Source organism: Streptomyces swartbergensis (genome assembly GCF_002148965.1).
Classification (GTDB): Bacteria; Actinomycetota; Actinomycetes; order Streptomycetales; family Streptomycetaceae; genus Streptomyces; species Streptomyces swartbergensis.
This window is the reverse complement of sequence record NZ_NGFN01000005.1, coordinates 1-56,415: the sequence shown is the minus strand read 5'-3', so window position 1 is coordinate 56,415 and position 56,415 is coordinate 1. Positions and strand designations below refer to the sequence as shown.

53 protein-coding genes, 1 tRNA gene and 4 pseudogenes (1 of these 58 only partly in view) are annotated in these 56,415 nt (G+C 71.5%); 35 read left to right on the top strand and 23 right to left on the bottom strand.

Going from position 1 to position 56,415, the window contains the following annotated elements; all coding sequences use genetic code 11:
- From CA983_RS01890 to CA983_RS01850, 9 genes are all read right to left on the bottom strand, one after another.
- On the bottom strand, positions 1-1,314 hold the 5' portion of the coding sequence (locus tag CA983_RS01890; protein ID WP_086599100.1) for a nitrosuccinate lyase. 108 nt of this gene lie to the left of the window's left edge; only the first 1,314 of its 1,422 coding nucleotides appear in the window; it begins with the start codon at positions 1,312-1,314; the stop codon falls past the left edge of the window.
- Positions 1,307-3,325, bottom strand: coding sequence for an FAD/NAD(P)-binding protein (locus tag CA983_RS01885; RefSeq protein WP_086599099.1), 2,019 nt, complete (start codon positions 3,323-3,325; stop codon positions 1,307-1,309). The genes CA983_RS01890 and CA983_RS01885 overlap by 8 nt, the downstream gene beginning before the upstream one ends.
- Entirely contained in the window at positions 3,322-5,703 is a 2,382-nt protein-coding gene (locus tag CA983_RS01880; protein ID WP_086599098.1) for a class I tRNA ligase family protein, read from the bottom strand. The genes CA983_RS01885 and CA983_RS01880 overlap by 4 nt, the downstream gene beginning before the upstream one ends.
- The gene (locus tag CA983_RS01875) at positions 5,700-8,222 is read right to left on the bottom strand and encodes a hypothetical protein (RefSeq protein ID WP_143645433.1); all 2,523 of its coding nucleotides are present in this window, start codon (positions 8,220-8,222) and stop codon (positions 5,700-5,702) included. The genes CA983_RS01880 and CA983_RS01875 overlap by 4 nt, the downstream gene beginning before the upstream one ends.
- Positions 8,206-8,469, bottom strand: coding sequence for a 4Fe-4S dicluster domain-containing protein (locus CA983_RS01870; protein WP_086599096.1), 264 nt, complete (start codon positions 8,467-8,469; stop codon positions 8,206-8,208). Before CA983_RS01870 ends, CA983_RS01875 begins: the two co-directional genes overlap by 17 nt.
- On the bottom strand, positions 8,466-8,843 hold the full coding sequence (locus CA983_RS01865) for a Rieske (2Fe-2S) protein (protein ID WP_086599095.1): 378 nt from the start codon (positions 8,841-8,843) through the stop codon (positions 8,466-8,468). Before CA983_RS01865 ends, CA983_RS01870 begins: the two co-directional genes overlap by 4 nt.
- Positions 8,840-10,168 carry a hypothetical protein gene (locus tag CA983_RS01860; protein ID WP_086599094.1) on the bottom strand — a complete coding sequence of 443 codons (1,329 nt, stop codon included), beginning with the start codon at positions 10,166-10,168 and terminating at the stop codon, positions 8,840-8,842. The genes CA983_RS01865 and CA983_RS01860 overlap by 4 nt, the downstream gene beginning before the upstream one ends.
- Before the next feature lie 25 nt (positions 10,169-10,193).
- Positions 10,194-10,871 (bottom strand): iron-containing redox enzyme family protein, encoded by a 678-nt coding sequence (locus CA983_RS01855; RefSeq protein ID WP_158101818.1) that lies wholly within the window; start codon positions 10,869-10,871, stop codon positions 10,194-10,196.
- Positions 10,872-10,940: 69 nt separating this feature from the next.
- Positions 10,941-11,022 (bottom strand) — tRNA-OTHER (locus CA983_RS01850).
- A 299-nt stretch (positions 11,023-11,321) separates the two neighbouring features.
- Here CA983_RS01850 and CA983_RS46085 point away from each other — a divergent pair.
- Both CA983_RS46085 and CA983_RS49350 read left to right on the top strand, forming a co-directional pair.
- Positions 11,322-11,492: a hypothetical protein gene (locus CA983_RS46085; protein ID WP_158101817.1), complete on the top strand. Its 171-nt coding sequence runs from the start codon at positions 11,322-11,324 to the stop codon at positions 11,490-11,492.
- Between the two features lie 207 nt (positions 11,493-11,699).
- Positions 11,700-11,867 (top strand): annotated as a pseudogene (locus tag CA983_RS49350) (SDR family oxidoreductase); the annotation flags it as partial.
- Positions 11,868-11,985: 118 nt separating this feature from the next.
- Here CA983_RS49350 and CA983_RS01840 read toward each other — a convergent pair.
- The 5 genes and pseudogenes from CA983_RS01840 to CA983_RS01820 form a co-directional block, all read right to left on the bottom strand.
- Positions 11,986-13,221 carry an ABC transporter substrate-binding protein gene (locus tag CA983_RS01840; RefSeq protein ID WP_086599091.1) on the bottom strand — a complete coding sequence of 412 codons (1,236 nt, stop codon included), beginning with the start codon at positions 13,219-13,221 and terminating at the stop codon, positions 11,986-11,988.
- Positions 13,222-13,253: 32 nt separating this feature from the next.
- Positions 13,254-13,388, bottom strand: a pseudogene (locus tag CA983_RS47520) (ATP-binding protein); the annotation flags it as partial.
- 29 nt (positions 13,389-13,417) lie between these two features.
- Positions 13,418-14,209, bottom strand: coding sequence for a COG4705 family protein (locus tag CA983_RS01830; RefSeq protein WP_086599089.1), 792 nt, complete (start codon positions 14,207-14,209; stop codon positions 13,418-13,420).
- Between the two features lie 293 nt (positions 14,210-14,502).
- A complete protein-coding gene (locus CA983_RS01825) occupies positions 14,503-15,306 on the bottom strand; it encodes a calcium-binding protein (protein ID WP_086599088.1) in 804 nt (267 codons plus the stop codon).
- A 65-nt stretch (positions 15,307-15,371) separates the two neighbouring features.
- Entirely contained in the window at positions 15,372-16,667 is a 1,296-nt protein-coding gene (locus CA983_RS01820) for a hypothetical protein (protein WP_244206574.1), read from the bottom strand.
- Between the two features lie 344 nt (positions 16,668-17,011).
- On the opposite strand from CA983_RS01820, the gene CA983_RS01815 reads away from it, so the two are divergent.
- The 5 genes from CA983_RS01815 (at position 17,012) to CA983_RS01795 (ending at position 22,571) form a co-directional block, all read left to right on the top strand.
- A complete protein-coding gene (locus CA983_RS01815; protein ID WP_086599114.1) occupies positions 17,012-18,220 on the top strand; it encodes an IS110 family RNA-guided transposase in 1,209 nt (402 codons plus the stop codon).
- Positions 18,221-18,838: 618 nt separating this feature from the next.
- Positions 18,839-19,681, top strand: a complete 843-nt coding sequence (locus tag CA983_RS01810) for an SDR family oxidoreductase (protein WP_086599087.1) — start codon at positions 18,839-18,841, stop codon at positions 19,679-19,681.
- Between the two features lie 40 nt (positions 19,682-19,721).
- Positions 19,722-20,798 (top strand): class I mannose-6-phosphate isomerase, encoded by a 1,077-nt coding sequence (locus CA983_RS01805; RefSeq protein ID WP_086599086.1) that lies wholly within the window; start codon positions 19,722-19,724, stop codon positions 20,796-20,798.
- 64 nt (positions 20,799-20,862) lie between these two features.
- Positions 20,863-21,699, top strand: coding sequence for an alpha/beta fold hydrolase (locus tag CA983_RS01800; protein ID WP_086599085.1), 837 nt, complete (start codon positions 20,863-20,865; stop codon positions 21,697-21,699).
- Positions 21,696-22,571, top strand: a complete 876-nt coding sequence (locus CA983_RS01795; RefSeq protein WP_086599084.1) for a sugar phosphate isomerase/epimerase family protein — start codon at positions 21,696-21,698, stop codon at positions 22,569-22,571. Before CA983_RS01800 ends, CA983_RS01795 begins: the two co-directional genes overlap by 4 nt.
- A 35-nt stretch (positions 22,572-22,606) precedes the next feature.
- Here the strand turns inward: CA983_RS01795 and CA983_RS01790 are convergent, their stop codons facing one another.
- Both CA983_RS01790 and CA983_RS01785 read right to left on the bottom strand, forming a co-directional pair.
- The gene (locus CA983_RS01790; protein WP_086599083.1) at positions 22,607-23,902 is read right to left on the bottom strand and encodes a phosphatase PAP2 family protein; all 1,296 of its coding nucleotides are present in this window, start codon (positions 23,900-23,902) and stop codon (positions 22,607-22,609) included.
- A gap of 172 nt (positions 23,903-24,074) precedes the next feature.
- Positions 24,075-24,734, bottom strand: coding sequence for a 4'-phosphopantetheinyl transferase family protein (locus CA983_RS01785; RefSeq protein WP_086599082.1), 660 nt, complete (start codon positions 24,732-24,734; stop codon positions 24,075-24,077).
- Positions 24,735-24,844: 110 nt separating this feature from the next.
- On the opposite strand from CA983_RS01785, the gene CA983_RS01780 reads away from it, so the two are divergent.
- The 14 genes from CA983_RS01780 (at position 24,845) to CA983_RS01715 (ending at position 41,036) form a co-directional block, all read left to right on the top strand.
- Positions 24,845-25,906 (top strand): saccharopine dehydrogenase family protein, encoded by a 1,062-nt coding sequence (locus CA983_RS01780; RefSeq protein ID WP_167407313.1) that lies wholly within the window; start codon positions 24,845-24,847, stop codon positions 25,904-25,906.
- Positions 25,903-26,559 carry a TetR/AcrR family transcriptional regulator gene (locus CA983_RS01775; protein ID WP_086599080.1) on the top strand — a complete coding sequence of 219 codons (657 nt, stop codon included), beginning with the start codon at positions 25,903-25,905 and terminating at the stop codon, positions 26,557-26,559. The genes CA983_RS01780 and CA983_RS01775 overlap by 4 nt, the downstream gene beginning before the upstream one ends.
- A gap of 241 nt (positions 26,560-26,800) precedes the next feature.
- Positions 26,801-27,979 carry a cytochrome P450 family protein gene (locus CA983_RS01770; protein WP_086599079.1) on the top strand — a complete coding sequence of 393 codons (1,179 nt, stop codon included), beginning with the start codon at positions 26,801-26,803 and terminating at the stop codon, positions 27,977-27,979.
- A gap of 88 nt (positions 27,980-28,067) precedes the next feature.
- Complete coding sequence (locus CA983_RS01765) at positions 28,068-28,259, top strand: ferredoxin (protein WP_086599078.1); 192 nt, start codon at positions 28,068-28,070, stop codon at positions 28,257-28,259.
- Between the two features lie 4 nt (positions 28,260-28,263).
- Entirely contained in the window at positions 28,264-29,472 is a 1,209-nt protein-coding gene (locus CA983_RS01760) for an NAD(P)/FAD-dependent oxidoreductase (protein WP_086599077.1), read from the top strand.
- A 508-nt stretch (positions 29,473-29,980) separates the two neighbouring features.
- Positions 29,981-30,559, top strand: a complete 579-nt coding sequence (locus tag CA983_RS01755) for an acyl carrier protein (RefSeq protein WP_086599076.1) — start codon at positions 29,981-29,983, stop codon at positions 30,557-30,559.
- Between the two features lie 36 nt (positions 30,560-30,595).
- Positions 30,596-31,903 (top strand): beta-ketoacyl-[acyl-carrier-protein] synthase family protein, encoded by a 1,308-nt coding sequence (locus CA983_RS01750; protein ID WP_086599075.1) that lies wholly within the window; start codon positions 30,596-30,598, stop codon positions 31,901-31,903.
- Between the two features lie 8 nt (positions 31,904-31,911).
- Positions 31,912-33,102, top strand: a complete 1,191-nt coding sequence (locus CA983_RS01745) for a beta-ketoacyl synthase N-terminal-like domain-containing protein (protein WP_086599074.1) — start codon at positions 31,912-31,914, stop codon at positions 33,100-33,102.
- Positions 33,099-34,376, top strand: coding sequence for a beta-ketoacyl-[acyl-carrier-protein] synthase family protein (locus CA983_RS01740; protein ID WP_086599073.1), 1,278 nt, complete (start codon positions 33,099-33,101; stop codon positions 34,374-34,376). The genes CA983_RS01745 and CA983_RS01740 overlap by 4 nt, the downstream gene beginning before the upstream one ends.
- Positions 34,366-35,670 (top strand): beta-ketoacyl synthase N-terminal-like domain-containing protein, encoded by a 1,305-nt coding sequence (locus CA983_RS01735; RefSeq protein ID WP_086599072.1) that lies wholly within the window; start codon positions 34,366-34,368, stop codon positions 35,668-35,670. The genes CA983_RS01740 and CA983_RS01735 overlap by 11 nt, the downstream gene beginning before the upstream one ends.
- Before the next feature lie 15 nt (positions 35,671-35,685).
- Positions 35,686-38,580: an aminotransferase class III-fold pyridoxal phosphate-dependent enzyme gene (locus tag CA983_RS01730; protein ID WP_086599071.1), complete on the top strand. Its 2,895-nt coding sequence runs from the start codon at positions 35,686-35,688 to the stop codon at positions 38,578-38,580.
- 26 nt (positions 38,581-38,606) lie between these two features.
- Complete coding sequence (locus tag CA983_RS01725) at positions 38,607-39,353, top strand: 3-oxoacyl-ACP reductase family protein (RefSeq protein ID WP_086599070.1); 747 nt, start codon at positions 38,607-38,609, stop codon at positions 39,351-39,353.
- A gap of 14 nt (positions 39,354-39,367) precedes the next feature.
- Positions 39,368-40,183 (top strand): SDR family NAD(P)-dependent oxidoreductase, encoded by an 816-nt coding sequence (locus CA983_RS01720; protein ID WP_086599069.1) that lies wholly within the window; start codon positions 39,368-39,370, stop codon positions 40,181-40,183.
- Positions 40,173-41,036, top strand: coding sequence for a thioesterase II family protein (locus CA983_RS01715; protein ID WP_244206572.1), 864 nt, complete (start codon positions 40,173-40,175; stop codon positions 41,034-41,036). Before CA983_RS01720 ends, CA983_RS01715 begins: the two co-directional genes overlap by 11 nt.
- A 48-nt stretch (positions 41,037-41,084) precedes the next feature.
- Here the strand turns inward: CA983_RS01715 and CA983_RS01710 are convergent, their stop codons facing one another.
- Positions 41,085-41,456: a hypothetical protein gene (locus CA983_RS01710; protein ID WP_086599068.1), complete on the bottom strand. Its 372-nt coding sequence runs from the start codon at positions 41,454-41,456 to the stop codon at positions 41,085-41,087.
- A 78-nt stretch (positions 41,457-41,534) separates the two neighbouring features.
- A pseudogene (locus tag CA983_RS01705) lies at positions 41,535-41,738 on the bottom strand (XdhC family protein); the annotation flags it as partial.
- A gap of 111 nt (positions 41,739-41,849) precedes the next feature.
- Between CA983_RS01705 and CA983_RS01700 the strand changes: the two are divergent.
- From CA983_RS01700 to CA983_RS01665, 7 genes are all read left to right on the top strand, one after another.
- The gene (locus CA983_RS01700) at positions 41,850-43,385 is read left to right on the top strand and encodes a fused MFS/spermidine synthase (protein WP_107500187.1); all 1,536 of its coding nucleotides are present in this window, start codon (positions 41,850-41,852) and stop codon (positions 43,383-43,385) included.
- 542 nt (positions 43,386-43,927) lie between these two features.
- Positions 43,928-44,368 carry a DUF5990 family protein gene (locus CA983_RS01690; protein ID WP_244206570.1) on the top strand — a complete coding sequence of 147 codons (441 nt, stop codon included), beginning with the start codon at positions 43,928-43,930 and terminating at the stop codon, positions 44,366-44,368.
- 396 nt (positions 44,369-44,764) lie between these two features.
- A complete protein-coding gene (locus tag CA983_RS01685; protein ID WP_030730357.1) occupies positions 44,765-44,968 on the top strand; it encodes a cold-shock protein in 204 nt (67 codons plus the stop codon).
- 199 nt (positions 44,969-45,167) lie between these two features.
- Complete coding sequence (locus tag CA983_RS01680) at positions 45,168-46,658, top strand: DEAD/DEAH box helicase (protein WP_086599065.1); 1,491 nt, start codon at positions 45,168-45,170, stop codon at positions 46,656-46,658.
- Positions 46,659-46,704: 46 nt separating this feature from the next.
- The gene (locus tag CA983_RS01675) at positions 46,705-47,052 is read left to right on the top strand and encodes a CBS domain-containing protein (RefSeq protein ID WP_167407312.1); all 348 of its coding nucleotides are present in this window, start codon (positions 46,705-46,707) and stop codon (positions 47,050-47,052) included.
- A gap of 46 nt (positions 47,053-47,098) precedes the next feature.
- Positions 47,099-47,410, top strand: coding sequence for an SCO5918 family protein (locus tag CA983_RS01670; RefSeq protein WP_086599064.1), 312 nt, complete (start codon positions 47,099-47,101; stop codon positions 47,408-47,410).
- 455 nt (positions 47,411-47,865) lie between these two features.
- Complete coding sequence (locus CA983_RS01665) at positions 47,866-48,219, top strand: helix-turn-helix domain-containing protein (protein ID WP_086599063.1); 354 nt, start codon at positions 47,866-47,868, stop codon at positions 48,217-48,219.
- A 135-nt stretch (positions 48,220-48,354) separates the two neighbouring features.
- Here CA983_RS01665 and CA983_RS01660 read toward each other — a convergent pair whose 3' ends face one another.
- Both CA983_RS01660 and CA983_RS01655 read right to left on the bottom strand, forming a co-directional pair.
- Positions 48,355-48,624 carry a hypothetical protein gene (locus tag CA983_RS01660; RefSeq protein WP_086599062.1) on the bottom strand — a complete coding sequence of 90 codons (270 nt, stop codon included), beginning with the start codon at positions 48,622-48,624 and terminating at the stop codon, positions 48,355-48,357.
- 134 nt (positions 48,625-48,758) lie between these two features.
- On the bottom strand, positions 48,759-49,289 hold the full coding sequence (locus CA983_RS01655; protein WP_086599061.1) for a DUF5994 family protein: 531 nt from the start codon (positions 49,287-49,289) through the stop codon (positions 48,759-48,761).
- A 188-nt stretch (positions 49,290-49,477) separates the two neighbouring features.
- Here CA983_RS01655 and CA983_RS01650 point away from each other — a divergent pair, with 188 nt between their 5' ends.
- Complete coding sequence (locus CA983_RS01650) at positions 49,478-49,729, top strand: hypothetical protein (protein ID WP_086599060.1); 252 nt, start codon at positions 49,478-49,480, stop codon at positions 49,727-49,729.
- Between the two features lie 21 nt (positions 49,730-49,750).
- Here the strand turns inward: CA983_RS01650 and CA983_RS01645 are convergent, their stop codons facing one another.
- Positions 49,751-50,149 carry a DUF5994 family protein gene (locus CA983_RS01645; RefSeq protein WP_086599059.1) on the bottom strand — a complete coding sequence of 133 codons (399 nt, stop codon included), beginning with the start codon at positions 50,147-50,149 and terminating at the stop codon, positions 49,751-49,753.
- Between the two features lie 272 nt (positions 50,150-50,421).
- Here CA983_RS01645 and CA983_RS01640 point away from each other — a divergent pair, with 272 nt between their 5' ends.
- The 4 genes from CA983_RS01640 to CA983_RS01630 all read left to right on the top strand — a co-directional run bounded on the left by CA983_RS01640 (position 50,422) and on the right by CA983_RS01630 (position 52,798).
- The gene (locus tag CA983_RS01640; RefSeq protein WP_086599058.1) at positions 50,422-50,778 is read left to right on the top strand and encodes a PRC-barrel domain-containing protein; all 357 of its coding nucleotides are present in this window, start codon (positions 50,422-50,424) and stop codon (positions 50,776-50,778) included.
- A 10-nt stretch (positions 50,779-50,788) separates the two neighbouring features.
- A complete protein-coding gene (locus CA983_RS45705) occupies positions 50,789-50,986 on the top strand; it encodes a hypothetical protein (protein WP_143645432.1) in 198 nt (65 codons plus the stop codon).
- Between the two features lie 105 nt (positions 50,987-51,091).
- Positions 51,092-51,718, top strand: coding sequence for a VOC family protein (locus tag CA983_RS01635; RefSeq protein WP_086599111.1), 627 nt, complete (start codon positions 51,092-51,094; stop codon positions 51,716-51,718).
- 78 nt (positions 51,719-51,796) lie between these two features.
- Positions 51,797-52,798, top strand: coding sequence for an NAD-dependent epimerase/dehydratase family protein (locus tag CA983_RS01630; protein WP_086599057.1), 1,002 nt, complete (start codon positions 51,797-51,799; stop codon positions 52,796-52,798).
- A 56-nt stretch (positions 52,799-52,854) separates the two neighbouring features.
- On the opposite strand, the gene CA983_RS01625 is transcribed toward CA983_RS01630, so the two are convergent.
- Complete coding sequence (locus tag CA983_RS01625; RefSeq protein WP_086599056.1) at positions 52,855-53,967, bottom strand: sensor histidine kinase; 1,113 nt, start codon at positions 53,965-53,967, stop codon at positions 52,855-52,857.
- Positions 53,964-54,740, bottom strand: a complete 777-nt coding sequence (locus tag CA983_RS01620) for a response regulator transcription factor (protein WP_244206568.1) — start codon at positions 54,738-54,740, stop codon at positions 53,964-53,966. The genes CA983_RS01625 and CA983_RS01620 overlap by 4 nt, the downstream gene beginning before the upstream one ends.
- A 123-nt stretch (positions 54,741-54,863) precedes the next feature.
- On the opposite strand from CA983_RS01620, the pseudogene CA983_RS01615 reads away from it, so the two are divergent.
- A pseudogene (locus tag CA983_RS01615) lies at positions 54,864-55,535 on the top strand (glycosyltransferase family 2 protein); the annotation flags it as partial.
- 218 nt (positions 55,536-55,753) lie between these two features.
- On the top strand, positions 55,754-56,415 hold a 662-nt coding region (locus tag CA983_RS01610), incomplete at its 3' end, for a TIGR04282 family arsenosugar biosynthesis glycosyltransferase (protein WP_244206565.1).

Here is a 56,415-nt window from a genome sequence, read left to right as displayed (position 1 = left end):
GTCCAGGTGGTCCTCGAGTCCGGTTGTCTCGGCCAGCAGGTCACCGAGTGGACGCCCGGTGTCGGCCGAGGCCGCTGACGCCCGGGTGAGCAGTTCGCGTGCGACGGCCTTGCCCAGGCGTGGAGCCAGCACCGCCGTCAGCCGCTCCGAGACGAGCTGGTTCCCGGTCAGTTCGAGGTTCGCCAGCATCCGCTCCGGGCGGGCCTGGAGGCCTTCGGCGAGCTCTACGGCAGTGTGTGCGGCGCCGCCGCACAGGCGCAGGCACTCGCGCAGCATCTGCCACTCGGCGTGCCACATCCCGGCGGACCGCTCGTCCTCTGTCGCCAGGCCCTGGGTGAGCCCCGCCGCGAGCACCGGCACCTGGAGGGCGGCCGAGCGGATCATGGTCGCGAGCACGGGGTTGCGTTTGTGCGGCATGGCCGAGGACGCTCCGCGGCCGGCGGCGGTCGGCTCCGCGACCTCGGCGATCTCGGTCCGCGCCAGCACCAGCACGTCGACGGCCAGCTTGCCGAGGGCACCCGTGACGAACGCCGTCACGGCGGCGATGTCCGCGACCGGTGTGCGCAGCGCGTGCCAGGGCAGGGTCGGGCGGTGACCGAGCTCCACCTCCTCGGCGAAGGCGCGGGCCAACTGCTCCACGTAGGCGCCGTCGTCCAGCGGACGCGCGTACTCCAGGTACCCGGCCAGGGTGCCCGCCGCGCCGCCGAGGGAGACGGGAAGTCCTTCGGTCAGCAGACCGTCGAGCCGTTCGACGGCGTCCAGCACGAGGTCGAGCCAGCCCCCCGCCTTGAGGCCGAAGGTGGTCGGCACGGCATGCAGGGCGAGGGTGCGTCCGGCCATCGGGGTGTCGCGGTGCCGTTCGACGAGGGCGGCCAGGGCCGTCGCGGTGCGCCCCAGGTCGGCGCGTACCGTCCGCAGGGACCGGTCGGCGACGATCATGGCGCCGGTGTCGAAGATGTCCTGGCTGGTGGACCCGCGATGGACGTAGTCGGCCGCCGTCGGTTCGATCGCCGCGACGACCGAGGTCAGGCTCTTGACCAGAGCGACCACGGGGTTGGCGGTCTCCCGTGCCGCGCGGGCCACGGCGACCAGGTCCGCGTCGCTGAAGTGCGAGCCCCGGACCGCTTCGGTGATCGCGCGGGCGGCCGTCGCGGGAACGGTGCCCAGCCTCGCCTGGGCTCGGGCGAGACCGGCCTCGGCCTCCAGCATGGCCTGCAGCCAGGCCCGGTCACAGACGGCCTCCTCCACCGGGCAGCCCGCGCGGACCGGGGACAGCAGGCCCACGTCCAAGGAGGCGCTCACCTCTTCAACCATGGCAATCCGCCTTTCGTAAACCGTCGGCCCGACTGCCTGAGCAGTGCGAACCGCCTGCGCCGACCGCGTCGAGGGGAGCCGGTGCGGCCGCCTCGGCCAGGCCGAGCACCGCACGGGCGATCGCGTCCGAATCGCCCAGGGTGACGGAGTCGACCCCGGGTCTGATCCCGGCGGCCGTGACCCAGTGCACCGCTTCCGTGGGCACGCCGTAGGCGAACCGGCGCGGGTGCGCCCGCCCCTGAGCGTCGATCAGGCGGTAGGGGCGGTCGGTGACGTCGAGCCCGTCGGTCTCGTACGCCTCCGCGCCGCGGCCGGGGATCCGGTATGGGCGGCACTGTGAGGTGCGCAGCAGGTGCGACAGCAGCGGATCGGCGGTCCGCCGCAGGGAGGGCGGGGGCAGCCGGGCCTCGATCAGCGCGGAGACCCGCACCCGGTGTCCGGGGATCCGCGCCGACCACGCCACGAAGGCCGGCCGGACGGGGTCGGTCGACACGCGCAGCCCGGGGCCCAGCACGTCGAGCACCCCGGCCTCGATCAGCGCGCTCATCTCCTCGATCCGCTGGGCCGGCGGTCCGATGGACAGGAACGCGTTCAGCGGCGTGTACCAGCCGTCCAGGTCGTCGCGGTAGGACTCGCCGCTGATGCCCGCGTGGTCCACGACCAGCCGTACCTCGTTGCGCAGGTCCCGCAGGACGTCCAGCGCTGCCTTGAGCGGTCCGCTGACGTTGCCCTCCCGCGCCGCCCGGACGTCCTGCCGCAGATACTCCAGCAGCCAGTCCCGGTAGCTGTCCTGGGTGGCGAAGTCCCGGGCGCAGTAGGGGCGTTGGATCCACTCCCAGTCAAAGCGCTCGCCGCGGCCGATGCCGTGCCGGGTCAGCAGCGCGTCCTCCTCGGCGCCGCGGGCCGCGGCCAGGAACCGTGCGGTGAACGCCCCGGTCGCCGCACGGCCTCCGCGCCGGGCGAGGAGGGCGCCGTAGTAGACGCTCTCCACCTCCTTGGCGATCAGCGGCCACACGTCCGTACGGAAGTCCGCCGGGGTGCCGTGCTCCGCCGCGGCGCGCAGCCGGGCGATCACCGGCGGGGACAGCAGCCGTGGTTCGTGGCGGCCGTAGGCGCCCTTCTCGTTCTCGCCCCGGGCGTGGTACGGAACGCCGCGCCGCGAACCGGCGTACAGCCGCGGCTCGCGGCCGGAGGGCAGGTAGACCAGCCCGTCGCCCTTGCGTTCGAAGGAGCCTCCGCGGCCCTCCGTCAGCAGCGCGATGTGGTCGAAGGCGTTCAGGCCGAGGCCGCTCAGGAGTGTCGGCTCACCGGGCCGGATCGCGGACAGGTCCGCGTCGGCGGGGTTGCACGGCGGCACATGGGCCAGACCGTGCTCTTCCGCGAAGCACGCCAGCGTCAGGGTGTGCGGGTCCGGCCGGGCGGACACGTGCCCCTGGGCCAGGACGACCGCGTCCAGGCCGGTGAGTCGCGCACCGCCCTCCAACGTCACCGCCTGCCCGTCGGGGGCGTCGTCCAGCGCGACCGCCCGACACCGGTGGAAGCGCACGGACACCGACTCGGGGGCGCCGTCCACGACGGTACGCAGCACCCACCGCAGGTATCCGCCGTAGAAGGCACGCGTGGGGTAGGAGTCCGGGCCCAGGCTCTGGGCCTCGGCCAGGGTTTCCTCCCCGTACTCCTCCTCCGGCCCGCCGCGGGCGTCCGGCGATGCCTCGGCAGCCAGTCGGCGGGCCCACTCGTACAGGCTCGGGCCCGGTTCCACCGGCCCGCGCATCGTCACGCTGGAGTCGGTGAACATGGTGACCTGCGAGGCCACCGTGTTCATCAGCAGCTGCCGCGACTGGTCGGTGCGCCACACCCGTCCCGCGCCGGGCGCGGCGGGGTCGACCAGGTGGACCGTGCATGCGAGGGGCTCGGCCGACCGCCGGACGTTCGCACAGATCCGCTCCACCAGCGAGAGGCCACGCGGGCCTGCGCCTACTACGCAGACCTTCATCCGCCCGTCCGTCATCCCCGGCCGCCGGGTTGCGGCCGGTCGGCCACCGCCGCCATGACGCCGCGCAGCTCGTGGGTGGCCTCCTCGGCCCGGGCCAGCCGGCCGGCCAGTCGCTCGCGCGACACGCCGGACGTGCGGCCGTGACGCACCTGGTCGAGCCGGTGGGCCAGTCGCCGCCGTTCCCGGGCGAGCTTGCGCAGCCGGCGCCGTACGTCGTCGTGGACCGGGGCGCTCAGCGCGGCGGGCAGCCACAGGCGCAGCCCCGGGGCTCCGGGAACCCTCACCGCGAAGGCGCCGTCCGGCGGCGGACCCGGGACCAGGGCCACCTCGCTGAGGTGCCCGAACCAGCGCGTCGCGAGCAGCCGGGCCACCGCCGTGTCGGTGCTCTCGACGGTCACCGGGACGCCGACCGGGATGCCTGCCACGCCGCGCAGCCGCTCCGCCTCCTCCACCGTCGCCACGACGGCCCGGACCGCTGCGGCCAGCTGCTCGTCGGGCAGCCAGTCCGCGGCCGAGCGGGTGGCCGCCGCCTTGCGCAGCCCGGCCGCCGTGTCGGGCATGAACGGCTCGTACACGGCGGCGAGGTCGAGCAGCAGCTGCGGGGTGACGCCGGCGCCGTCGGCCTTGGCGCGCACGGTTGCGTAGCGTCCCAGGACACGCGTGCCGAACGCGGTGACGGCCTCGACGGCACGGTCGAAGTGCCGCTCCTGCAGATGCCGGCGGACGGCCGCCCGGGTGGACCGAGCGGCCTGCCGGGCGTAGTGCTCCAGCTCGTCCGCGGCGGTGGGCCGAGAAGCGGACTCGGGTGTGCGCGCGACGAGTTCGGCCAGGTCGGCGGCGCGGCGGCGGACAACCGCCTGCTGCGTGAAGATGTCCTGGCGGATCCTGATGTCCTCGGCGTCACGGCAGGCGGAGAGCAGTGCCGCACGCAGCACGTCGCGGCCGTGCTCGGCGAGAGCGTCGTCCAGGGTGACGCCGTTGCCGCGGCTCTTGCTCATCTTCTGACCGTGCTCGTCCACGACGAGGCCGTGCAGCCAGCACTCGCGGGTGGGCGGAGAGCCGGTCACGAAGGTTCCGATGGCCAGCAGCCGGATGAACCAGAAGAACAGGATGTCGCGGCCGGACGTCATCACGGCGGCCGGATACCGGCTCCGCGCGGTGGCGGCCGGCCAGCCGGAGACGGCGATCGGCCAGTGGGCCGAGTTGAACCAGGTGTCGAACACATCGGTCTCGGCCCGCAGGGCGCCACCGCAGTCGGGGCAGCTCCCGGATCCGGCGGGAGGCAGCGTCCAGTAGGCGCAGTCACCGCAGACGACCGCCGGAATCGGCTGACCCCAGCGGATCTGGCGGCTGATGCACCAGTCGCGCGCGGAGTCCAGCCAGTGCCGCGCCTCGCGCTCCACACTGCTCGGCCGGATCACCAGGTCACCGTTGTCCAGTGCGGTGCGCACCGGGGCCATGAGCGGGGCCAGCCGCAGATACCACTGGTGGTGGAGCCGGGCCATCAGCTCGCTGCCGCACACCCCGCAGCGCTCGACGGCGCACTGGCGTGTGACGGTGCGCAGACCGAACCGCTCGACCGTCGCGCGGCGCAGCTCCTGCCTGGACAGTCCGGGCAGGTCCGGAACCAGCGAGCGGCCGTCGGCGTCGAGTATCCCGGTCCACGGCAGTCCATGGGCCTCGGCGAGTTCCAGGTCCTGCTGCCGGTGCGCGGGTACGACCGGACGCGGTGCGCCGGTCGCAGCCGCCAGTACGGGCAGTTCCCGGCCGGTGGCCGGCAGCACGGCCGTACCGCCGGCCGCCGGGTGCCCCTCGGGGACGGCGAGCGCCACCGCGCCCCACAGTTCCTCGGCCGCCGCGAGCTCCACCACCAGCGGTCTGCCGTGCGGTCGCACGGCCAGCAGCGCCAGCGGGACCCGCTCGGTGCCCACCGAGTGCTCCACGTCCGGGACGGTGCTGCGACAGGAGGGGCACCACGGCATGACCCGCGCCGAGCGGTGCAGCAGCCCTGCCTCGGCCAGTCGGACGAAGGTTCCGTCGACGAGCTCCCGGTACGCCGGGGACAGCGTGTGCAGTTCCGTGTCCCAGTCGCAGTCGAGGCCCAGGGCGTGGAACTGACCGACGATGACCTTGCGGTAGTGGTCGGCCCAGGCCCGTGTCCGCTCGGCCACCGGCAGGTCCGGCCGGAACGTCTCGTCCCGGCGCACCGCCGCGTAGGTGCCGAGCCCCGCGTGGTCGGTGCCCGGCACGTACAGCACGTCCGTGCCGTCGAGCCGGGCGGAGCGGACCAGGGCGTCCTGCACCGACAGCGTCAGGGCGTGGCCGAGGTGCAGCGTGCCGGTGACGTTCGGCGGGGGCATGGGGACCACCCAGCGCCGCTCGTCGGACGTCACGGATGCCGCCTGGTCATGACCTCGCTGAGGACGGTGCCGGTCGGCGGCCAGACGGTGACCGAAGGCAGTGTCTGTCGCGGCCGGTCGGCGTCGTCGTGCGTGGGCTTGATCCACAAGTTCCGCTGGAAGACGGAGACATCGAGGTTGGACACGAAGAACCCGCGCAGGAACTCCATGTGCGCCGGCAGCCCGTCGGGCAGTTTCAGCGTGAACCAGTACTCGCGGCTCGACCGGGGCGGCACCTCCACCACCTGCGCGCCGGGGGTGACGCTCACCCCGTGCTGGTCCGACTGGTACAGGCGCAACCCGACCGCGCCGCGCAGCGGACGGTCCTGGTTGTTGGTGATCAGCACGCCCTGCGCGTGCTCGCTGCCGCGCCGGGCGGTGTCCTCTCCGAGCGCGATCGGGGGGTGGACCCCGCCCGCGACGTCCCACACGTTGCCGCACGTGCTGCACAGGGCGAACTCCCGGGCGACCTGCGGGTGGTAGTCGTGCCGGTACTCCCGCAGGACGACGCGCGCCCGGCAGTACGGACAGACGGTGGGCGGCAGGTGCCGCGTTACCTGGAAGGTGCCGTCCACGGACTCGAACTGCTCGAGCCAGACGAACGCGCCGGAGCCGATGCGGCCGAGGAGATGGTCGCACAGCGCCTCGTCCAGCCGGGCGACCGTCGAACGCAGATCGTCGGCGGCCGCGTCCGCCTCCCGCAGTGCTCGGGGCGCGGTACGGCTCTCCACGCGGCGCCGGGTCAGGGCGGTCGCCCGTGCCCGCAGCTCCTGCTCGGTGTTGTCGAACCCCGGCAGATAGGTGCGCAGCAGCCGACGGTAGGCGGTCGCGTTCGTCAGCACCCGGCCGAGGTCCTGGACCAGGTCCTGGTGCGGACGGACGGGTTCGACGCGCAGGGAGAGCGAGTTCAGCCGGAGTGTCTGCCAGGAGAAGACGAACAGCCGGGCGCTGCCGTCCTCCTCCAGCGCGATCGCGGTGCGCAGGTCGATGTCGCAAGGCTGCCCGTCCGGGCCGACGGCGTCGAGGACGCGCACCGAGGGGTCGGGGCCGGGGCTCGGCAGGCGCAACTCCAGCAGTTCGGACTCCACCTCGGTGAACAGCACCTCTACGGCCTGCCCGTCCGTCGCGCGGGTGACCACCTGGGCGCGGTCGGCTCCCGCGGCGAACGGCGCGAACTGCTGGTCGCCGAGGACCAGGTAGTCGGGGGCCTCGCGTCCCCACAGGGGAATGGCGTTGTTGAGCAGCCGGACCACCTCCCCCACGCTCCGGCCGGTACGCACCAGCCGTTCGGCCAGGACGAGTTCGACGTTGTCGTCGCCGAAGCGGGTGCGCCGGCTGCCGACCGCGGCGACCCCGGAGCCCTCCTGGTAGGTGAACGGCAGGGTGAAGTGGGGGTCGAACGCGCCGTCGCCGCCCAGCCGCATCACGTTGCAGCTGTTGAAGAAGGCGACCGGTGCGGTCAGGGCGTGGGCCGGAAGGACCTCGCCGTCCTTGACGCAGCGGCCGTCGTGCACACAGGCGGGAAGCCGACTTCCCGGGGCGAACGGCGCGTTCTGCGCCGACCGGCCGCACAGCGCGTCGGGCCCCAGGTGGAACAGGTCCTCGCGGCTGTGCCCGGACAGGAACAGCGCGTTGACGCCGCCCATGGCTTCGAGGTAGCCGACCGCGGACCGCTCGCGGTTGAGCAGGAAGGAGTCCGGGCCGACCTCGGGATCGGTGTCCAGCCCGGTGAACACGGAGGTGGTGGTCGCGGTCAGCGGCAGCTCCAGCGTCAGCTGACGGCCCACCACCGAACTGAGGACCTCGACGGAGGTGGCGGTGAGGAAGCCGACGGGGCGGGTGGCGAGGGCCAGACCGTCCGCGAGGCGCCCGCGTGCCGTCCAGGACCGGCTGGTGGCGAGCTGGGCGATCTGCTCGACCGTCACCTCGTCGTGCGGGAAGGACAGGGTGAGCGGACCGGACCACTGCTGGGCGGCCCGGACGGCCTCGACGGCGGTCGGCTCCCACAGATACGGGCGTCCTGTGCGCGCGGCGAGCAGCATGCCCGGCAGCGACCACTCGGGGGTGCCCCAGCCGAGGACGGCTCCCTCGCCCACGTCCGGGATGTCCCCGCCGAGCAGCCGTGCCATCGCGGCCAGCCGCTCCTCACGGACTCTGCCGAGTTGCTGCAACTGCGCGTCGACGCTGCGGTGCACCGCCCGGTGCGGGCCGCCGGTGACGGCGGTCAGATACCAGCGGACAGGGTGGAAGGAGTCCAGCGGGGCCGCCCAGCGGTGCCACAGCACCTGGAAGTGCCGCCACAGCTCGACCGTCTCCGGGGCGGCGTCGCGCAGGAACTCGTGCATGGTGACGGTCGGACCGGGATCCGGCAGCGAGGACGCCGGCTCCCGCAGGATCGGTGTCAGGGCGAGGTCCGGACGCCGGATCGCCAGGGCCACCATCGGCCCGTAATCGTCCAGCGATTCGGTGAGCACCAACACCGCGGTGCCGCTGTTGTCAGTCGTCATCGTCATCGGCGCTCCGACCGAAGTAGTCGGCATTGGTCTTGATGTACGACGTCCACTCCTCCGGCACCTCGTCCTCGGGGTAGATCGCGTCCACGGGACAGACGGAGGTGCAGGCGGCGCAGTCCACGCACACCTCCGGGTCGATGTAGAGCATCGGAGTGTCGGGAGTGCCCTCGATGCAGTCCACCGGGCACGCGTCGATGCACGCGCCGTCCTTGACTCCTTCGCAGGGCTGGGTGATGACGTAGGTCATGACGTTGCCCCCTTGGGCGCGCTGATGGCCTGGTCGTAGACGGTGACCTGGTCGTCCTCGACCTCGGTCCGGAACGTCCGCAGGTCGCGGCAGTTGGGCTGGTTCACGCGGGCGCCGGTGCGGATGTCGAACTTCACGCCGTGCCAGGGGCAGCGCAACAGGGAGCCCGACAGCTCGCCGTCGGCCAGCTCGACACCCTGGTGGGTGCAGCGGGCGGCCGTCGCGTACACCCAGTCCCCGTACCGGAACAGCAGCAGCGCCCGGCGCCCGATGGTGACCGGGTGCGGTGTGCGCTCGGGGATGTCGTCGAGCTTGAGCGTGACGGACGGGACCTGCGCGGAGGGAGCGACAGCGGAGTCCACGGGATGCGTCATCGGCCCTCTCCCAGCATGGCTCGGCGACGTGCGAGTTTGCCGCCGTCCTTGTCCTCGTAGGTGTCCAGCTTCACGCAGTACTTCTCGTCGAACATCAGGCCGTGGCGCCACGTGGTCTCCGTGACGACCTTCATCCACCAGCTGATCCGGATGACCACGGCCAGCTCCGCGGGGGTGAACTGGCGGGCCTCGTCGTGGGTGGCCCGGTTGATGCGGAAGTCCGCGAGGCCCTTGAGCCTGCGGGTGCCGCCCGGCAGATCGACGTCGAAGACCAGCGGGGCCCGGGTCACGAAGCGCACGCCGTTGGCGCGGTGCCCGTTGTGATGGGCGTCCTCCATCACCGCGATGTCGGGGTGCTGGAACGCCTGTGCCTGCATGCGCTGCGCGCGGTCGGAGCTGTAGTTGCGCACCCGGCAGACGACGTTGTAGCGCATGCGCTGGCTGATCGCGTTCATGATCTGGTCGTTCTTCAGCCGTACGCCCCGCGCGGCGGGGTCGAAGTCCGAACGCACCGCCGTGTACGACATGACGTCGCTCATGGCGATGTCCTCGGGCGTCTCCAGTTTGTTCCCCCGCGCGCAGGTGATGATCGAGTAGTCGGCGTCCAACTGCGGCAGGGTCAGCGCGTACGTCGCGAGTGCGACGAGGATCTCCGCGGGGTTGGTGCCGCTCTCGATGACCTGCTCGGTCAGGCCGGTGAACCGCGCGACGTGTCCGTCACCGGGGGGCAGCCGGTGCCCGGTGCGTGCCTCGAGGTGCTCCTGGAGGTCCTCCGGGAGCTCGTCCGGGTCGATGTCCGCCTTGGGCAGGAACCACTCCCGGCGTTCCCAGGTGGCCCCGTTGATCCGCATGCAGCGGATGTGGTCCCGCTCTATGTCCTTGCGCAGCCCGACCAGCGACTCCGCGATGTCGAACAGGGACTCGGTCTCGGCCGGCGGTGTCTCCGGACGGCCGAGGATACGGTGGTAGCCGCGGCGCTTGGCGGTGAAGTACTCCTCCAGCAGGCTGAAGCTCAGGTCGGCCTGGTTCAGTTCGCTGACGGCCACCTTGCCGACCTGCCACAGCCAGAGGGTGGTGACGAGAATCAGAGCCTCGTCGGTCCAGTCCGCGACCGGTTTTCCCCGGCATTCGCCGATGATCTCCACGGCTTTGTCGTTGTCGACGGACAGCTCACCGACAAAGAACTGCAGCGGTCGCGGAATGACGACCTGCTCCTGGAGTTTCTCCAGGAGCTCTTCCCTTTTCTCCGTGCCGAGCTCGGACCAGCGCCGGACGGCATCGTCTGCGGACAGCGAGGCGGAGGAGTCGATAACGGGTACGGACATGGCAGCCTTCCCTTCCTGGGCCCCCTCAGGCGGCCGCGTGCACGTCGTCCCAGAACCGCACGTGGCGGACTATCTGATCCTTGGCCGCCTCGACCAGCCTGCGGTCCTTCTCGGACTGCGTGGCAACCGCTCCCCACAGGCCGCGGAAGTGCTCCACCTCCAGTTCCTCGTGGAGGTGGAAGAACTCCAGGGATTCACTGATGCCGTACTTCTCCTGAAACGCGTCGATGGTGAGCCGGTTGCGCTTGGGCGCCACCAGCTCCCGGCCGGCCAGCGCCGCGAGGGCCTCGTCACCGCTGCGCTCGGGGGTCATGTAGAGCTCCGCGAAGTGGTTCTCGTACGCCGTGGTGTGCGGCAGTGGGAGAACGTCGCGAGGGTTGTCCACACCCAGGACCTTCAGGAACTGGACGGCCAGGCCGTGATGGTCGCCGGAAACCTCCTCCTCGATGTGCTCGCTCAGCTCCTGGAGGATGTACTCGGTCTGCCGCCCGCTGCCGAAGGCCGGGCTCTTGGCGATGCACACGCCGAACCAGCGGTGGAAGGTGTTGCGCCACAGGTAGTACTGGAGAAAGACGTCGCGCACATGCTCCAGGGGGAGCTCGCCTCGGGTGAAAGCCCGCCAGAAAGTACTGTTGTCCAGTTCTCGGTCGACCGTGTCCGAAAGCTCACCGACGATGGTGTCGCTGGTGAATTCCGTCGTCACTTGCCCTCCTAGCATGGAAACCAGTATCGAAAAGGGCACGGCACAGACCGGCGTCCGGTAACTGGCCAGTGCCGAGTGAGGGACTCGAACCCCCAAAGACCTGCAGGTCCACCCGCAAATGCAGGCGCGTATTCCTTTCCGCCACCTCGGCCCGAATTGCGGAAACAACTTAACGCGGATCCGGCGCACTGCCAGTGGCCGAGGGGAGTAGCCGTTCGGCTACTTCGCGGACACCGTCGATGCCCCTATTGCCTGTCATGCGGATGGGGCAGCGGAACATCTCTCGGGCGATGGGCGGCAGTGGTGGCGGTGGCGGGTCGCGGTGGCGGTGGCGGGTCGCGGTGGCGGTGGCGGGTCGCGGTGGCGGTGGCGGGTCGCGGTGGCGGGTCGGCCACGGACACGGCCACCTACGCCAGTACCAGCACGACGACCTGTCACTACGCGAGAAGCATGAACCAGTGCACCACGACCGGTGGCGCACTGGTTATGACCGACAACAGCACCAACACCGGCAACAGCCGCAACGGCACGAGCTCCGCCCACCCGGCCTGCCCGGGCCTGATCGGCGACCAGGGCAATCCCCAGCCGGTCAAGGAGCTGCTGCTCATCGGCTGCGGCTGATTGCGGTCATCGGAGCCGGCTGCGACGGCTATGACGTCAAGCGCTCGGCTGAGGAAGGCGACAAGCTCGGGGCGGGCCTGGGCATCATCGGCTTCATCCCACCCGCCCAAGCGCGGTAGCTTCCCAAGCTGAGAGCGCGAGTTCGATTCTCGTCACCCGCTCCACGAAGAAGGCCCAGGTCAGAGACCTGGGCACTACACGCGGCTTGCCTCGCTGGATCTGGCACCCCGGATCCGGGTCAACGCGGTCTCACCCGGCGCGATCGCATCACATGGCATGGCAGCCGTGACCGGCAATCCCGAGGTCAAAGCGGCGATGGAAAACGCGATCCCACTGCGGTGCCTCGGCGACCCCGAGCACATCGCGGCCAGGTAAGACTTCCAGGGGTACAAAGGCGATGGGTTGGTTCCTAGTCCCTCCTCACTTCACCCGAGCACGCTGAACTTGACAGAGAAGTGATCACTCGCCCCTCAGCGGCCCACTCACGCACCGGTCAATCCTGCCCGGCCTGTCTCTGCACCTGCTCCAGGACTTGTTTCGCGGAGTTCGCCCCGTTGAAGAGGTCGGCTCCGTGCTGGTTGAGCAGTTTGTTGACCTGATCCCAGTGTTTCGTCGTACGCAGCGGAATCGCCGTGGCGTTGGCGGCTTCGAGAACCTCTCGGGCACCGGCAAGGCGGGCGTTCTCGTACCACGCGTGCTGTGCCGACTCACGTGACGGATAGGCACGTCCCACCCCGCCGAGCCACTCCAGTTGCTTCTTGGCGGTCATCAGCGTGATCGCCTTGAAGGCCCGCTCCGGGTCCGGGCAGGACTTGGAGATGCCGAACCCGGAACCGGACGAGTACGTCCTGCTGCCGTCCGGGCCGGCGGGAATCGTGGTCAGGCCCACCTGGAAGCCGGCCTGGTTCTTCAGGTTCAGCAACGCCCACGGCCCGTTGGCGCCCATGGCCACGTTGCCGCTGAGGAACTGCCTGTCGGAGAACGCGGGATCGGCCGCGGGCACGCGGGGGGCGACCTTCTTCCTGGCCGCCAGGTCGGCGTACCACTGCACTCCCTTGATCATGGCGGGGGTGGTGAGTCGCAGTTTGCCCGCCCCGTCGGTGGGCTGCGCCCCGGTCTTGGTCAGCACCATGGGAAACATCCACACATCCTGGGGCGCCGCCACGAACCCGTACGTCCCGTCCCCGGTCAGCTTGCGGGCGACCGATTCGAACTCGGCCAGAGTCCACCCCGGCTTGGGCTCCGGCACCCCCGCGTTCCGGAAGATGTCCTTGTTGTACGTGAGCATCACCGGGCCGACGTCGTACGGCAGCGCGTACTGCTTCCCGTCGGCACTCAGCCCCTCCATGACGGACTTGTCGAAGTCCGTCACATCGAAGTCGTTCTTGGCGATCAGATCGTCGAGCGGCAGCATGCCCTGGAAGAAGCCGGCGGTGCGGAGCGCCTGCATCGAGACGATGCAGGGTGCGTCGCCCCTGCCGAGACGGGTGCCGAGCTTGGTGAAGTAGTCATCGAAGGACGAGGTCTCAAGCTTGATCGCGATCTGCGGATCTTCGCGGGACACCCGGTCCGCGAGTTCATGCCAGACCTGCTGTTCCTCACCGCCGCTGGCCCACATCGACCAGGTCAACGTCTTCGAGCCACCACCGCCGGCGCCGCAGGCCATGACCAGCGACCCGGCCAGCGTCAGGGCGACGGCTGCCCTCACTGCGATGCGCGGTCGTGTCATGACATATCAATATATTCCCTTTGCGCATCCCTCTACGGCAGGAGCTGCTCGGTCCAGATGCATTTGCCGTGGGACGTGTAGCGGGTCCCCCAGCGTTGTGAGAGTGCGGCGATCAGCTGGAGGCCGCGGCCGCCTTCGTCGGTGTCGCCCGCTCGGCGATTTTTTGGGGGTCCGGCGGCAGCCGGGGCGCACCCCGTCAGGTCGCAACGCCACCGCGCCTGTCGCGCTGCGATGCGGCCAGGTAGGCGACGAAGCCCAGGATGGCAGCCGTCCACGCGAGGGTGACCGGCCCCAGGCCCCATGCCAGGCCGCGGCGGGTGTGGCCGACCGCCATCCAGTCCGCGAGGGAGGCACCGAGGGGGCGGGTGACGATGTACGCGGACCAGAAAGCGGCCACCGCGTTCAGGCCGGCCCAGCGGTGGGCCAGGGCCGGCACGCAGATCGCGGCCGCGAAGAGGACGACGGAACCCAGGTAGCCGAGGCCCGCGGTGGCGGTGAGGTCGCCCGCGGCGGTGCCGAGGGCGAACGTGGCCAAGACGGCCGCCCAGTAGAACCCCTCGCGGCGACGGGTGTGGATGCCGTGGATGGACAGCGTCCGCTCGCTCGCGTACCAGAGGACGAAGACGGCGGCCAGCGTGGCGAGGAAGACGGGAGTCGACACCGCATAGGGGACGCCGAGGCCGACGTGCAGGACGTCGGCCGCCATCGTGCCGAAGACGCTGACCATGACGACGGCGGTCCAGTACACCCAGGCGATGTGGCGGCGGACGGTGAACTGGACGGCCAGGGAGGCCACCAGGGCGAGTCCGCCGAGGGCGACCGCCGGTACGGGGCCGAGCATGCGGGCCAGGAGGTCGGAGGCCGTCTCGCCCATACCGGTGGTCAGGACCTTGATGATCCAGAAGCAGGCGGTCACTTCGGGCACCTTGTTCGCCATCGAGTGCAGGGGAACGCGACGCCGGTCATCAAGGAGGTGCTGTGTCGTCATGGCCCGCACGATGGCACGGTCAACTCGCCGTGGCCCAGGTGCCTTTGCCATAGTTTTTGGACTTCTGGTGCATAAGTTGCCATGGCCTGCCTGACGTTCTGAATGCGACGGCCGGTCAGCGTCGCGCCTCGCCCTGAGCGATCTCCACCTCGTGATGGAACGCGATCACGCCGGTCGCCGCGGCGCAGGCCGAGACAGCCGTGCAGGCGGCTGCGAAACCCCCAGGTGACAGACCTGGGGGTTCGTTGTTGCCGGGGCCGGTGGGCGGGGTGCTTTCGAGAGGGGCGTTCGGGTTATTGCACGTCCACGAAGTCGCCGGTCGCCTTGACGGCCGGGGTCGTGGAGGTTCCTGCGAAGTTCCAGCGCCAGTAGCCGTCCTCGGAGGCGGTGGCCGTGGTCGTCAGGTTGCCGGTGCTGGAGGTGTACACGGTCTTGATGGTCGCGTAGGTCGTAGTGCCGGCCTTGCGGAACTGGAGCTTGACCGGCTGGTTGGTGTACCCGCGGTAGTCGAGATTGTCCCAGTCGGCCCGGGTGAGCTTGCCGGTGACGGTGAGGGTCTTGCCGCCGGCAGTCGGTTCCGGGCCTGCGTTCACGGTGAGTTTGGACTCCCGCTGCAGACGGGTCGTGGTGTAGCTCGCCGCCTGGGTCCAGCTGTCGTCGTTGGCCACCCCCTGCACACTGACCTTCCAGGTGCCGGCGTGGGCGTTGGTGAGCGCGGTGCCGCCGTACTTCCAGTCCGGTTCGAGGGAGATCGTCTGCGAGCAGGTGGAGGTGGTGGCACTCGAGGCGACGCAGTCCGCATGGGAGTAGTACTGGTTCGACACGATGCGGTCGTCGTACGTCTCGTAGGGGTTCGCACCGTCCGGTCCGCGCCACAGGACGAAGTCCGCGTCCTGGATGCCCGACGGGTGGGTGAAGGTCCCTGAGACCGTGACCGTCTTGGCGTAGAGACCGACCACGATGTTCTTGCCACCGTCGAAGGAAACGTTGCTGATCTGGACGTCGGTCTGGGTCTCGCCCGCGTAGGCACCGGGGGCGGCGTAGCCGGCCAGCGCGGCGACGGCGCTGAGCAGAGCAAAGGCAGCGCGCTTGCGCATGTGTCTCCTTCACAGAGGGAAGAGTGGGAACCCGCCGAGCGGGAGCAGCGGGCCGTCGAAGCCGGTCAGGGACCGGTGACCGACTTGATCGTGTACGGGAAGCTCTCCTGCTGCCAGATCACCGTGAACCGGGAGGCGGGGCGGGAGTCGACCTGGGGTACCCGGCCGTCCGACGTGAGTGTCCTCACGGTGCCGAAGGTGCCGGAACGGCTGATCAGGCGGGCGCCGACCTGGGTGTAGCTGTACGGGGGCGTCGACTTGGGGACGACCGTGTGGAAGACCAGCATGCCGTCGCCGTCGTCGTCGAGGGCCAGGTCGGGGCGGTCGCCGGGACCCAGGCCGGTGACGGCGCCCCGGGCACCGGCCGCGGAGAGGCGGCGGCCGAGCAGCTCGAGTTTGCCGCTGCTGCCGTAGCGGGTCCACACGATCATCGAGTCGCCGTCGAGGTCGGTCGCGAGGGCGTGGTGGAAGCCCACGTTGTCCGTGGACGCCGAGATGCGCAGGGGAGCCGCCAGGGTGCCGGTGCGGCTCCAGCGGGACGCCCAGACCTGCGAGCGGGCACCGCCGCCGGAGTGGTAGCTGATGACCGCGTCGCCGTCCCGGTCCACGCCGGCCCGCACCATGCCGAAACCGCCGTACGCCGCGATCGGCGACGTGAGCACCTTCGTCGAGGAGACGGACGTCGATGTGATCCGCCTGGCCATGACGTCCGAGGCGCGCGCCCAGGCGACGACGAACTGGCCGCTGCGGTCCACTCCGATGGCCGGCTTCTCCGCCGAGCCCGAGCCGAGGGTGATGGGCGTGCCGAGCGTGCCGTCGAGCTTGAGGCGGCGGGCGACCGCGTACCAGCTTCCGTCGCGGATCTCCGTCCAGGCCGCCATCGCGGTGCCGCCTGGGGTCACGGCGACCACCGGTGTGACGGCGGGCGCCGACGTGGACAACTTCTGTAGCGGCCCGACGAGGCTGCCGGAGGCCGAGACCCGGCGGCCCACGACCTGACCGTCCTGCTGCCAGACCACCGCCGAGTCACCGGTGTCGTCGGAGGCGGCCTCCGGCCAGGACGGCGCGGCACCGTCGGGCGACAGGGTGCGGATCGCTGTCACCGTACCGCTCGCGGTCTTCACTCTGGCCTGGATCCGGTAGTAGCAGCCCGGCGTCGACAGGTCGCAGGCATTCCAGGCCAGCAGGGCGTCGCCCTGCCGGTCGACCGACACCGTGGGGGAATCGTCAGGGGTCCAGCCCGAGGCCGACACGTTCCACGTCGACGTCCACGCCGCCTCGGCGTTCATGGCCATCGTCGCGGTGACCGTGATTCCGGCCGCCGCGGCGACGGAAAACCCGGCAAGAACACGACGCTTCACCGAACGCCGATGCCGTGCTGCACGCGGAGCCACCCTCATCCCCCAGTTCCGTGACGTGGGCACAGCCGCCACAGGCCGCCCCCCGTTATGTTTTTCGCGGTCCTGCAAGAGGGCCGCTGGCCTCCGGGCCCGGCATGACTTTTGCCCCCTGTCGAACGCATGACCTGGGGGGTGGTGTCACCGGGCCTGAGGGGTGCCGTCGAAGACGCTGATGAGAGGTCCGACCGCCGCCTGGCCGGGCGCAATGCCTGGTCGTTCGCGGGCGGCAGGTCTGCATAACGTGGATGCGCGAGAACGGCCCCGACGCCCAGGTCAGCACCGGTATCGAGCAAGTTGGGGGCACGGTGATCGACACCAGCGGCGTGGGGGTCTTCCTCGGCCTGGACGTCGGCAAGAGCACGCACCACGGCCACGGACTGACCCCGGCCGGGAAGAAGGTCTTCGACAAGCCCCTGCCCAACAGCGAGCCGAAGCTGCGAGCCGTCTTCGAGAAACTGGCCGCGAAGTTCGGCACCGTCCTGGTGATCGTGGACCAGCCCGCCTCCATCGGCGCCCTGCCGCTGACCGTCGCCCGCGACGCGGGCTGCCTGGTCGCCTACCTGCCCGGACTCGCGATGCGCCGGATCGCCGACCTCTACCCGGGCGAGGCGAAAACCGACGCCAGGGACGCCGCAGTGATCGCAGACGCCGCCCGCACCATGCCACACACGCTGCGCTCCCTGGAACTGACCGACGAGATAACCGCCGAGCTCACCGTCCTCATGGGCTTCGACCAGGACCTCGCCGCCGAGGCCACCCGCACCTCCAACCGGATACGCGGCCTGCTCACCCAGTTCCACCCCAGCCTGGAACGCGTCCTCGGTCCCCGCCTCGATCACCAGGCTGTCACCTGGCTGCTGGAGCGTTACGGATCCCCGGCCGCCCTGCGCAAAGCCGGCCGTCGCAGACTCGTCGAACTGATCCGCCCCAAGGCCCCACGCATGGCCACCCGGCTGATCGACGACGTCTTCGACGCGCTCGACGAACAGACCGTCGTCGTTCCGGGCACTGGCACCCTCGACATCGTGATCCCGTCCCTGGCCCGCTCGCTCGCGGCCGTCCACGAACAACGCCGAGCACTGGAAGCCCAGATCAACGAGCTGCTGGGGGCCCACCCTCTTTCCCAGGTCCTGACGTCGCTGCCCGGCGTCGGCGTCAGGACCGCCGCAGTTCTCCTGGTCACCGTCGGCGACGGCACCGGCTTCCCCACCGCCGCCCACCTCGCCTCCTATGCCGGTCTCGCCCCGACCACGAAGCAGTCGGGCACTTCCATCCACGGCGAACACGCGCCCAGAGGCGGCAACCGGCAGCTCAAACGCGCGATGTTCCTCTCCGCGTTCGCCGCCCTGCATGACCCCGCTTCCCGCACCTACTACGACCGCTGCCGGGCCCGCGGCAAGACCCACACACAGGCCCTCCTCCGCCTGGCCCGGCAACGCATCAGCGTCCTGTTCGCCATGCTCCGCGACGGAACCTTCTACGAACCACGCCTCCCCGAAGCGGTCGCCACATGACCAGCTCGGGCTTGACGAAGGACATAGAGGCACCCCCCCCACCATCCAGCGCACCTGCATGCCCAAACGTCACATGCGTACGGACGGACATGAGCGGTTCGGTGGCTCCGCTCCTCGTCGGGGTGCTGATGGATCAGCCCGGCCTTTGCCCACGCCCGTCCAGCTCCTCCCAGGCGCGGGCGGCCTCGCCGAGGACCCGCCGGGCGCGCCGCCGCTGGAGCTGCTCTTCGCCAAGTCGTCCGGCTGCGCCCGCGGTTGCCCCGGCGCGGCACGCCTGGAGCTCCTAGCGACAGCACCGCGGGCGGCAGCAGCCCGACCAGGCTGTGGCGTTGCCTCTCCTCCTGGGTGAAGTCGGACTCGTTTGTCCCCGCGCACCCGGGTAACCCGCTCGCACGACAGGGGCACCGTCGCCCTCCCTTATCGCCGCTCCTTCGACGTGGCCGTCCACTCAGGTCCGACGGCACCACCACCTCCCTTCCGGACCTTCCGGTGAGCCAGTCCAGGGCGAGCCAGTCCAGGCAGACACGCACCCTGCCGCACGACCGGAAACACCCGAAAGCACCCGGAAGCGCCCGGAAGCGCAAGGAAAAAGAACGAAAGAGAACGAGGTACGTCCCCATGAGCAAGCCCGCACAGCAGCAACAGCCTCCGGGTACCGAGGCGGACCTGCGGCCCAAGGCCGACCACGGTGAGCACAGCTACCGCGGATCGGGCCGACTGGCCGGGAAGGCGGCCGTGATCACCGGTGGTGACAGCGGCATCGGCAAGGCCGTCGCGATCGCCTACGCCCGCGAGGGCGCCGATGTCCTCCTCTCGCACCTGAACGAGGAGGAGGACGACGCCCGCGACACGGCGCGCTGGGTGGAGGAGGCCGGCCGCGAGGCGGTGCTGGTGTCCGGCGATCTGAGCGATTCCGCCCACTGCCGGGAGGTGGTGGCGCGGGCCGTCGAGGCGTTCGGCCGTATCGACGTCCTGGTCAGCAACGCGGCGTTCCAGATGTTCCGCGACTCGATCGAGGAGATCCCCGACGAGGAGTGGGACCACACGCTGGCGACGAACCTCAGCGCCATGTTCCACCTCTGCAAGGCGGCGGTGCCGCACATGAAGCCGGGTGCGTCGATCATCGCGTCCACCTCGGTGAACTCCGACTCGCCGCCGCCGGGCCTGCTGGCGTACAACGCGACGAAGGCGGGCATCGCCAACATGGTCGGCTCGCTGTCCCAGGCGCTCGCCGAGCGGGGCATCCGGGCCAACAGCGTCGCCCCGGGGCCCATCTGGACGCCGCTGATCCCTGCCACCATGCCGCCCGAGCAGGTCGAGGACTTCGGCGGCCAGACACCGCTGGGGCGCGCCGGGCAGCCGGCCGAACTCGCCCCCGTGTACGTCATGCTCGCCTCGGACGAGTCCGCGTACGTCTCGGGCGCGCGCATCGCCGTGACCGGCGGCCAGCCCATTCTCTGATATTCCGTCAGGCAATTTGCCACCAGAAACAGGAGAGACCGTGGACTGGTATCCCTTGCGGCTGACCACCCCGGTCAAGCAGCACGTCTTCGGCGGCCGGGCCCTCGCCGAACGGCTGGGCCGCACCGGCCTGCCCGACGGCCGGGTCGCCGAGACCTGGGAGGTCAGCGATGTGGACGGCGAGGGAGCACGGGTCGCGGACGGCTCGCTGGCCGGCCGCACGCTGCGCCGGCTCGTCGAGGACCACCCCGACGAACTCGTGGGGCGCGGCCGGCGCGGACCGCGCTTCCCGGTGCTGACCAAGTTCATCGACGGCACCGGTGCCCTCCCGGTCCATCTGCACGCCGACGACGACACCGCACGCCGGCTGGAGGACGAGCCCCACGGCAAGACCGAGGCGTGGCACGTCCTCGACGCGGCACCGGGAGCCACCGCCCTGGTGGGGGTGAAGGCCGGGGTGGACCGGGACACCCTGCACCGGGCCCTGCTCGCGCAGGACTTCGACGCGGTCATGCGCCGGCTTCCGGTGCGGGCCGGGCAGACCGTCTACGTACCCGGCGGCACCCTGCACAGCTTCGGCCCGGACACCCTGGTCTACGAGATCGAGCAGACCTCCGACATCCAGCAGCACGCCATGCGCCGGCGCATGGAGGACGACTCGGAACTGGACGACGCTGAGTGGCACACCAACCTCGGGCGGCTGCTCGACGAGTGGCGTCCCGGACCACGTCCCGAGTTCCACTCCGGCTTGAGCATCCAGGTCGACGACGGAGTGGAGCGCACGGTGCTGTGCGCCGGCCCGTACTTCGCGCTGGAGCGGTGGCGGGCGGGCACCATGGCCCCACTGGTGCATGACTTCTCCACCGCGCTGATCGTCAGTAACGCCGGTGCCCCGGTCACCGTGGAGTCCGGCGGCCGGTCCGAGCGGCTCGGGCGGGCCCGGAGCCTGTTGCTGCCGGCCGCGCTGGGCCGCGTACGGATCCAGGGGCCCGCCGACGTCCTCCTCGGCTACCTGCCCGACCTGGAACACGACATCCGCACGCCGCTGCTCGCGGCCGGGCACGGGGCCGCCGCCGTGGCCGCGCTCGGCGAGGGCCTCACCGACCCACTCACGTAGAAGGCGCGGAAGAAGGCACGGAAGAGGGCACGAAGAAGGCACGGAGAAGGCACGGAGGAGATCCATGGGCACCATCACCACCAGCGACGGCGTCGAGCTCCACTACGAGGAACAGGGCACCGGCCCTCCCCTCGTCCTGATCCACGGCTGGGGCTTCAGCGGCCGCTTCTTCACTCGCAACGTGGACGCCCTCGCGGAACACGCCCGCGTCATCACCGTCGATCTGCGCGGTCACGGCGACTCCGGCAAACCCCGCCACGGCTACCGGGTGCCGAGGCTGGCCAAGGACCTGTTCGACCTCCTCGAAGAACTCGACCTGCGCGAGGTCACCGTCCTGGGCTGGTCGCTGGGCTGCCCGGTCATCTGGAGCTATCTGGAACTGTTCGGCGGCCACCGCCTGGCCCGCGCGGTGTACGTCGAGCAGGCGCCCCGCCAGTACTACGCACCGGACTGGCCGCACGCACACGCCACCTGCTACGACGAACCCTCCCTGGCCGCCCTGCAGACCCAGCTCACCTGCGATCCCCCGGCCTTCGACGAGGACCAGGTCGACACCATCCTCGCAAGCGAACCCGACCCGCAGGAACGGGAGTTGCTCCTGGCCGAGATGGCCAAGTCACCCGCGCACGCACGCAACGCCCTGATGGCCGACCACACCCGCCACGACTGGCGCGACCTGCTGCCCACGATCCGGCTGCCCAGCCTGGTCCTGGTGGCACGTCAGGACGAGGTGTTCCCCTGGCAGGGCCCCGCCTGGGTCGGCGAGGCGATCCCGGATGCCCGGACCGTCTTCTTCGAGCACAGCGGCCACGCGCTGTTCTTCGACGAGCCGGAGAAGTTCCACCGCACGGTCACCGGCTTCCTGAGCGGCAGCAGGAACGACACGGAGGTACTCGTATGACTCTTGCGGACAGCACCACACCTCCGTTCGCCTTCCCCTACGGCGTCAACCAGTTCACCACCATGCCCTGGTCCTTCGAGGAGGACCTGGCGCACTACACCGACCTCGGTGTCGAGGCGATCGAGCTGTGCGAGACCAAACTCCACGACGACCATGACCGCGCCAAGACGCAACTCGCCTGCGTCGCCGAGGCGGGACTGCCGGTCAGCTCGGTCCAGCCCCTCGTACGGACCGTGTTCCCCAGCGAGACCCAGCCGGAGCCCACCGCCCGGCGCGACCGGCTGGCCCGCTTCCGCCGCAGCGTGGAGCTGATCGCACCGTTCGCCCCGGGCGCGGTCTTCGTCACCAACACCGGGCCGGCGCCCGACGGGAACCTGCACGAGGCGATCCGCCAGGTCGTCACCCACCACCGCGAACTGGCGGACATCGCCGCCGAGAACGGCGTACGGATCGCGCTGGAACCCCTCAATCCCGTCCTGCTCAACGCGGAGACCGCCATCTGGACCTACCGGCAGGCGCTCGACATCGTCCAGGAGGTCGACCGCGAGAACGTGGGCGTCTGCCTCGACCTGTGGAACGTGTGGCAGGACCCGGATCTCGTCCCCCGCCTCGCCGACGCTCCCGACCGCCTGTTCCTGCTCCAGGTCAGCGACTGGCGCACACCCCGCTCGCGGATGGACCGGCGCGGCGTCGGCACCGGCGACATCCCGGTCGGCCGACTTCTGCACGCCGCCCACAATGCCGGCTACCGCGGCCCCTGCGTCCTGGAGATCTTCTCCGACAACGTGCCGGACTCGCTCTACGAGACGGACCTGGACGATCTCCTGCGCGCCAACCGGACGGCCCTGGAGTCGGCCTGGCGGACCGGCTGAGCGCGGGCGGCCGTCGTACGGCGCCCCTGCGCCGCTCACACCGGTTCGGGTTGCGGTTCCGGCTGCCGCACGGCTACAGCCTTCGGTTCCCACAGTCTGGTGGTCCGTACATAGCCGTAGATCACTGAGGTCATCGCCAGAATGAGAAGCGATCCGGACACCTCCTGGTGTCCGGCCATCTCCATCGGCAGATAGCGGTACGACACCAAAAGCGCAGCGAAGACCGCGGTGCCGTAGACGACCAGCTGGATCCCCCGCCGGTCCCAGCCACGGTCGAGCGAACGCAGCGCCGCCTCGACAGTGAGCGCGAACACCACGCCGGCGATGAGATCCACGCCGTAGTGGTAGCCGAAACCCAGCGTCGCGGCGAGCGTGGCAATCAGCCAGAACGCACCGGCGAATCGCAGGATGGGTGGGCCCTTGCGGGTATGAATGAAGATCGCGACGGCCCATGCCGTGTGCAGGCTGGGCATGCAGTTCCGGGGGGTGATCCCGTCGTACGACATCAGCTGCGGCATGGTGATCGGCAGCGGCGTGTGCGGCCACAGATCGGCCGCCGCCCACTCCGGGCCGCCGGTCCCGGAAGCGCCCGGGCCGTAGGCGAAGACCGGTCCGACCACCGGAAAAATCATGTAGATGCCCGGCCCGAGGAGGCCGATCACCAGGAATGTCCGCACCAGATGATGACGCGGGAAGCGGCGCTCGACCGCTACGTGGCGCAGCTGGTACAGCGCGACGACGATCGCGGCCACCGCGAGCTTCGCGTAGACCACGTCGAGAATGTTGATGCCGATCGGGCCGGTGGCCTGGAGCATGCGGCCTGCCAGCCACGAGGGGTTGCCCAGCGCGTGATCGGCGGTCGCCACGTACTGGTCGAGCACCTCCGGGCGGGTCTTCGACGTGATCAGCAGCCAGGCGTCGCCGGACTTGCGGCCGGCCACCAGCAGCAGGCCCAGCCCGACGCCCTTCAGCAGGAGGACTCGTTCCCGGCCGGTGCGGCGCGTCACAGCGATGACCGCGTAGCCCAGCATCACCAACAACGCGCCATTGCCGAAGAAATGGCCGTCGGCCACTTTGACGCCGGCCGCCCACCGCACCAGCAGGAGGACGCCGTCCATGCCGATCGCGGCACCGACCGCGATGATGCGTTGCGGCCAGGTGAGCACCACCGACATCAATGCCAGACCGCCGTACAGCGGCCCCGGCTTCGGGGCGAATATCGCTCCTTTCAGCTGGTCGGCAACCGGCCCCGGTTGACCGTAGCGGCGTGCGGCGATCTCCAGTGCGACAAGGAGTCCGAGAGCCGCCACACCCGTTGCGCCCCACAGCATCACCCGCCACTGATGCCGAACGGTCAACGCACTTCTGCTGTTTATTCGCGAAAACACCTGCTACGTCCTAGATATTAATTTTTCGACTGATTTGCTTGATATAAGTTCCTTGGGCGAACAGCGACGGGATCAATCATCGCGAATCAGAAGATGGTATGAGCTCGTAACAGGATCACGAATCGGAGCTCGCCGGAAGTGCCGTCGCGGTGAGCAGGATGCCGTCGCAGACGTGCCAGCGCCCCGTGAGGACAAGGGTCTCGGCCGCCAGGTGCGCGGTGAACGTGCCGGTCTCCGGGGAGAACGTGACCTCGGCGTCCTCGAAATGGAGGGCGCGGGGCACGCTGGACCAACAGGCCTTGTAGACGGACTCCTTGGCGCTGAAGAGCAGGCGGTCCCAGTGGATGCCGGGACGGACGGCGTGCAGCCGGTCGAGGTGGGCGCGTTCGGACGGGGAGGTGATCCCGCGCCGGACGGCGGGGGACACGGGGGCGTGGGGCTCGGCGTCGATCCCGAGGCCGGCGAGGTCGGCGGTGCGGGCCACGGCCGCGGCGCGGTAGCCGTCGCAGTGGGTGATGCTGCCGGTGACGCCCGCCGGCCAGACGGGGGCTCCGGTGGGGCCGGTGGGTATCGGGACCGGGGCGAGGCCCAGCCGGGTCAGGGCGCCCCGGGCGCATCGGCGAGCGGTGGCGAACTCCCGGCGGCGCTTGTCGCCCGCGCCGGCGATCTCCCGTTCCTCGGCGGGGAAGAGGGCCTGCCGTCCGGCGGCGGGTGACGGGTCGCCGTGCGCGTCCTCGCCGACGGCGGCCGGTGGCAGGACGCGTTCTATGAGCATGGTGTGGCTCAACTTCCCTTCAGCACCGGCTGGTTGGCGGCTCGGGGGCCCAAGTTCCCCACGTCGGCGGCTGTTTGAATTTCTAGGTCGCGTGACCTAGTATCCCCGGCGTGGACGATGACATCCAGCTTGATGTGACCGGACCCGTACTCGTGGCCGGCGGTTACGGCACAGTCGGCGGCGATCTGGCACGGCTCGCCGCACCCTCCTGGCCGCTGCTCCTCACCGGGCGCAGCCCGGAGCGCGGCCGGGCGCTGGCCGAAGAGGTCGGGGCGTCGGTGCGGCGCTGGGACCTGAGCGACCCGGAGCCGTTCTCGGCGCGGGTCCGGGCCGTGATCAGCACGGTGAACGACCCCGACGACCGGGTGCTGCGCGCCGCACTGCGCGGCGGTGTGCCGTACGTGGACATCACGCGGTGGACGGCGCGGTTGCAGCGGGCCGCCGCGATCACCGCGCTGACGCCTCCGAAGGCCCCGGTGCTGCTGTCGTCCAGTTGGATGGGCGGGGTCAGCGCGCTGGTCGCCGCGGCCCTGGCGGCCGACCTCGGCGGGGCGGCGGCGGTGGAGGTCGCCATCCGGTACGACCTGAAGGACCGGGCGGGCACCGACTCGGTGGAGTTCATGGACCGCCTGGGCCTGGACTTCGAGGTGATGGAGGACGGACAGCGGCGGATGATCATGCCGCTGAGCGGCGCCGGGTACGTCACCATCGGCGAACACCGGACGAAGGTCGCCCGGATCGACACCCCGGAACAGTTCACGCTGCCCCTGACGCTGGGCGTCGACACCGCGGTCACGCGGATCGGCTTCAGCGCGAACTCCTCGACGTCCGCCCTGCTGGCCCTGAAGAAGACCGGCTTCTTCCGCTGGGGCCGCGGCGACCGGCTGGAGTCGGTGCGGCGGTCGCTGCTGTACTCGCCGGGCGAGGGCGGCGAGGCGCTGCTGCGGATCGACGTGCGCGGCCGGGACGGCGGCCGTCGTACCGCGACGGTCCGGGACACCGCGGGGCAGGCCCACCTCACCGCGCTCGGCGGGCTGCTGGGGCTGCGCCGGGTGCTCGGCGAGGACGGTTCCCCGGCACCGCAGGGCGTGGTGTTCGCGGAACAGACGCCGGCGCCCCGGGAGGTCATCCCCGCCCTGGAGAAGGCGGGCGTCGAGGTGACGGTGTCATGAGCGGCCTCGCCAAAGGCGAGAAGGTCTCGGGCGGCAAGTCGCAGCTGACCCAGCAGGGCAGCATCCGGCGTACCAGCCTGCTGGACGCCGCCGAGACCGTGCTGGTCGCCAAGGGCAACGCGAGCGCGTCGCTGCGGACCATCGCCGACGCGGCGGGCATACGGATCGGGCATCTGCAGCACTATTTCCCGACCCGGGCCGATCTGATCAAGGCCGTGCTGGAGCGGGCGCTGGACCGTTCGATGGAGCGGCTGGCCGACGCGACGGGACTGCGGGTGAGCCCGGACGCCCCGTCGCACATCCAGCCCTCGCAGGGCCGGGCGGACACCGCCGACATCGTGGCGGTGGTCCTGGCCGAGCAGGACGATCCACGGCTGGTCCGGCTCTACGTCGAGGTGTGGGCCCTGGCGGCCAGGGACGACGACACAGCCCAGGTCGTCCGGGAGTTCTACCAGAAGTACGTCACCCACGTGGCGGCCCTCGTCCAGCTCAACCGGCCCGAATGGCCGGCCGACTGCTGCCGAGCCCGGGCGGAGACGTTCGTGGCGCTGGTCGAGGGGGCCGCCCTGCTGCGGTCGGGGATCGCCGGCACCCGGTCGGCGGCGATGGACGCCGAGCTCGCCCGGCAGGCCGTACGGCTGCTCAGCGAATGACGGACGCGGCCGGCCGAGGCCCTGTCGTCACATTTCCGTCGTCCGCCCGAAGGGCGGGCCCGGCGCCTTGCGAGCGTGCGTGCCAGACGCCGCCGGGCAGGCGGGAATGTGACGACAGGGCCCGGGGGGCCGGCCGGCGTCCGGGTGGGGTTTTCACGGGAAAGACCGGCTCGCGTGTGCCCGCGTGTGCCGGCGCGGGTCGGTCTACCCGAAGTTGCCTATCAACAGGGGGAGTTGTCTCATGTCCGAAGTGTGGGATCTCGCCGAACTCGCGGCGACCCCGGATCTCGAGCAGGAGCTGGACCGGCTGGCCAGGAGCCACGACATCATCCGCACGCGACAGCTCAACCAGCAGGAGACCTGGACGGTGCTCGGCGCGGCACTGACCCGTCAGCTGCTGAGCGATCCACGGCTGTCCAACGACGTGCACACCCACGCGCCGCACGGGGCGCTGGTCCCGGGGATGTCCGTGATGCTCCTCGAACAGGACGACCCGGACCACTCCCGCTACCGCCGCCTGGTGACCGCGGCCTTCGCCTCGCGGGCCGTGCGGGAGCTGGAGCCGCGCATCGTGGCGACGACCCGGCGGCTGCTGGACGACCTCGGGGACAGCGGAACGGCCGACTTCGTCGGCGCGTTCACCTATCCGATGCCGCTGGAGGTCATCTGCGACCTGCTGGGCGTGCCGGACGAGGAGCGGGAGCCGTTCCGCAAGTGGGCCATGGACATCTCGGCCGCGCCGTCGGCGGAGGCGATGCAGACGGCCGCGGCCGAGCTGTTCGCCTACTGCGTCCGGCTGATCGGCGCCAAGCGGCGGCAGCCCACCGAGGACCTGCTCAGCGAACTGATCGCGGCCCGCTTCGAGGACGGGACCGCACTGACGGACGAGGAACTGTCCTCGTTCGCCGCGGTGTTGCTGATCGCCGGCCACGACACGGTGACGAACCTGCTCGCCAACGCGCTGTACGACCTGCTCACGCACCCCGAGCAGCTGGCCGCGCTGCGCCGGGACGCGTCGCTGGTCGGCGACGCCGTGGAGGAGGCCCTGCGGTTCCGGGGCTCGGCGATGACCACGGTCAACCGGGTGGCGCTGGAGGACATCGAGGCCGGCGGCGTCACGATACGCAAGGGGGAACTGGTGCGGTTCCTGCTGAACGCCGCGAATCGCGACGAGGAACTGCGGGCGGACCCCCACACCTTCGACATCCGGCGGGCCACCATGCAGCACGTCGCCTTCGGGATGGGGCCGCACTTCTGCCTCGGGCAGCGGCTGGCGCGCCAGGAGGCGACGATCGCGCTGACCGAGATCCTGGACCGCTTCCCCACCCTGGAGCTGGCGGTGCCCGAGGACAAGGTGCGGTGGCTGGCCTCGGACGCGATCCGCGGCCTGGAGGAACTGCCGCTGCGGTACGCGCGCTGAGACGCGACCGGATCATCACCGACAAGACCGGATCGTCACCGACAAGACCAGGCCATCACGGACAGGCAAGGAGCAAGGGGGATCGGCTGTGCGGATCACGGTGGATCACGGGCTGTGCGACGGGCTGGGACAGTGCACCCTGGTCGCGCCCGAGGTGTTCGAGCTGAACGACGACGAGCGGCTGGAGGTCGCGCCGGACCCGGCGCCGGAACTCGCGGCGAAGGTGACCGCCGCGGCGCGTGCCTGCCCGGTGCGGGCGATATCGGTCGAAGGGGCCTGAGACCGTGCGCGAGGTCGTCGTGGTGGGGGCGGGCCTGGCGGGCGTGCGCGCCGGTGAGGCACTGCGCGCCCAGGGGTTCTCCGGGACGCTGACCCTGGTGTCGGACGAGCCCGAACCGCCCTACGACCGGCCACCGCTGACCAAGCAGCTGGTGGCCGGCACCCTCACGGRGGCCGACATCGGGCTGCCGGGCGCGGCGGAGCTCGACGCCCGCTGGATCCGGGGTGTCGCGGCCACCGGACTGGACCGGGAGCGGCGCCGGGTCCGGTTGGCCGACGGCAGGGAACTGCCGTACGACGGGCTGGTCCTGGCGACCGGGGCGCGGGCCCGGCCCTGGCCCGGGGAGGTGCCGCCCGAAGGTGTTCTGACGGTGCGTGGGCTGGCGGATGTACGTCGGCTGCGGGCCGCTACGGCCGACGGGGCTCGCGAGGTGGCCGTCGTCGGCGCGGGGTTCGTGGGGGTCGAACTTGCGTCGTCGCTGGCCGCGCTGGGCGTGCGGGTGACGCTGGTGGAGCCGTTCGGTCTGCCGCTCAGGGCCCTGGGCGGATCGGTCCCCGCTCTGGTGGCGGAGGCGGCCCGGCGGGCCGGGGTGCGGCTGGCCACGGGCACGGGCGTGCGCGGTTTTCAGGCCGAGGGAGAGCGGGTTCGCGGCGTCGAGCTGGCCGACGGGTCCGTGCTGCCCGCGCGGCTGGTGGTGGTCGCCATCGGGATGGTGCCGGCCACCGAGTGGCTGAGGGGCTCGGGACTGGCGCTGCCGTCCGGGCGCGTCCACTGTGACGAGCGGCTGTTCGCCCGTACTCCGGGGGCGGCCGGGGAGAGTGATCCGCGGATCGTGGTGGCCGGCGACGTGGCCCGGTGCGACGCGGTGCGCTCGGCGGACGGCCCGGTGCCGCTGGAGCACTGGAGCAACGCGGCCGCGCAGGGTGAGCTGGCGGGGCGCAACCTGCCGGCCGGTCCGCGCGCGGCACAGCCGTACGCGCACGTGCCGTCCTTCTGGACCTCGGCGTTCGGGCTGCGGATCAGGTCGGTCGGCCTGCCGGGGACCGGCGACCGGGTGGCCGTGGAGGCCGGGGACCCGGCCACGGACGCGGTACTGGAGGCGCACTACCGGGAAGGCCGGCTGGTCGGCGCGGTGAGTGTGAACCAGGGGCGGCTGCTGGCCGGCTATGCCAAGAGGCTCCAGGAGCAGCCTTCGGTGGCTGAAATCTTTTAACCGGTGGCGTGAATCCCATCCTTACCGGCGAGTTAATTATCGGCTATCCGGACGTCTTATCGGCGACCCTCATTTCACCGTCGCTCGGTCGCGTGACCTATCGCACACACGAATGACTGCCTGCCAGATGTCTGATATCGTTTTGTCGCGCCTCACGGAGAGGCGGGGCGGGCTTTCCGTATAGGCCTGGCAGCGTGGTCGGCGACGGAAACGCGCCTGTTCTCGCGTGTGTCGGTATCGGGGGGTTGTCTGTTGCGATGTATGCCTGAGTAGCGCCTTCTCGCGCCCATGACCAGGTCATTCTGCTTCCCTGGAATCATTCCTTCGCCCTGTGGCGGCATGTCGGCATGCCGTCGGGCGCTCTCGGCCCAACAGTCGATCTCGCATTCCCTTTTGCCATCCGTGCACCCGAAACAATAGTTCAGCTGCTGTTCTCCTGGAGACTTTTCTTCCGTTGAACGGCCTGATCACGGTATTGGGAAACGACCCGGAAACAAAGGAGACAGTCATGCGGAATCCCTTCGAGAAAGAGCAGATCCACGACATTGTGCGCGAGGGTCTGGCCCAGGTCCTGGGCACCCCTGTCAGCGAGATCACGGGCGACGCCACACTCGTCGCCGATCTGGGCGCCGAGTCCCTCGACCTGGTCGAGTTCCGCTACGAAATGGAGACCAGGCTCGGCGTCGCGCTGCCCAAGTCGAACGTGCTCGACGAGCTCGCGACCGCACTCGGCGGCTCCGAGCGGCTGTACGACGAGCGCGGCGGCATCACCGAGCTGGCCGCCGAGGTGCTGCGCCGCAGCGCCTTCGGCTACACCGAGGAGCAGGTGCACGCCGGCATGCGGCCCTACGAGGTCGCCGCCGCGGCCACCAGCGCCCACTGGGCTTCCTTCACGCACGCCATCTTCGACCGCCTGCCCGACACCTGCACCGAGTGCGGCGCCGGCGAGACGGAGATAGCCGTCTCCGGCCGGGCCGTGTGCGCGGGCTGCGGTGCGGCGGTGGAGGCGGCCACGGGCGACGAGGTCCTGGCCGAGGGAGTCCGTGTGGCCCTGAAGGAGATCGAGAACGCCCAGCCCGTCGGCTGACGGTACGTCGTCGCTCCTCCCCTGAAAGGAACGCAAGTGACTCCCCCCACAGCCACCACGGCCGGCCATGAGGTCGTGGTGACCGGATTAGGACTGGTCGCCGGCCCTCTGACAGACCCGGAGGCGCTGTTCGACCACATCGCCGACGGACGCAGCCTCATCACCGAACACCCCCGTCACGCGGAGTGGGGCGTCCCCTGCGCCGTCTCGGCCCACATCGACCCCGGCGTCCGCCGGGCCCTGCACGACGCCCTGCCCGACGAGGCCGGACCCCTCGGACCGGCCGGAGTCCTCGCCTGGCACGCCGCCGCCCAGGCCTGGGAACGCAGCGGACTGCCCCGGCGGCTGGACACCGAACGCGGCGGCGTCTTCCTCGCCTGCAACCGCATGCTGATGGAGCCGGACGAACTCGTCGACGTGGCCGCCCACGTGGACCACGAGAGCGGCACCCTCGACCTGGACGCCTACCTCGACTCCGACGGCGGACCCGACCCGCACCGCTACACCCGGATCCAGCCCGACACCGCCACCGCCGCCCTCGCCGACTACTTCGGCGCCACCGGCACCCTGGAGACCCGTGCGGACGCGTGCGCCGCCGGCGGCATGGCGATCGGCAGCGCGTACCGCCACATCCGCACCGGCGCCCTCGACGTGGCGCTCGTGGGCGGCGCCGAGAGCCTCACGACGCTCGCCGCCGTCACCGCGTTCCACCAGGTCGGCGCGCTCGCCCCGGCGAAGGGACAGCAGCCCGCGCGCATCAGCCGCCCGTTCGACAAGGACCGCACCGGCTTCGTGATCGGCGACGGCGCCGCCTTCCTCGTCCTGGAGTCGCGCGCCCACGCCGAAGCGCGCGGGGCCCGTGTCCTGGCCAGGATCGCCGGATACGCCGGCGTCACCGAGGCCGTCCAGATGACGGCCAGCTCACGGGACGGCTCCGACTACGCCGCGTGCATCCGGGCCGCTCTCGCCGACGCGGGACTCACCCCGGGCGACATCGACCACGTGAACGCTCACGGCACCTCGACGCAGGCCAACGACGCCTGCGAGGCGGCCGCCCTGCACACCGTGTTCGCGGACCGGGTCGACCCGGTCCCGATCACCGGCAACAAGTCGGCCATGGGCCACTCCCTGGCCAACAGCGGAGCGGTGGAGGCGGTGCTGTCCGTCCTCAGCATCCAGCGGCAGACCCTCCTGCCCACGCTGAACTTCACCGAGCCGGACGAGGTGACCCGCGGGCTCGACATCGTCACCGAACGACGCGACGCACCGGTGAGCGCGGTCCTGTCGAACTCCTTCGGGTTCGGCGGCCAGAACTGCTCCCTGGTCCTGACGAAGGCGGGGTGAGCGCGGCCATGACGCATCTGGACACCGTGCGCCTGAGCGCACCCGCCGTGTACACGGCGGCCGGCACGGATCCCGCGACTCTGTGGGAGGCCCTGGTGGCCGGCAAGGACACCAGCAGCCCCTGCGAGCACCTCGCCGGCCCCTGGCCCCCGCTCCGCAACGCCTTCCTCGTGGACGACCCGGACGCGGCCACGCTCGGCGTGCACCGCAGGGTGCTGCGCACCTCCGAGAAGCAGGCCCGGATGGCGCTGTACGGCGCCCGGCTGGCGCTGGCCGGACCTGCGGCCGACGGGCCCGTGGGCGGCCCCGACTGGGGGCTGTACCTCGGACTGCCCACGGTGGACGAGGAGTTGCTGCGGTTCGACGCGCTGGAACGCCTGCACAAGGTCGCCGGGCAGCCGGGCGAGGTGGCGGCCCTCTACGGCCGGGAGATCCTCCCGTTCAGCGGGCTCTCCCACCTCAACAGCACCGCGGCCGCGCACATCTCGGCGGCCTTCGGACTGATGGGCGCGATGGCCGCGTACTCCCCGTTCTCCGACGCCGGGCTGCAGGCCCTCATCGACGGTGTGCTGTCGGTCGCCGAGGGCGAGAACGAGGCGGCGGTCATCGGCGCGGTCAGCCCCAAGGTGCACCCGCTGCTCTTCGCGCAGTACGAGCACCTCGGGTGGAACGGGGCGGTCCCGGGAGAGGGCTCGGCCTTCCTGCTCGCCCGCCGCACCCGCGCCGGGGACGCGGCGCCCGGCGTCCGTCCGGCCGGCTACGGCCGGGCCTTCGGCGCCGGTGCGGACGCCGGTGCGAACGCCGGAGAGGACGACCGCGCGGACGCGATCGCCGAAGCCGTCCAGGCGGCACTGGAGATGGCCGACACGGACGCCGACGGCATCGGCTGGGTCCTGCCCGACGCCGTGTGGACCACGTCCGCCGAGCGGGCGCAGAACGCGGCGCTGAACCGGGTCTTCGCGCAGGCCGCCCACCCGCCCGTGGTGTGCACCAGCGTGCGCGCCACCGGCGTGCTCGGCCCCGCGCATCCGCTGGCCCACACGGTGCTGGCGCTGACCGGACTGGCCACCGGCCGCAGGCTGGCCGCCGAGGGCGGCACCGTACGCGAGGAGGAGCTGCCGGTTCCGCGGGCGCTGGTGCTGGCCTGCGGTGTGCGCGGCCAGGCGTGCGCCGTCGTACTGGAAGGGGTGGGGACATGACGCGCCGCGTCGTGGTGACCGGGCTGGGCGCCGTCTGCGGACTGGGCCTCGACTGGCAGACCATGTGGGACGGACTGTGCCAGGGCCGTTCGGCGATCCGCGCCTGGCGGCTGCCCGGCGTCGACGACTTCCCGGTGCGCTACGCGGCACCGGTCGACGACGAGGCCTTCGCCGAGCGCTACGGCGCCGACGAGGAACTGAACCGGCCCATGGAGCGCCGGGCCCGGTTCGGGCTGGCGGCCGCCGGTCAGGCGCTGGCCGACGCCGGGTTCGACGCGTCCGGCACACCGGGCCGCGTCGGTACGGCCGTCGGCTCGGGCGTTCCCGAGCGGGATCCCCATGAACTCCTGCACGCCGTGAGCGAGGACGGCAGGCCCAGCTGGCAGACGCTGTACGCACGGCGCGCCGGGCTCAACCCGGCCAGCGGTCTGCTGTGCACCAACGACGCGCTGGCCGCCTCCATCGCCCGGCGCCACCGGCTGCGCGGCCCGGCGCTGAACTTCTCCACCGCCTGCGCGGGCGCCGCCCACGCCATCGGCCACGGCCTGCGCATGATCCGCCGCGGAGAGGTGGACGCCATGCTGGTCGGCGGGGCCGACTCGGTGCTGAACCTGCCGACCATGACCGGGCTGCACCTGCTCGGTGCGCCCTCCACCTCCGAGCTGTTCGGGGACCGGCTGTGCCGGGCCTTCGACCGGGACCGCAGCGGGCTGGTCGCCGCCGAGGGCGCGGCCATGCTGGTGCTGGAGAGCGAGGAGAGCGCCAGGAGGCGCGGGGCGCGCGTCTACGCCGAGCTGGCCGGTTTCGGCAGCTCGCTGGACGCCCACCAGGTCACCGCCCCGCATCCCGAGGGCAAGGGCGCCGCCCTGGCCATGAGCCGGGCGCTGGCGGACGCCGGGGTGGCACCGGAGCAGGTGGACTGCGTCAACGCCCACGGCACCTCCACCCCGCTCAACGACCCGATCGAGACACGCGCGATCAAGGACGTGTTCGCCTCGGGCGAGCACTACCGGAAGCTGGCGGTCACCGCCAACAAGACGATGCTCGGGCACCTCATCGCGGCCGCCGGCGCGCCCGAGCTGATCGCCACCGTGCTGTCCGTGCGCGACGGCGTCGTCCCCCCGACGCTGAACCTGGAGAACCCGGACCCGGCCTGCGACCTGGACTACGTGCCGGACAAGGCGCGGTACCGGGAGGTGTCGGTGGCAGTGAGCAATTCCTTCGGCTTCGGCGGCCTCAACGCCAGTCTGGTGGTGCGTGGTCATGAGCAGTGACATTCCCGACGCGATCGTCGTCACCGGCATCGGTGCCGTCCTGCCCACCGGGCGCGGGCCCGAGGCCCTGTGGACGGCCTGGCGCGAGGCGCGGCCGGCGCTCTCGCCCTACCGCGACCCGTACGTCCGCTCCCGCAGGATCACCCAGTTCGGGCACGTCCCCGACGAGCTCCAGAAACTGGGCCGGGACAGCGTGCCGCACAAGCTGCGCAAGTTCGGCACCCCGTTCACCTTCAACGCCGTGCTCGCCGCGCAGGACGCCCAGCGGCAGGCGGGGGAGAGCTGGGAGGCGATCCCCGAGGAACGGCGCGGGCTGTACGTCGCCCAGGACGACTCCACCGACCTGGGCGCCGCCGCCTTCACCAAGGCCCTCGACAAGGCCCGTACGGACAGCTCCGCGCAGGTGGGCGCCGACCTGCAGCGCGTGGTGGCCGAAGCGTTCGGCAACGCGGCGACCTTCAACCCGTTCACCGTCATCCGCGCCCTGAACAACAACACCCTCGCCCTGGTCAGCATCGCCGAGCGGTTCCGCGGCGACTGCGCGGCCTTCGTCCAGGACGCCGGCGCGGCCCTGAGCGCCCTCCAGCGGGCCCTGTTCAGCCTGCGCAACGGGCACTGCGACACCGCCCTGGTGGTCGGCGCGGGCAGCTACAACGAGGCGCTGAAGCTGGCCGGGCTGTACCGCGCCGGGCAGCTCAGCGCGGGCGGCCACGGCCGTGACTCGCTGCGCAGCTTCGCTCCCGACCGGGACGGCACGGTCGTCGGGGAGGGCGCGGTGGCGCTCGTGCTGGAACGCGCCGAGGACGCCGTCGCCCGCGGTGCCCGCCCGCTCGTCGAGGTCCTCGGCACCCGGCTGCGGCCCGCCCTCGACGGCGGCGTCGGCCCGGCCGACCTCGCGGAGAGCGCCCGGACGCTGCTGGCCGCGCACGGCATGACGCCCGACATGCTGGGCGCCGTCCTGGCCGACGGCAAGGGCACCGTGCACCACGACACGGCGGAGATCGAGCTGCTGCGCACCCTGCTGAAGGACAGCCGGGTCCCGGTCAGCTCCGTACGCCCGATCGTCGGCACCCTGGGCGCGGCCGGTCCGCTCGCCGAACTCGCCCTGGCACCCGACCTGTTCGCGGCCGGCGAGCTGCCGCCGATCGCGCACCTGAGCATGTCCCCGGACGAGGGCACCGACTTCGTCACCGGCAGCGCCCGGAAGCGGCGGATCGACTCCGTCCTCAGCCTGCACAGCACGTTCAACGGGTTCGCGGGGGCCCTGCTCGCCAAGCGGCCGCACACCATCTGAGGGGGCACACCAGCCATGTCACAGTTCACCGACTACGTGCAGCCCCGGATGGGCCGGGTGTTCACCGCCCTGGGACTGGACGTCGAGTACGAACGCGCCGAGGGCAACACCATGTACCACCGCGACGAGCGGGGGGAACTGGTGCCCGTCCTGGACCTGATGGGCGGCTACGGCTCGCTGATCCTCGGGCACAACCACCCCGAGCTCGTCGCGCACGCCAAGGCGCTGCTGGACGGCAACCGGGCCGTGCACGCCCAGTTCTCGCTGCGTGAGGAGGCGGGCCGGCTCGGCGCCGCGCTCAGTGACGTCGTACGCCGGGAGACCTCGGCCAAAGAGCCCTACGTGGCCACCTTCGGCAACAGCGGGGCGGAGGCCGTCGAGGCGGCCGTCAAGCACGCCGAGCTGGTCCGGGTGCGCAGGGTGACGGAGCTCGCCGACGAGGTCGCGGCGCACGCCGAGGAAGCCCGGCAGGCCGTCCGCCGGGGCGAGGCGCGCATCGACGCCGACGCCTTCCAGCAGCCCGGCGTGCGCGGGCGGGCCACCCCCGCCGACGGGATCGACGGGCTGCTGGCGGCCGTCGGCGCCCACAACACGGCCGCCCTCGCCACCCGGCCGCTGTTCCTCGCCCTGGAGCGCTCCTTCCACGGCAAGCTCGTCGGCAGCGTCCAGCTCACCTACAACGCGGGCTTCCGGGCGCCCTTCCAGAACCTGGGCACCCGGGTCCGGTTCGTGCCCATGGACGAGCTCGGCCGGCCGGAGACGCTGGAGCGGATCGCCGAGGACGAGCGGGTCACGCTGCTCGACACCGAGGTCGTGGACGACCGGGTGCGCCTGGTCGAGCGGGACCTGCCGGTCGTGACCGCCTTCCTGCTGGAGCCCGTGCAGGGCGAGGGCGGCATCCACGCGCTGACCACCGAACAGGGCCGGGCCGTACGGCTGTTCTGCAACCGCGTCGGCACGGCGCTGATCATCGACGAGGTGCAGAGCGGCATGGGCCGCTGCGGCGCCTTCCTGGCCAGCTCCCTGATCGGGCTGCGCGGCGACTACTACACCCTGTCCAAGTCGCTGGGCGGCGGACTCGCCAAGATCTCCGCCATGCTCGTCCGGAAGTCGCTCTACCAGGGCGAGTTCGACCTGATCCACAGCTCGACCTTCGCGATGGACGACTTCTCCTCCTCCGTCGCCCGCAAGGTCGTCGAGATGCTGGAGGCCGACGACGGCCGCGTGTACCGGCAGGTCACCGAGCGAGGCGAACGGCTGACCCGGATGCTGGAGGACCTCAGGGCGCAGTACCCGGACGTCATCGAGGAGGTCCGCGGAAAGGGGCTGTTCATCGGCCTTCAGCTGCGCGACCAGGGCGAGGCCCGCTCGATGGTGCTGCGCGGCGGCGCCTACACCGGGGCGCTCGGCTATCTGCTCTCCGGCTATCTGCTGCGCGAGGAGCGCATCCGCATCGCGCCGACCGGCAGCGCCGGCAACGTCCTGCGCATCCAGCCGTCGGCGTACCTCACGGACGAGGAGATCGAGCGGCTGCGCGGCGCCCTGGAGCGGCTGTGCCGCATCCTGCGCTACGAGGACACGCTCCACCTCGTCCACCCCGCGACCGACCGTACGATCCCCAAGCCGCGCACCGAGATCCGCGACTTCCGGGGCGCGGTGGCCCCCTACGAGCAGGGCGAGCCGCGGCCGGTGAGCGGGCCCGTGCGCAAGGTGGCCTTCGTCAACCACCTGATCACGCCCGCCCATCTGCGGCAGGTCGACCCGGCGCTCGCCGACCTCGGCGACACCGCGCTGCGCTCCTTCGTCCTGGGCATGGAGCCGGTGAAACAGGCGGCGCCCTACCCGGCGGTGCGGATCACCTCGCCGCTGGGCAGTGCCGTGGACTTCGCGCTCTACCCGCTCATGGTCGGCTCCGAGCAGATGGGCCGCTACCTGGCCTCCGGGGACGTCACCGGGATCCGCGCGGACGTCGAGGAGCGGGTGCGGGCGGCCCGCGAGGACGGCTGCGAGGTCGCCGGCCTCGGCATGTACACCTCCATCGTGACCAACAACTGCACCTCGCTGAAGGTCCCTGGCATCGCGCTGACCTCCGGCAACGCGCTGACCGTCGCGATGGGCGTCCAGGCCATGGAACGCGGCGCGCACGACCGCGGCTTCACCCTCGCCGACTCCACGCTGGCGGTGGTCGGCGCGGCCGGCAACATCGCCTCCGTCTACAGCCAGCTGTTCGCCGAGCGGCTGCGCCGGATCGTCCTGGTCGGCAGCGGCCGCGACGGCTCGGTACGGCGACTGCGCAACACCGTGCACGGCATCTACCGGGAGTGCTGGTCGCGGATCGCCGAGGGCGGTGAACTGACCGGTATCCCGGCCCGGCTGGCGGAGGAGCCGCTGATCACCAAGTGGCTCGCCGAGGAGCCGCCCGCCGAGGAGACCGAGCGGGGCCGGGCCATCGCGCAGTACCTGGAGGAACGGTACGGCGAGGACCCGTTCCTGACCATCAGCCAGAGCACCGACGCGGTGCGCGAGGCCCAGCTGGTGCTGGCCGCCTCGAACAGCCCCGAACCGTTCCTGACCGGCGAGCACTTCGCCCCCGACGCCGTGGTCTGCGACATCGCGGTGCCCAACAACGCGGTCCCGGAGCTGACCGAGCAGCGCCCCGACCTGGCGTACATGCTCGGCGGCATCGTCGCCACCCCGGGCGGGGAGAGCCTGCACCCCTCGGCGCGCGCCTTCCTGGAGGCGGGCCAGCTGTTCGCCTGCATGGCGGAGACCGCGCTGATGGGCCTGGCCGGACTCGACCGGCACTACTCCTACGGGAACATCACCCGCCGGCAGGTCATCGACATCGCCGCGCTGGCCGACGCGCACGGGCTGCGGCTGGCCGACTACAAGAGCGCGCACTCGGTGTGAGCCCGACTCGAGAGGACGTCAGCGACATGGAATTCGAGGGCCAGGTGGCACTGGTGACCGGCGGCAGCCGCGGCATCGGACGGGCCATCGCCGTCAAGCTCGCCGAAGAAGGATGCGACATCGCGCTCAACTACCGCAGCGCGACCGACGAGGCGCAACAGGTCGCCGAACACATAGCGAAGCTCGGCCGCAGGGTCGAGCTGATCCAGGGCGACGTCTCCGACCCGGACGTACCGCGCCAGGTCGTCTCCGGCGTCCGCGCCGCCTTCGGCCGGCTCGACGTACTCGTCAACAACGCCGGCATCACCCGCGACGAACTCCTGGTCAACCAGAGCCTGAAGGACATCCGGGACGTCGTGGACACCAACCTCGTCGCCCCCATGCTCATGGTCCAGGCCGCGGCGGGCGTGATGCTGCGCCGGCGCTACGGACGGATCGTCAACATCTCCTCCTCCGCCGCCTCCAAGCCCGGCCGCGGCCAGTCCAACTACGCGGCGGCCAAGGGCGGACTGGAGGCGTTCACCAAGGCGATGGCGGTGGAGCTCGCCTCCCGCAACATCCTCGTCAACGCCGTCGCCCCGGGCGTGATCCGGACCGACATGACGGAGACCATCCGCGGCCGGGCCGAGGACGAGATCATGGGCCGGCTGCTGGTGAAGAGCTACGCCGAGCCCGAGACGATCGCCGACGCCGTGGCCTACCTCGCCTCCCCGCGCAACACCTACACCACCGGCGAGGTCCTGCACATCGACGGCGGCCTGAAGATGGCGTGAAAGGGGACCGGCACATGAACGACATCGACAACCCCCCGCTCGGCCGGCGCTCCGCACCGGGCGACCTGGCGGGCAGGACCGCCGTCGTCACCGGATCCGCCGGAGGCATCGGCCGTGAGGTGGCCCTCGTCCTCGCCGAATCCGGGGCCGCGCACCTCGTCCTGCTCGACCGGGACGCCCACGGGCTGGAGACGGTCGCCAAGGAGGTACGCGACCTCGGGGCACAGGCCACCGCACTGGCCGTGGACCTGCGCGACCGCGACCGCGTGCGCGCGGAACTGCGCGCCGCCCTGCGGTCCCTGGGCCGCCTGGACATCCTGGTCAACAGCGCCGGCGTCGCCGACGAGAACGCACCCGACGACGAGGACACCTGGCAGCGGGTGCTGGACATCAACCTGCACGGCACCTTCGCCGTCACCGCCGCCTGCCTGGAGCACCTGGCGGCGGGCGGCCGGATCGTCAACGTGTCCTCGATCCTCGGCAAGGCCGGCAAGATGCGCAACACCGCCTACTGCGCCTCCAAACACGGCCTGATCGGCTACACCAAGGGCCTGGCACTGGACCTCGCCTCCCGCGACATCACGGTCAACGCCGTGCTGCCGGGCTGGACCGACACACCCATGCTGCGCCGGGAGATCGCCGCCCAGGCGGACGAGATCGGCGCGGACTCCGAGCGCATGCTGCGCCAGGCCCGCAAGTCCATTCCGCTGCGGCGGCTCGTCGAGGCACGCGAGGCCGCCGACCTCGTCGGCTTCCTGGTGTCGGACCGGGCCGGCGCGATCACCGCGCAGAGCCTGACGATCGACGGAGGCTACACCCGTGGAATGTGACGCCGGAACGGCGACGGCCACCCTGGCCCGCCGACACACGAGGCACACGCCACAGCCCTGGCTGCGCCGGTTCGGCCCCGAGCCGACGCAGCCCGCCGCCCGCCTCGTGTGCTTCCCGCACGCGGGCGGCGGCGCCGGCGCCTACCGGCCGCTGGCCGCCGCCCTGGCCGACGCGACCCGCACCCACCGCACCGGGCCCTACGAGATGCTCGCCGTCCAGTACCCCGGCCGCCAGGAACGCCTCCACGAGGAGCGCGTGGAGGACCTGGCGGAGCTGGCGGAACGCGCGTTCCGGGCGGTCCGCCCGCTCGCGGACCGGCCGCTGACCCTGCTGGGCCACAGCATGGGCGCGGTGGTGGCCTACGAGGTGGCCCGGCGCCTGGAGGACGCCGGTACCGGCCCGGCCCACCTGATCGTCTCCGGTGCCTGGGCCCCCGACCGGGTGCGCGACCGGGCCGTCCGGCTCCGGGACGACGACGGCCTCGTCGAGGAACTGCGCCGCACCCGGGGCACCGACCCCCGGCTGCTGCGGTACCCCGACGTCCTGGCGATGGCCCTGCCGGTCCTGCGCAGCGACTACACGGCCCTGGAGACCTACCGCCACCGCCCCGGCCGGCCCCTGACCGCGCCGGTGACCGCTCTGGTGGGGGACGCCGATCCCGTCGTCGACGTCCCCGAGGCGGCCGCCTGGGAGCGGCACACGCGTGGCCCCTTCCGGCTGCGGGTCTTTCCCGGCGGCGACCACTTCTACCTCACGGCACACTGGCCGGACCTGGCCGGGCACGTGTGTGAACAGCCGCTGCCGGAACCCCGGGTCCCGCTCAGCCCGCCGGTCCCGGCTCTCGTGCGATGAGCATCCGCTGGGAAACTCCCCGTCGAGCAAGGGGGCGGGGGCGGCGACTCACTGGTCGTAGCTGAAGTCGCCCACGGTCCACGCGCTGACGTCCTTGATCGCGACTCGGTACATGCCGCCCGTCTCGGGGATTCCGAGACTGCCCTGCAGGATCCGGGCGAGATGGAAGTGCAGGTGCGTGGGGGTCTCGCCGTGGCCGGGCCGGTTCTGGCGTGGGCCGCGGGTGAAGACGTCGGAGAACGGGCCGAGGCGGTCCGAGTCCTTCAGGACCTCCGCCACCCGCTCCCTCCACACGGCCTCGGGAGCCAACCGGCCGGTGATGACGGCGCCGCCGACGACCACGGTCAGTGACATCTGATTGCTTCGCTCGGATTCCACCGCGGCGGAAATGGCGACGAGCAGCTCATCAGGGTTCGACATGAGTCCACATCCTATTCGGCTGCCTGTCCCGGGACCCTCCACGGGTGTGAAACGGCTGCGAACCGGCTGTGAGATGTATCAGGGCACGAGCGCCCGGTCCCGGTGGATCGGGCCGGACAGGTGGGACAAGGGCAGGCCCGTTCCCTGGTTGGTGCGGTCGACGGTCTCCGCGGTGATGGAGATCGCTGTCTCCTCGGGGATGCGGGCGCCGAGGTCGAGACCGATCGGGGAGCGCAGCCGGGCCGGCTGCTCCTCGGTCACGCCTGCCTCGCTCAGGAGGCGCGGGGGAAATCCTCGCCTTCGCCGCAGTCGTGCGCCTCGGCCCTTGATCGCCCGCCAACACCCCTGAGAGTGCGGCAGATTCCCGCGCCGTCGCGTGCGAGGATGTCGCCCGTGACCGGATCGTCTTCCTCGCCTGTCGCCGAGGGCACACCTCACAACGACGGCCTGGGGCCCCGTACCGCCGCGGTGCTGGTGTTCGGGTCCTCCGCCGCGGTCCTGGTGGTGGAGATCGTCGCTCTGCGGCTGCTGGCTCCCTATCTCGGCCTCACCCTCGAGACCAGCACCATGGTGATCGGCATCGCCCTCACCGCAATCGCCGTCGGCTCCTGGATGGGCGGGCGCATCGCCGACCAGGTCGATCCACGCCGGCTCCTGGGCCCCTCGCTCGGGGTGTCGGGAGCGGTCGTGGCGCTCACACCGGCCGTGCTGCGCACCACTGGGGAGTGGGCACCACCGGTGCTCTTGTTCATCGCGTCGATGACCATCCTCGTGCCGGGCGCGCTGCTGTCGGCGGTGACGCCGATCGTGACGAAGTTGCGGCTCACCAGCCTCGCCGAGACCGGAACGGTCGTCGGCCGGCTGTCCGGCGTCGGCACCGTCGGGGCCATCGTCGGCACCGTCCTCACCGGCTTCGTTCTCGTGTCGCGGTTGCCGGTCAGCGGCATACTGATCGGCCTGGGCACCCTGCTGGTGGCCGGCTCGGCGCTGGTCCAGTGGCGAACGCGCGGGTGGAGCGGCACCCCCGCCCTGACCCTCGTGGTCGTCGCCGGCGGCCTCGCCACCACGGTCGCGCCCGGCGGCTGCGACACGGAGACCAGGTACCACTGCGCCCGGGTCGTCGCGGACCCCGACCGGGACAGCGGCCGCACACTCGTCCTGGACGGCCTGCGGCACTCCTACGTCGACCTCGACGACCCGACCTTCCTGGAGTTCGAATACGTCCGGGCCATGGCGTCGGTGGTGGATGCCGCCTTTCCCGAGGGTGAGCCACTCGCTGCCCACCACGTGGGCGGCGGCGGGCTCACCTTTCCCCGCTACCTCGCGGCCACCCGGCCCGGGACGCGCAGCCTCGTCTCCGAGATCGACGGCGGGGTCGTGCGCATCGACCACGACCAGCTCGGTCTGGGATCGGCAGCCGGTATCGACGTACGTGTCGAGGACGGCAGGCTCGGCCTGCGGCGGCTGGACGCCGGCAGCCGTGACCTCGTCGTCGGCGACGCCTTCGGGGGCGTCAGCGTGCCGTGGCATCTCACCACGGTGGAAGCGATGACCGACGTACGGCGGGTGCTCGACGAGGACGGCCTGTACGTCGCCAACCTCATCGACCACGGTGATCTGGCCTTCGCGCGTGCCGAAGCAGCCACCCTCGGCGAGATGTTCGAGCACGTCGCCCTCGTCGGCGAACCCGCCGATATCGGCCTCGACCCGACCGCCACGGCCCTGGGCGGCAATCTGGTGGTGATCGCCTCCGACCGGCCGGTCGACGTGCGCGCGACCCAGAAGGCGCTGGACGCCCGGCAGACCGGCTGGAAGATCGCCACCGGCGACGACCTCACGTCCTGGATCGGCGACGCCCGACCGCTCACCGACGACTACGCACCCGTCGACCAGCTCCTCCAGCCCTACAGCCCGGGGAACGGCCGGTGACAGGGCACACGGCCGTGTGACGCAAGGCGACGCGTCGGCGAACCGCCGTCCACAGCCGATGTGTTGCCGTGTCACGGCCGCACCACGGCGGTGTCCTGAAGGGAAGACGGGTGCGACCCGAGGGCTCGGGGGCTCCTCATGGTCAGCACAGAGCGGGAACGGGCGCAGACGCCGCCGACTCCCTGCCACTCCCCCTTCGGAAGGACACTCCAACAAGGGCAAGGGAGTCGACGGAACCTGGTTCGGCAACATCTCCTACCTGGCTCCGGGCAAGTACACGGTCTCCGGCATGAAGGGCGTCGAGCAGCAGTTCCTGGTCGCCGAGGACACCGAGATCTGGGGCTCGGCGACATCTGCGGTGACACGAACACGGGTGAAGGCGGCCAGGGCGGCAGCGAGTGCACCGAGGCCGAACTGGAGACGGCCGCCAAGAAGGGCTTCACCGCCGAGGTCGTGATCAGCAACGGCATCGCGACCACCATCCGCGACGACCACTGAGGCCGGATGACCTCCGCGCGGCCGATGGCGGCATGATGGCCGCCATGCGCATCCGCATCGACGCCGTCGACCTGCCCGGCAAGCTCCCCGCGTACGGCAACGTCCACGTCGCCGTACAACGCCGCGACCGTCCGGCCGAGCTCCTCGAACCCCAGCCCGCCGACGCACCGTCCGCGACCTGGACACTGGAGTGCACGACGAGCACCTCGCCGACCGGCATCGAGATCAAAGGCCCTTACGTGCAGGACCGTCTGGGCCGACGGTTCATCTACCTGTCGTGGGGCACGGTCGACGACTCGGGGGTCTTCACGATGTTCCGCCGCGCCAAGCTGATGCTCGACGTCATCCCCGCGGACGTACTCACCGCCGCCGCACGCGACGGACTGCTGGTCGGCCGCCTCGGCCTGACCGACGCCCAGGGCGGCCCCCTGTGCGCACGCGTCGAGCCCCCTCACATCAGCTGGACCGCCACACGCGCCGACTAGGAGGGTCACCCGTATGCCGATGTGACCTTCATCGCGATCGTGGCTCTCGGCGCGTTCGTCGGCGTCCCGTCCGCTGAGGGGGACGGCCGCGGCGCAGGGGCCATCGAGGGAGGTCATGGGGCTGCGGCCGGAAGTGGTGGCAGGAACAGTGCGTCCGCGCGGGACCAATATCTGTTTTTGCGAGATGAGAAATTGGTGCGGCACACGGCGAGTATTCCTCGACCTCCGGACGGGGCGGAATTACTGATCCACACAGCGCCGGTCGCGCCATGCTACTGTCGATCTCAGTTGCAGGTGTGGTTGCCAGAAGGTTTATTTTCCTACGGGGTAATCAGCACGGCGACGCGGAATCCGCACAGGGCGAATTCCGAACATCGTCTCCGAAGGAGAATTGACATGGCTACCGGTACCGTGAAGTGGTTCAACGCGGAAAAGGGCTTCGGCTTCATCGAGCAGGACGGCGGCGGCGCCGACGTCTTCGCCCACTACTCGAACATCTCCGCCCAGGGCTTCCGTGAGCTGCTGGAAGGCCAGAAGGTGTCCTTCGACATCGCGCAGGGCCAGAAGGGCCCGACGGCCGAGAACATCGTTCCCGCCTGACATCACGGCAGCAACGCATATTTCGCAGCTGGGGCCCGCACCTTGGGGTGCGGGCCCCAGCTCGCTGCTTTTCAGGGCGCGTGACACTAAATCCGCGCCCATCATCTCCGGCTCGTTCTCGCGATTCTCTGCGCCGTTCATCTGCGCGGCGGAAATTCCTTGCTACGTGCCTACCAGCTCAGATCGAGGAAGGTTCCGCTTGAACCGCGCACGCACCGCCCGCCCGACCCGCTCCTACGACCGCTCCCGGGGGTCCGCCGCCAAGGGCTCGGGCGCTCCGCGGCGTTCCAAGGGCTACGAGCGCCGGCCGGCCGCACTCCAGGGGGAGTTCGCGCTGCCGGTGACGACCACGCCCGCGCTGCCCGCCGTCGAGTCGTTCGCCGACCTCGACCTGCCGGCGCCGCTGCTGGCCGCGCTCGGCCACGAGGGCATGACCGTGCCGTTCCCCATTCAGGGGGCGACCCTGCCGAACTCCCTCGCCGGGCGTGACGTGCTCGGCCGCGGCCGCACCGGGTCGGGCAAGACCCTCGCCTTCGGCCTCGCGCTGCTGGCCCGTACGGCGGGCCGGCGTGCGGCGCCGCGGCAGCCGCTCGCCCTGGTCCTCGTCCCCACCCGCGAGCTGGCCCAGCAGGTGACCGACGCGCTCACCCCGTACGCCCGCTCCGTCCGGCTGAAGCTGGCCACCGTGGTCGGCGGCATGTCGATCGGCAGGCAGGCGGGTGCGCTGCGGACCGGGGCCGAGGTCGTCGTCGCGACGCCGGGACGCCTCAAGGACCTCATCGACCGCGGCGACTGCCGACTGGACGACGTCGCCATCACCGTCCTCGACGAGGCCGACCAGATGGCCGACATGGGCTTCATGCCGCAGGTCACCGCGCTGCTGGACCAGGTGCGCCCCGAGGGGCAGCGGATGCTCTTCTCGGCCACCCTGGACCGCAACGTCGACCGCCTGGTCCGCACCTACCTGTCGGACCCGGTGGTCCACTCCGTCGACCCGTCGGCGGGTGCGGTCACCACGATGGAGCACCACGTGCTCCACGTGCACGAAGCGGACAAGCACCGCACGACGACCGAGATCGCGGCGCGGGACGGCCGGGTGATCATGTTCCTGGACACCAAGCGCGCCGTGGACCGGCTGACCGAGCACCTGCTGAGCAACGGCGTCCGCGCCGCGGCTCTGCACGGTGGCAAGTCCCAGCCCCAGCGCACGCGGACCCTCGCCCAGTTCAAGACCGGTCATGTGACGGTGCTGGTGGCGACCAACGTCGCGGCCCGCGGTATCCACGTCGACAACCTCGACCTGGTCGTCAACGTGGACCCGCCCACCGACCACAAGGACTACCTGCACCGCGGCGGCCGTACCGCCCGCGCCGGCGAGTCCGGCAGCGTCGTCACGCTCGTGACACCCGGTCAGCGCCGCAGCATGACCCGGCTGATGGCTTCGGCCGCCATCACGCCCCAGGTCACCCCGGTGCGTTCGGGTGAAGCGGAACTGAGCCGGATCACCGGTGCCCAGACGCCGTCCGGTGTCCCTGTCGTCATCACCGCCCCGGCTCCGGCTCCCCGCCGTGCCGGGTCGTCCGGGGCGCCCTCGTCCCGGGGCCGCCGCAGCCGCCCCGCCCAGGGGCGACCCACCGGACAGGCGGGGCGGCGCAGGGCGCAGCGGTCCGCCTTCGACCCGGCGGCCTAGGCCTGCCGCGTCACTCCTCAGCTCACCCATCTCCGCGGAGGCAGCTTTGACACCGGTTCAGACGCAGTGCCAGCAGGTGGATCCCTCCCTCGTGTCCCTGGTCGACGCCATGGACGCGTCCGGCCCCCGGGTCGGGGACGACATGACCGTCGAGGTCGCCCTGTCCGTCATGGCCGGTGCCCGGGTCGAGTACCTCGTCCTGTGCGACGGGGACGACCAGAGCACGGGCTCGGTCACCCGGGCCGAACTCGTCGTTCACCGCGGCAGTTCCACGTACACGGACCGGACCCGGCTGCGGGATGTGCTCGACGGACCGTTCGCCTCACCCGTCCCCCGGACCGCCGCCGTCGGCGAGCACGGCCGGGCCCCGGGCGTCCTCGCCCTCTCCTGCTGATCCGTCTCGACCGGTCAGCCGTTCTCCTTCTCCCTGTGGGGGCATCATGCGCTGTGTCATCGCCCGGTACCCGTTCGACCTGACCAAGAGCGGGGTGCTGGCCTCGATGAAGGGCATCACGCCCGAGATCGTCACGGGTGAGTCCGTGACCATCGGCCGCCGCCGCTACCCCGTGAAGCAGGTGGGCCAGGTCGTCACCCGACAGGACCGCCGCGACTTCACGGGCAGCGAAGTCATCCGGGCCATGGCCCGCCTCGGCTTCACCTGCCACGACCACCCCGAGGCCGCGCCCGTGCGCGTCCCCACTCCGCTCCAGACCGCGTCGGCACTGCTCGGCGCCGCACCCCTGGACGCATGAGGACGGGCGGACCACCGCCCACCCCGATCCCGATGAGGGCCCTGCCGACGCGCGTCGGCAGGGCCCTCGTCGTCGTCTCCCGCCCTTGCGGGCCGCCACCGGCAATCCGCGCCACCAGCGAACAAAATCTGCTCTTGTCAGAGTAGACATTGGGCTCCGGCGCAGTTAGCCTTCTTCTCGTTGACACACGATCACTGAGCAGAGAAGGACGGAGGAGCAGACGCCATCAGGATCGCCCGGCCCGAGCGGTGCTCGGCCGGGTACCGCAAGACCCCGGATTGGAAGGTGGTCCCCGGTCACGCAGCCGCGATCCCCGCATCCCCCCTCCCACAGGGCCGGTAGCGGAAACAGAAGGTCGGCGCAGCATTAGGGCCGACAGATGGTGTTCAATTTCCTTCGGGGCCCTGGTGCCGTACGGCACCAGGGCCCCTCGACGCGTTGCACTACGAGGTGACATGACAGCAGATACCCCGCTCAGCGATCGTCTGGAAGACGACGACTACCCCGCGTACACGATGGGTCGGGCCGCCGAGATGCTCGGCACCACCCCGGCCTTCCTGCGAGCCATCGGTGAGGCCCGTCTGATCACTCCGCTGCGCTCGGAGGGCGGACACCGCCGGTACTCCCGCTACCAGCTGCGCGTCGCGGCGCGCGCCCGCGAACTCGTCGACAGGGGCACCCCGATCGAGGCCGCGTGCCGCATCGTCATCCTCGAGGACCAGCTCGAGGAAGCTCAGCGCATCAACGCCGAGTACCGCCGCCGTGCCGGGCACGGCGCGCCCGAGGGTTCCGTCGCCGATTCCGGCTGATCACCTGCTCCATGCCCTCGCCTTCAACGCCGCGTTCGAGGCCGTCGTGCGCGCATACGGCCGGCGCGGCATGCGCGAGCGGGGCGGTGAACAGGTCGTTCTCTCCTGATCGTCGTTCTCTCCTGATCGTGGGGCTCACCCGGCTTGCTTGCGTGAGCGGCGCCAGAAGAACCACCCGTGGCCGCCGGGCCCGTGATGGTCGTGGCGGCGGCCGGTGCTGTTCGGTCCCGCACGGCCGTGGGCCTTCCGTGAAGCGGCCGGAGCCGGTCCCGCGGCAGGCTGCCCGGAGCGGCTGTAGTGGAAGGCGGCGATGCGGTCGCCGTGCTGTGAGTTCAGCTGGTGGATGAGGAACACACCGAGAACGATCAACCCGAGGATCACCGCCACGGACACGAATATCTCCACGGTCCTCACCTTCCCATCGGCTGATACGGGCAGCCTGTCCCGGGGTCACCAGGAGGTTCCAGCCGGTGCGCGAAATGTCCCGGTTGCTCCACCGTACTCCCCGGACGGGCCCGGCTGGCCGTACGGATCCCGGGCTATTCGCCGGGGGCGCTCGGGACTTCCGTCGCGCTCGGGACTTCCGTCGCACTCGGGTTCGCTCGCCCGGTGCCGGTGTCGACGAGGATCTGTTCGGCCTGCGTCAGGCTGCCGGAGCGGACGGCCTCGGTCATGGCGGCGCGCGCGGCGTCGGGCGTCGCGTGCGGCGGGACCACGAGGAGGGAGAAGAGGTCCTGCCCGCCCCGGGTGATGAGGACGGTGTCGTCCCCGACCGGGGAGGAGTCGATGTGGACGACACGGTCGTCGATGGTCATCCGCGTCGGCAGCTCTTCCCAGGCACCGGCGTCCAGGCCGACACGGGTGACCGGCCCGAGGTGCTCGGTCAGTGCGGTGATCAGGCCGGGGAGCTCGGCGGCGATGTCGCGGGAGCGCGGCCACCACGCCCCGTCGAGCACGCCCTGCCGTTCGTGAGTCGTCTCCAGCCGTACGACGGCCGTTCCGGGGCGCACGGCCTGGTGGACGGCGTCCGGCAGGAGCCTGTTCACACGCGGGGAGTCGGAGTCGGACATCGCTCTCGCCTGCCTGCCGGGGGAATCCTGCCGGGCATGAGGAAGCCGAGCGGCCTCCTCGTCTCACGGTACTCTCCGGCCGATGACGGCCGGGAAGCCCGGAGTAGAGTGAAAGATCCGGCCGGTCTCGTACCGGCCCGGCTCATACCGGCCCGTCTCCTACCGGGACATCGAACTCCGAGGTCGCCATGCAGTCCACGGAACCACCCTCGGACGGGCACGCCGAGGTCCGCATCGTCGCCGCCTCGCCCGAGGTCGCCCGGCGGGTCGCGGAGGTTCTCCGCCGTTGCTTCGCCGCCACCGAGCAGCGCAGCTACCCCGCGGGCCACGACGGGGGAACCCGCCTCGACCTCACCGTGGACACCGGCCGCGCGGCGGAACCCGCACGGTCCTGGCTGGACACCAGCCGCTCCATGGAGGACGGCCACCGGCGGAAGTGAGACGGCGCCCGGCGGGTGCGGTCACTCCTGATCGCTCGCCGCGGCCGCCATCAGCGGTTCCGCCGCCTCCTCGGTCGTGTCCGGCGGCACCACCAGCAGGTCCCAGCGACCCCGGCCCGGGGCGAGCAGGACGACGGTGTCCGGGGCGGACGCCGCGAGGGCCCTGTGCAGTCGTACGACCTGGTTGGAGACGAGCATCCGGCCGGGTGCCGCCGGCCACGTCGCCCCGTTGACGGTGACGCTGGTGACGTGGCCCCACGCCCGCGGCAATCCGGAGAGCAGCGGCGGGAGTTCCGCGAGCAGGTCGTACGAGCGGGGCCACCACGCCCCGTCGATGGGCCGGGGCATGCCGCTGCGGGGTGCGAGACGCAGCCGGAGGTCCGGACGGGAGGCGAGCGGGGGCTGTGGCGCGGTGGTCATGAGGGCTCCTGCCGGCTTCATGAGGGGTTGCCCGGGCTGCGGCGTGCGCCGTTTCCGGGGAGGGAACGGGAGTTCCCGGATCGAATGCGTGACCTTTTCGCGGGTGTGGTCGTTGGGTGGGTGACAGGCGTGCCCGGGGTGTGCGATGTCCGGAACCGGTCGGGATTCCGGCAAGGAAAATTCCGGCATACGGAAAGTCCTCGTCCTCCCCACCGTACTCCGGCCCGGGCCGGAGTAGGGTGAAACGGCGGGACCGGACAGGGAGTACGGGCATGATCCGTTCAGCTGACATCCGCGAATGGCGCGACCAAGAGGTGGTCGATCCGAAGCAGCACCGGATCGGCATGTTCGAAGCGGTCTATGTGGACACCGCCACCGACGAACCGGCCATGGCCACCGTCCGCACCGGGCTGCCCGGGCGCCGGCGACTGGTCTTCGTCCCCCTCGACGACGCCGTTGTCGGGCCGGGTTACGTCAAGGTCTCCCACGCCAGGGGACAGGTGCGCACAGCCCCGTCGATCGGGATGGACGACGTTCTTCCGGCCGAGCAGGAGGAGCAGATCTTCCAGCACTACGGCTTGACATACCGGCCGGGAGCGGGGGGCGAGCGCCGGCTCGCTCGCCGGTGACCGTACGCACGTGGCACAGGTGAGGTGGTCCGCGGTGATGGCGCTCTTCCTTCTGGTCGTCCTCGTGGCCGTCGTACTGGGAATCATCGGCGTGGCGGCGGAGGGCCTGGGTTATCTCCTGGCCATCGGCATCATGCTCCTCGCCGTCGACGTGATCTTCTTCGCGGTACGGCTGTCCCGGCACGCGGGGCGGCGGCCTGTGCGCTGACGACGGGCTGCGGCGAGGTGTTCCTCGTTGTCTTCCCCGTCGTGTTCCTCGTTCCGGTCAGGATTCGAGAAGCGGATGTCCCGTGCCGCGCCTAGCGTCGACGTCATGACTTCCATCGAATCCGTCACCCTCGAAGTGGACGACCCCACCGCCGCCCACCGCTTCTACACCAGCGCCTTCGGGCTGGGCGATCAGGTGCGCGCGCGGGCCTCACAGGCGCCGGCGACCGGCTTTCGGGGGTTCACGCTGTCGCTCGTGGTGTCCCAGCCGGCCGACGTCAACGCCCTCGTCGGTGCCGCCGTGGACGCCGGTGCCGCGACGCTGAAGCCCGCCGCCAGGTCGCTGTGGGGCTACGGGGGCGTCGTGCAGGCCCCGGACGGGACGATCTGGCAGATCGCGTCGTCGTCGAAGAAGGACACCGGCCCGGCCACCCGGCGGATCGACGAGATCGTGCTCCTGCTGGGGGTCGAGGACATGGCCGGCAGCAAGCGGTTCTACGTCGAGCACGGCCTCCCCGTGGCGAAGAGCTTCGGCAGCAAGTACGTCGAGTTCGCCACCGGGCCGGGCTCCGTCAAGCTGGCGCTGTACAAGCGCCGGGGCCTGGCCAAGCTCGTCGGCGTCTCCCCCGACGGCACCGGATCGCACCGGCTCACGATCAACGGCGACTCCGGGCCCTTCACCGACCCGGACGGGTTCGCGTGGGCGACCGCGTCGGAGACCGCGTCGCTGTGACCGGGCGCGATCTTACGGAGTCGTGACGTACGGGCGCGGTCCCGTGGTGCGGCCAGGTCGCGGGCCTAGCGTGGCCGTATGCGCGTACTGGTCACCGGCGGTGCCGGGTTCATCGGGTCCCATGTGGTCGCCGCCCTCCGGGAGCGCGGACACGAGGCGGTCGTGTTCGACGTGCGGGAGGACGCCGGCGCCGACGTGCGGGACCCGGCCGCCGTCGGCCGTGCCCTGGCCGGGGTGGACGCCGTGTGCCACCAGGCCGCGAGGGTCGGGCTCGGAGACGGGGTCGCCGACGCGGCGGAGTACGTCTCGCACAATGACCTCGGGACGGCCGTGCTGCTCGCCGCCATGGCGGAGGCGGGGGTACGGCGTCTCGTCCTGGCCGGGTCGATGGTGGTCTACGGAGAGGGGCGGTACGAGTGCCCCCGGCACGGGCTCGTACGGCCCGGGCCGCGTGCCATCACCGACCTCGACGCCGGCCGGTTCGAGCCGCCGTGCCCGGTGTGCGGGGCGGACCTCGTCCCCGGGCTGGTCGGCGAGGACGCCCCGGCCGATCCCAGGAACGTGTACGCGACGACCAAGCTGACCCAGGAGCACCTGGCCGCCGCCTGGGCCCGCTGCACGGGCGGCTCGGCGGTGTCGCTGCGCTACCACAACGTGTACGGGCCCGGCATGCCCCGAGACACCCCCTACGCCGGTGTCGCCTCCTTCTTCCGCTCGGCGCTCGCCCGGGGCGAGGCACCGCGCGTGTTCGAGGACGGACGGCAGCGCAGGGACTTCGTGCACGTCCGGGACGTGGCGCGGGCCAATGCCGTGGCGCTGGAGGCGGAGGCCGCCCCGGGCGGGCTCACGGCGTACAACACCGGCAGCGGCGACCCGCACACCGTCGGCGAGATGGCCCGGGCGCTGGCCGCCGCGTACGGCGGGCCCGAACCCGTCGTCACCGGCGAGTACCGGCTCGGCGACGTACGGCACATCACCGCCGACTCCGCGCGGCTGCGGGACGCGCTGGGCTGGAAGCCGGAGGCCGGGTTCGAGGAGGGCATGGCGGAGTTCGCGCGGGCCGGGATGCGGGACGCGTAGGAGCCGCCGAGGTCTCCTGGGACCCGGCTCGCGAAAGACCGGTGGTGCTGCCCGTGTTACGAAGCGGCGGCGGGCAGCACCACCTCGAAACGGCAGCCGCCGGGGATGTTCCGTACGGTGGCCCGGCCCTGATGCGCCTCCACGATCCCCCGGACGATGGCGAGGCCGAGACCCGCGCCGGCCGGGGGCGTCCGGGCGTGCGTGCCGCGCCAGCCGGTGTCGAAGACGCGTGGCAGGTCCTCGTCGGGGATGCCGCCGCAGCCGTCCGTCACCGACAGCAGCACGCCCTCGGGGGAGCGTTCCGCTGTGACGGCGACCGTGCCGTCGGCGGGGGTCCGGCGGATGGCGTTGACCAGCAGGTTGCCCAGCACCCGGCTCATCTCCTTGCCGTCCACCTCCACCGGCACCGGCTCGATACGGCCGCCCACCAGCCGCACCCCGTGTTCCCGGGCAAGGGGGTCGGCTCCCGCCAGCGCGTCGCCGACCAGGTCGTACAGGGAGATCCGGCTGGGGGCGAGGGCGAGCGCGCCGGCGTGGATGCGGGAGAGTTCGAAGAGGTCGCCGACCATGTCGTTGAGGCGTTCGACCTCGGTGCGGATCTGCTTCAGGTAGCGGTCGGGGTCGGCGGCGACGCCGTCCTCCAGGGCCTCCGACATGGCGCGCAGGCCGGCCAGCGGCGTGCGCAGATCGTGCGAGATCCAGGCGACGAGTTCGCGCCGGGAGGTCTCCAGCGCGCGTTCCCGCTCCCGGGATTCGGCGAGTCTGGCGCTGGTGGCGGCCAGTTCGCGGCTGAGGTGGTCCAGTTCGGCGGTCGTCGGGCCTACGGGGGCGGCGAAGTTCCCGCCGTCGCCGAAGGAGCGTGCCGCCACGGCGAGTTCGCGGCTGCGGGCGACGACCCAGCGGCCCAGCAGCAGCGCGGTGGCCAGGGAGACGACGGCCGCCATGGCGACGACGGTCGTGACGACGGACAGGTCGTGCGGGGAGAGGAACATCGCCCAGGCGACGGCGAGCGTGCCCGCGAGCATCGCGACGACCCCGACCGCCGCGACCACGGCGAGCGAGGCGGTGAGCGAGCGGCGCCGGATCAGGCGCAGCGCGCCGGCCCCGGCCAGGCCGGTGGTCGCGGCGCCGGCGAAGGCGTACAGGGCGATGAGGAGGGTGTCGTTCACGATGCGGCCTCCGCACTCGTGGGATCTGTGGGATCCGTGGGATCCGTGGGATCCGTGGGATCCGTGGGATCGAAGCGGTAGCCCACGCCCCACACAGTCTGGATCAGTCGGGGGCGGGCCGGGTCGTCCTCGACCTTGCCGCGCAGACGGCGGACGTGGACCGTGACGGTCGACAGGTCGCCGAAGTCCCACCCCCACACCTCGCGCATCAGGTCCTCGCGGCCGAAGGCCCGCCCCGGGTGCCGCAGGAAGAAGGAGAGCAGGTCGAACTCGCGGAGTGTGAGAGCGAGTTCGGTGCCGTTCTTGGTGGCCCGGCGGGCTGCCGGGTCGACCGCCAGACCGGCCGCCCCCAGCCGGTGCCCGGGGACGGCGGGCCGGCTGCGGCGCAGCACCGACTCCACGCGCAGCACCAGCTCGCGGGGGCTGAACGGCTTGGTGACGTAGTCGTCGGCGCCCACCTCCAGACCCAGGATGCGGTCGTCCTCGTCGCCGCGTGCGGTGAGCATGATGACCGGGACCGGCCCCTGCCCCCGCAGCCGCCGGCACACCTCCAGGCCGTCCATCCCGGGCAGCATCAGGTCGAGGACGACCAGGTCCGGCCAGTGCGCGTCGGCACGGGTGAGGGCGGCCGGGCCGTCGTCGGCACGGTCGACGACGTAACCGGCGCGGTCCAGATACCCGGCCACGACCTCGGCCACGGTCGGATCGTCGTCGACGACCAGGACCCGCGGGGAACCGTCGAGGGTCTCCTCGTGCTGCTGGGGCTGCTGCATGGCTCCAGCCTCGCACCGGACCGCCGGCGAAGGCCTGTCCGGACGCCTCCTCGGCCGCCGACGTCCGCGTTTCGTAAGAAGCCGAAGTCCGGTATGCCCGATTCGTGTTCGTAGGGTGAAACCGTGACGACGACACCTTCCGACGTCGACGTGGTGCTGCCCTGCCTGAACGAGGCCGAGGCCCTGCCCTGGGTGCTCGAACGGATCCCGCCGGGCTGGCGCGCACTCGTCGTCGACAACGGCTCCACCGACGGCTCCGACCGGGTCGCCCGCGCGTTCGGCGCGACCGTCGTGCACGAGCCGCGCCGGGGCTTCGGCGCGGCCTGCCACGCCGGGCTGACCGCGGCCACCGCGGACGTGGTGTGCTTCTGCGACTGCGACGCCTCCCTCGATCCGTCGCTCCTCGTGCCCTTCGTGCGCGAGGTGCGGGACGGCGGGGCCGACCTGGTCCTCGGCCGGCGACGTCCGCAGGGCCGGGGCGCGTGGCCCGCGCACGCCCGCGCCGGGAACCTCGCCCTCGCGCGGATGCTGCGCCGCCGCACCGGGCTGCGGCTGCACGACCTCGGTCCCCTGCGCGCCGCCCGCCGCGAGCCGCTGCTCGCCCTCTCTCTCACCGACCGGCGCAGCGGCTATCCGCTCCAGATGGTGGTGCGCGCGGCCGACGCCGGCTGGCGGATCGCCGAGCTCGACGTGCCGTATCTGGCGCGCACCGGGGCCTCGAAGGTGACGGGCACGTGGCGCGGCACCTGGCAGGCCGTAAGGGACATGAGCCGCGTACTGGGCGAGGCGCGCGGCGAGGCTCCGACCGTGGGAGGGCGCGGCGAGGCTTCGGCCGTGGGAGGGCCCGGCGAGGCTTCGGCCGTGGGAGGGCGCGGCGAGGCTTCGGTCGTCGGAAGGGGCGGCGAAACTCCGACCGGCGGAAGGGGCGGCGAAGCTCCGACCGGCGGAAAGCCCGGCGAGACTCCGACCGCCGGAAAGCCCGGCGAGACTCCGACCGCCGGAAGGAGCGTACGGTGACCGCACTCCTCGTCATCGCCAAGGAGCCGCGTCCCGGCCGGGTCAAGACCCGGCTCACCCCGCCGTTCACGCCCCGGGAGGCCGCGTCCCTCGCGGAGGCCTCCCTAGCCGACACTCTGGACGCGGTCGCGGCGACCCCGGCCGACCGCAGGGTCCTGGTCCTCGACGGGGAGCCCGGCCCCTGGCTGCCGCCCGGCTTCGACGTCGTGCCGCAGTGCGCGGGCGGTCTCGACGAGCGGCTGGCGCACGCCTTCGCGCGCTGCGCCGGCCCGGCCCTGCTCATCGGCATGGACACGCCGCAGGTGACGCCGGAGCTGCTCACCGTGGACTTCGCCGGCTGCGACGCCTGGTTCGGCCCGGCCGAGGACGGCGGCTTCTGGGCCCTCGGCCTGGCMCGCCCCGACCCCGCTCTGCTGCGGGGCGTGCCCATGTCGACCTCCGCGACGGGGGCGGTCCAGCGGGACCGGCTCGTGGCGGCGGGCCTGCGGATCCGCGACCTGCCCCGCCTGCGCGACGTCGACACGGAGGCCGACGCCCACGCTGTCGCYGCGCTGGCCCCGACGGGGCGGTTCGCGGGGCGGCTGGCTCGGTGTGCGGGTCCGGGGAGTGGGGCGCCCGGTGGGGAGTCCGGTGGGGAGTCCGGTGCTGAGCCCGGCCC

Excerpts from the sequence above, each read along its gene's own strand:
- CA983_RS01885 (WP_086599099.1), bottom strand. The coding sequence starts at position 3,325 with ATGACGGACGGGCGGATGAAGGTCTGCGTAGTAGGCGCAGGCCCGCGT.
- CA983_RS01875 (WP_143645433.1), bottom strand. The coding sequence starts at position 8,222 with ATGACGATGACGACTGACAACAGCGGCACCGCGGTGTTGGTGCTCACC.
- CA983_RS01870 (WP_086599096.1), bottom strand. The coding sequence starts at position 8,469 with ATGACCTACGTCATCACCCAGCCCTGCGAAGGAGTCAAGGACGGCGCG.
- CA983_RS01865 (WP_086599095.1), bottom strand. The coding sequence starts at position 8,843 with ATGACGCATCCCGTGGACTCCGCTGTCGCTCCCTCCGCGCAGGTCCCG.
- CA983_RS01860 (WP_086599094.1), bottom strand. The coding sequence starts at position 10,168 with ATGTCCGTACCCGTTATCGACTCCTCCGCCTCGCTGTCCGCAGACGAT.
- CA983_RS46085 (WP_158101817.1), top strand. The coding sequence starts at position 11,322 with ATGAACCAGTGCACCACGACCGGTGGCGCACTGGTTATGACCGACAAC.
- CA983_RS01840 (WP_086599091.1), bottom strand. The coding sequence starts at position 13,221 with ATGACACGACCGCGCATCGCAGTGAGGGCAGCCGTCGCCCTGACGCTG.
- CA983_RS01830 (WP_086599089.1), bottom strand. The coding sequence starts at position 14,209 with ATGACGACACAGCACCTCCTTGATGACCGGCGTCGCGTTCCCCTGCAC.
- CA983_RS01825 (WP_086599088.1), bottom strand. The coding sequence starts at position 15,306 with ATGCGCAAGCGCGCTGCCTTTGCTCTGCTCAGCGCCGTCGCCGCGCTG.
- CA983_RS01810 (WP_086599087.1), top strand. The coding sequence starts at position 18,839 with ATGAGCAAGCCCGCACAGCAGCAACAGCCTCCGGGTACCGAGGCGGAC.
- CA983_RS01800 (WP_086599085.1), top strand. The coding sequence starts at position 20,863 with ATGGGCACCATCACCACCAGCGACGGCGTCGAGCTCCACTACGAGGAA.
- CA983_RS01795 (WP_086599084.1), top strand. The coding sequence starts at position 21,696 with ATGACTCTTGCGGACAGCACCACACCTCCGTTCGCCTTCCCCTACGGC.
- CA983_RS01790 (WP_086599083.1), bottom strand. The coding sequence starts at position 23,902 with ATGCTGTGGGGCGCAACGGGTGTGGCGGCTCTCGGACTCCTTGTCGCA.
- CA983_RS01785 (WP_086599082.1), bottom strand. The coding sequence starts at position 24,734 with ATGCTCATAGAACGCGTCCTGCCACCGGCCGCCGTCGGCGAGGACGCG.
- CA983_RS01775 (WP_086599080.1), top strand. The coding sequence starts at position 25,903 with ATGAGCGGCCTCGCCAAAGGCGAGAAGGTCTCGGGCGGCAAGTCGCAG.
- CA983_RS01770 (WP_086599079.1), top strand. The coding sequence starts at position 26,801 with ATGTCCGAAGTGTGGGATCTCGCCGAACTCGCGGCGACCCCGGATCTC.
- CA983_RS01755 (WP_086599076.1), top strand. The coding sequence starts at position 29,981 with ATGCGGAATCCCTTCGAGAAAGAGCAGATCCACGACATTGTGCGCGAG.
- CA983_RS01745 (WP_086599074.1), top strand. The coding sequence starts at position 31,912 with ATGACGCATCTGGACACCGTGCGCCTGAGCGCACCCGCCGTGTACACG.
- CA983_RS01740 (WP_086599073.1), top strand. The coding sequence starts at position 33,099 with ATGACGCGCCGCGTCGTGGTGACCGGGCTGGGCGCCGTCTGCGGACTG.
- CA983_RS01735 (WP_086599072.1), top strand. The coding sequence starts at position 34,366 with ATGAGCAGTGACATTCCCGACGCGATCGTCGTCACCGGCATCGGTGCC.
- CA983_RS01730 (WP_086599071.1), top strand. The coding sequence starts at position 35,686 with ATGTCACAGTTCACCGACTACGTGCAGCCCCGGATGGGCCGGGTGTTC.
- CA983_RS01725 (WP_086599070.1), top strand. The coding sequence starts at position 38,607 with ATGGAATTCGAGGGCCAGGTGGCACTGGTGACCGGCGGCAGCCGCGGC.
- CA983_RS01720 (WP_086599069.1), top strand. The coding sequence starts at position 39,368 with ATGAACGACATCGACAACCCCCCGCTCGGCCGGCGCTCCGCACCGGGC.
- CA983_RS01710 (WP_086599068.1), bottom strand. The coding sequence starts at position 41,456 with ATGTCGAACCCTGATGAGCTGCTCGTCGCCATTTCCGCCGCGGTGGAA.
- CA983_RS01690 (WP_244206570.1), top strand. The coding sequence starts at position 43,928 with ATGCGCATCCGCATCGACGCCGTCGACCTGCCCGGCAAGCTCCCCGCG.
- CA983_RS01685 (WP_030730357.1), top strand. The coding sequence starts at position 44,765 with ATGGCTACCGGTACCGTGAAGTGGTTCAACGCGGAAAAGGGCTTCGGC.
- CA983_RS01670 (WP_086599064.1), top strand. The coding sequence starts at position 47,099 with ATGCGCTGTGTCATCGCCCGGTACCCGTTCGACCTGACCAAGAGCGGG.
- CA983_RS01665 (WP_086599063.1), top strand. The coding sequence starts at position 47,866 with ATGACAGCAGATACCCCGCTCAGCGATCGTCTGGAAGACGACGACTAC.
- CA983_RS01655 (WP_086599061.1), bottom strand. The coding sequence starts at position 49,289 with ATGTCCGACTCCGACTCCCCGCGTGTGAACAGGCTCCTGCCGGACGCC.
- CA983_RS01650 (WP_086599060.1), top strand. The coding sequence starts at position 49,478 with ATGCAGTCCACGGAACCACCCTCGGACGGGCACGCCGAGGTCCGCATC.
- CA983_RS01645 (WP_086599059.1), bottom strand. The coding sequence starts at position 50,149 with ATGACCACCGCGCCACAGCCCCCGCTCGCCTCCCGTCCGGACCTCCGG.
- CA983_RS01640 (WP_086599058.1), top strand. The coding sequence starts at position 50,422 with ATGATCCGTTCAGCTGACATCCGCGAATGGCGCGACCAAGAGGTGGTC.
- CA983_RS01635 (WP_086599111.1), top strand. The coding sequence starts at position 51,092 with ATGACTTCCATCGAATCCGTCACCCTCGAAGTGGACGACCCCACCGCC.
- CA983_RS01630 (WP_086599057.1), top strand. The coding sequence starts at position 51,797 with ATGCGCGTACTGGTCACCGGCGGTGCCGGGTTCATCGGGTCCCATGTG.
- CA983_RS01620 (WP_244206568.1), bottom strand. The coding sequence starts at position 54,740 with ATGCAGCAGCCCCAGCAGCACGAGGAGACCCTCGACGGTTCCCCGCGG.